The following is a 49,983-nucleotide window of genomic DNA, read 5'->3' on the forward strand; positions in this document are numbered from 1 at the left end:
TCGCCTGGTTGCTGCACCTGGGTCGCGGCAGCCTGGTGGTCGTCGCCGTCTTCCACGCCTGGTTCGACATCGTTACCACCTCGCCGCTGGGACCCGAGGCATTGCCGACGTTCATGGGGGTGGCGGTCACGATCGTCGGACTGGCGGTCCTCCGCCTGCTGCTTCGCGACGCCGCTGCTCAGTCGGCGCTCGCGTCCGGTTGATCGAGCCTGAACCTCGACCTGTCGGTGCTCGCGAGCGCGGAGAGTCCTTGTTCGATCTGATCGAGGTGGAGGACATCCTGCGCAGGCTCGGCCGCGCGCAGGGGCATGACCGGGGCCACCAGCAGGCCGAGACTCTTCAGTCCTTCCCGGTCGTCGAGAGCGGTGGCGGCGAACAGCTCGCGTCGCACCCGGTCCGCCACCCCGGCCGGCCACTCGTCCCAGCCCTTCGCCGTCATCGCGGATGCGAGCCGGCGCCGCCCGGGGCGGGCCACGAGGCGATGACCTGACGTGGTGTGGTTCGACCACTTGCGGACGAACTCCTCGAGGGTGTGGGACTCGTAGTGCAGGACCTGCAGCCAGGACGCACGGTGCGCGGCGATCGGAGTCCTGCTGTCGTCGACCACCCGGTGGATCTCCAACCAGCCGTCGGCCGAGACGCGCAGACCCGCTTTCCCAGCGGTGTGGCCCCGGAAGTAGGCATTGTTCTCCGGACGGTCGAGCCTGCCCAGGAGGTGGAGCAGGTTCAGCTCGGCGTCGGTGAGCAGGCGCTTGAACAGCGTCACCTCGTCGTCCGGCCACTCCCACTGGGACAGCGCTTCCAACGGGGACAGCTGCACCGCCTCGACGTCGTCCGCCAGGCCCAGCAGGCGCTCCTTGTCGAGGTGGAGGACCTCGTCCCCGTCGATGTGGAACATCCACCCCCGCGGGTCGATCTGCCGCACCACGGACAGCGCGGCGTTGGCGTTGATGCGCTGACGAGCATTCAGCTTCGACGGGAAGTCGTCGCCCCACCACGTCCCGGCGTCGACGGCGACCACGCCCGCTCGCGCATTCAGCAGCGCAGCCGTCTGCGCGTCGTCCCGGTCGTCGACGAAGACCAGCATGCGATCGACACCCGCAGCGAAGTTGCGGTCGATCCAGCGTTGGAGGCGCGCGTTGTCGTCCTTCACCGTGCTCACCGTCGTGATCACCGGCGCCCCTCTCGTTGGCTGCAGCCAGCCATGCTAAGCCGCTCAGTGCTTCTCGCATTTGACGTACATGCGTATTGACTCCAAAGCAAGTTGGTGTCAACGTCGAGTAACATGAAAAAGACTCGCTCCTACACCATGGGTGCCCGTGCTGAGGCCGTTGCCGAGACTCGGCAGCGGATCATCGAGGCGCTCTTCTACCTCGGGCGTGAGCGGATGTTCCCTGACATCTCACTCGACGACGTCGCGGTCGCCGCGGACGTCAGCGTCCAGACCATCCTGCGCCACTTCAAGACCCGCGCCGGCCTGACCGAGGCCACCATGGACCATGCGATCGCCACCGTGACCCAGGAGCGCCGCGCCCCTGTCGGGGACGTCGACGCGGCCGTTGGCGTGATCATCGACCACTACGAGGACCGTGGTCAGACGGCGCTCCTGATGCTCGCCCAGGAGTCGTCCGATCCCCAGGTCGCCGAGCTGGTCCGTCGCGGCCGGGCCATGCACCGAACGTGGGTGAGAGACGTGTTCGCGCCGTTCGCCGGACCGCGCGATCCCCTCATCGACCTGCTGGTCGTGGCGACGGATGTCTACACGTGGAAGCTGTTGCGCATCGACCGCCGCTACTCGCGGGCACGCACGGAGCAGCTCATGCACCGGATGGCGACCTCGCTCCTCGAAGACGTCCGGCACTAAGGAGATGCGTCATGAGCAACATCGTGTTCGTCACGTGGGACGGAGGGGGCAACGTTCCCCCCGCGCTCGGGATCGCCGCCGAGCTGCAGCAGCGGGGCCACCGGGTCCGCGTGTTGGGCCATCCTGTCCAGGACGTGCACGTGAGGGCCGACGGCCTCGACTTCACGGCGTTCGACACCGCGCGGGTCTTCCGGGCGACCGACAACAGCACACCCCTCGACTACGTCGGTGTGTTCGGCGATCGGGCCATGGGTCGCGACGTCGTCGAGGAGCTGAGGCGGGAGCCCGCCGACGTCGTCGTCATCGACTGCATCCTGTTCGGGGCGATGCACGCAGTTGCAGCAGCAGGAGTGCCGTACGTCGTGCTGGAGCACATGTACGACGCCTACCTGGTCCGCCGGTGGTTGCGCGGGCCGATGGGCATCGGCATGGCGATCAAGCGCATCCCGGCGCGACGGCTTCTCGTCGGCGCAGCCGCCCGGTTGGTTGCCTGCGTCGAGGAGCTCGACCCCGCCGGCAGCGGGCCGCGACCGGGAAATCTTCACTACACGGGACCGGTCGTGACGGGTGTCCCTGCTGCCCCCACAGAGCCGACCGTCCTGGTGAGCCTGAGCACGGTCAACTTCCCCGGCCAGGCTCGCGCGATGCAGCACATCCTCGACGCACTGGGCACGCTCGACGTGCGGGGGATCGCCACGGTGGGGGCCTCGATCGGCGTGGAGAACCTGTCCGCTCCGCCGAACGTCGAGATCCGTGGCTTCGTCCCTCACGCCGAGCTGCTGCCCACCGTGTCGATGGTGGTCGGGCACGGCGGCCACGCGACCACGATGGTGGCGCTGGCGCACGACCTCCCCGTGCTGGTGCTGCCCATGCACCCGATGCTGGACCAGAAGATGGTCGGGCAGTCGTTGGTCGACGCCGGCGCGGGCCGGCTCGTGCCCAAGTCCGCCAAGCCGTCCGTGATCGCGGCCGCCGTGGACGAGCTGGTGAGCGACGGTGCCCATCGAGCTGCTGCCGCCCGGCTGGGCGCCGCCATCCGTGCGACGTCCGGGGCTCGCGCCGGTGCCGAGCTGGTCGAATCAGTCGCGACGAGACGCGCCGCTGCCTGAGCAGGCGGACGGCCCCGGACAGGAGTCCGGGGCCGACGAAGTGCCGTCGGGCGGAAGCTCTCACGAGACACCAGCCGATCGCTCTCAGCGCGACGCTCGGCCGGCTCTCAGCTGTGCGTGGTGACGACCGTCTTCACAGCGTCGGCGCCGGTGCCACTGCTCGGCCTGGTCGTGATCAGGAAGCTGGTGCCGGGGCCGGCGTTGTTGTCGACGTAGATGCCGACGCTGAGCGTGACGGCATCGCCGGGCGCGATGAGCCCCGTCTGGTGGGTGCCTGCCTTGACCCCGGGCGTGACGTCGTACGGCGAGTTGAGGCCGACCTGGTGGAAGTGGGCATGGATGGCACTCGTGCCGCCGGTGACCTTCACCTTGAAGGACGCCGCGGTGAGGCCGGCATTCTGGATCCTGACGTAGACGTGCTCGAGCCCGCCCTTGAGGACCGACACACTGCGGACCTGCCCCTTCGCGGTCTTGTTGTAGACGCCGGTGCCGGCGTACGCGCTCGTGAACACCTTGCTGATCGACGCGTCCTGACGCCGCAGTGCGTACGACGCGAGGTCCTGTGCCAAGGAGTCACCACCGGCGGAGGTGAAGTTGCCACCGGCGTACAGGCCCTTGCCGAACACGGTCAGCGCGTGCACCTCGGCCGAGAGCGGGCCGCCCTTCGATCCGTCGGACCCGATCGGTCGCCAGGCCGTGCCGTCGAAGAAGGCAACCATGTCGGCCGTCTTCGTGCCGTTCGCGTCCTGGAAGGACCCGCCCGCGAACACGAGGGAGCCGGAGGCGCCCAGCGCATAGATGTACGCCGTCGTCGGCAGCCAGCCGTTGGTGCCGGCGGTGTTCGCCCCCAGGGCGCTCCAGGCACCGGTGAAGGAGTCCCACCGGGCGACGTGGTCCGCCTGCGCAATGCCGGCGACGTCGAGGGCGTCGGTGCCGACGTACACGCTCGAGCCCGAGACGGCCAGGCTGCGCACCATGCCGGTGACCGCGCCGCCGCTCGGCCCGGCGCCCACGCCGAGGGCCTGCCAGGCACCGGACCGGTAGGCCGCGACGTAGTCGGCCGCGGGGAGCTTCGCCAGGTTCCCGAAGTTGCCGCCGGCGTAGAGCGTGCCGACGCTGTCGGCCGCGAGCGCGTAGACCGGCCCGGTGAACGCACCGTCGACCGGCAGGATCGAGCGGGACGCGCCCGTGGTCAGGTCGCAGGCCAGCAGGTAGTCGGCCGTGGCGATCTCGGCACCGTCCTGGAACTCGCCGCCGACGTAGAGCGTGGTGCCGATGATCTGGAGCGCGTCGACGTTGCCCGTGAAGGCCGGGCGGCTGGGGGAGGAGCAGGCCGGCTGCCAGGTCGCGCCGTTCCACACCGCCAGGAAGTCGGCGCTCGTGTTGCCGCCTGCGTCCTGGAAGGTCCCTCCGGCGTAGACCTTGCCGGTCGCCGGGTCGTAGGCGATCGCCCTGACCTCAGCGGCCGGCGAGCTGGTGATCGGCGTGCTGCCGATGGCGCTCCACTGCGAGCCGGTCCACCGCGCGATGAGGTCCGCACCAGCATCGCCACCGGCGTTGGTGAAGGCGCCCGCGACGTAGAGCGATCCGGCTCGCTGGGTGTTGAGCGCCAGGACCTTGCCGTTCAGGGACGGCTTGCTGGCCTTGGTGCCGTGGCCCACCCGGTCCCAGCCACCCGGGCCGGCGGCCCACGCCGGGGAGACGGCCACCACGAGGGCGACGACGCACGATGTGGCGAACACAAGCCTTGACCGCCGCATGGCGTCTCCTGAGCCTCGGCTCTGCACACTACGCCTCGCTGTCCATGGCTAGGCTGCGAGCCGTGGACCTCTACGACGTGATGCGGACGACGGCGGCGGTGCGGGAGTTCACCGACGATCCGCTGCCGGACGACGTGCTGCACACGATCCTCGAGAACGCGCGCTTCGCGCCGAGCGGCGGCAACCGCCAGGGCAGCCAGCTGGTCGTGGTCCGCGATGCGGCGACGCGGGAGCGGTTGGTCGAGATCACCGGTCCGGGCGCCCGGCGCTACCAGGCCCAGAAGGACGCCGGGGAGACGCCGTGGAGCGGCTACGTCCCGAGCCAGGTCACCGAGGAGCAGGTGGCGCAGACGGAGGTCCCGGACTACGTCGCGGAGCCCCTCCGTCGCGCCCCGGTCGTCCTGGTGGTCTGCGTGGACCTGCGGGCAGTGGCGGCCCTCGACAAGGACCTCGACCGAGTAGGTGTCGTCGCCGGCGCATCCGTCTATCCACTGGTGTGGAACATCCTCCTGGCCGCTCGCAACGAGGGTTTCGGCGGCACCATCACGACGATGGCCATCGCCGAGGAGCCGGCGCTCAAGGAGCTGCTGGGCATCCCGGAGCCGTACGCCGTCGCCGCAGTCGTACCTCTGGGCAAACCGGTCAAGCAGCTCACCCGGCTGACCCGCGCCGGGGTGGACCAGCTGACCCGTCTGGAGCACTGGCAGGGCGGTCCGCTGCAGGAGTAGCGTCCGGGCTCCGGAACGTCGTGCGTCAGGAAGCATGCCCATGACCGAGATCGACCTCGCCGCCATCGACGCCGAGCGCGATCGTCTCCGCGCCGCGTACCTCCAGCCTGACGGCACCCGCCCACCTTCGAGCGCCCGCGGCCTCCACCACTTCGCCGTGGTCGCGCGCGACGTCGAGGAGACCATCAACTTCTACCAGGGTCTGCTCGAGTTCCCGTTGACCGACATCTTCGAGAACCGCGACTACCCGGGCTCCAACCACTTCTTCTTCGACATCGGCCACGAGAACCTGCTCGCCTTCTTCGACTTCCCGGGCCTCGGCGTCGGTCCGTACGCCGAGGTGCTGGGCGGTCTGCACCACATCGCCATCTCGGTCGAACCCGCGACCTGGGAGCGCCTCAAGGGCAAGCTCGACGCGGCCGGGATCGCGTACCTCGAGGAGAGCGGCACGTCGATCTACTTCCCCGACCCCAACGGCGCGCGGCTCGAGCTGATCGCGGATCCCCTCGGCGAGATGTACGGCACCAAGGTCCTGTAGATCGGTGGAGTCGTCGTTCGACTTGGTCTGTTTCGAGTGCGGCTGAACAGATCTGTGACCGTGTGCGGACTAGACCTCCGCGACGGAGGCGTGACCGGAGTGCAGTCCGGCGGTTGAAGGGTCAGCGCACGGCTTTGCCAGGGAGTTGGGCCGCGCGCAGGCCTCGTTGGCTGACCTCCCTCAGCCGGCGGGGCCGCTCCTGCATGTGATCCGCGTCTCGATCGCGGACGACATCCCGACGACACACGATCGTCATGACGGCGCACTACGTTCGCCCGCAGTGCCGCGGTGTGCGGCGTACGTCTGAGGAGCACTGTGAGCGCGAACCCGGTCCGTCTGTCTGCCATCACCGCTGTCGAGGCCTTCGTGCCGCCGCCGATCACCTTCGACCCCGGCGAGGAGCCGGGACAGGTCTTCGGCGCGAACGTCTTCAGCCTGACCGTGATGCAGAAGCGGTTGCCCAAGGCGGTCTACAAGTCGGTCCTGTCGACGATCGAGAAGTCCACGCCGCTCGACCCCGACGTCGCGGACGCCATTGCGTCGGCCATGAAGGACTGGGCGCTGGAGAAGGGCGCGACCCACTACGCGCACGTGTTCTACCCGCTCACAGGCCTCACCGCGGAGAAGCACGACAGCTTCCTCGACCCGGTCGGCGACGGCACCGCGTTCGCCTCCTTCTCCGGCAAGACCCTCGTCCAGGGCGAGCCCGACGCGTCGTCGTTCCCCAACGGCGGACTGCGCAACACCTTCGAGGCGCGCGGCTACACCGGGTGGGACGTGATGAGCCCGGCGTACATCCTCGAGAACCCCAACGGGAACACGCTCTGCATCCCCACCATCTTCATCTCGATGACGGGGGAGGCCCTCGACCACAAGACGCCGGTGCTGCGCTCGCAGCAGGCGATGTCGGTGCACGCCAAGCGCGTCCTCGAGCTGTTCGGCCACGACGAGCCCGACAACGTGGTGGCCTACTGCGGGCCCGAGCAGGAGTACTTCCTGGTCGACAGCCACTTCTTCCTGTCGCGGCCCGACCTGCTCAACGCCGGTCGTACGCTCTTCGGCGCCAAGCCGCCGAAGGGCCAGGAGTTCGACGACCACTACTTCGGGGCGATCCCCTCACGCGTCCTCGGCTTCATGATGGACACCGAGCGGGAGCTCTTCAAGCTCGGCATCCCGGCCAAGACCCGCCACAACGAGGTCGCGCCCGGCCAGTTCGAGGTCGCGCCCATGTTCGAGCGGGCCAACGAGGCCTCCGACCACCAGCAGCTGCTCATGACGACCTTCAAGGCCGTGGCGAAGAAGCACGGCATGGAGTGCCTGTTCCACGAGAAGCCGTTCGAGGGTGTCAACGGCTCCGGCAAGCACGTGAACTTCTCGCTCGGCAACTCCGAGCTCGGCAGCCTGCTCGTGCCCGGCGACACCCCGCACGACAACGCCCAGTTCCTCGTCTTCTGCGCCGCGGTCATCCGCGCGGTCCACAAGTACGGCGGTCTGCTGCGCGTCTCGGTCGCCTCGGCGTCCAACGACCACCGGCTCGGGGCCAACGAGGCGCCGCCGGCGATCATCTCGATCTTCCTCGGCGACCAGCTGGCCGACGTGTTCGACCAGATCGCCAAGGGTGGAGCGACCCGCTCCAAGGAGAAGGGCACGCTCACCATCGGCGTGGACACGCTGCCCAACCTCACCAAGGACCCGGGCGACCGCAACCGCACGTCGCCGTTCGCCTTCACCGGCAACCGGTTCGAGTTCCGCGCGCCCGGCTCCGGCCAGACCGTGGCCGTACCGATGGTCATGATCAACACGATCATGGCCGAGGCGCTGGACCACTGCGCCACCACGCTCGAGGACGCGGTCGCCGCCGGCACCGACTTCAACGAGGCCGTCCAGACGCTCCTCGCCGAGATCGTCGCCGACCACGGTGCCGTGATCTTCAACGGCAACGGCTACTCCGACGAGTGGCCGATCGAGGCCGAGCAGCGCGGGCTGAAGAACCTGCGTACGACGGTCGACGCCCTGCCCGAGCTGATCTCGCCGGAGGCGATCGCGCTCTTCGCCAAGTACGGCGTGTTCTCCGAGCACGAGGCGCACAGCCGTTTCGAGGTCGGCGCCGAGCAGTACGTCCTGGCCGTCGCCGTCGAGGCCAACCTGACGCTGGAGATCGGGACGACGACGATCCTCCCGGCGGCCACGCGCTACCAGACCGAGCTGGCCCAGAACGTCGTCGCCCTGAAGGGCGCCGGCATCGACGCCGACTCCTCCGCGCTCGAGACCATCAGCAGCCATGTCGCCGCGCTCCGGGTCGGCCTCGCCGACCTGTCCGCCGCGATCGACCACGAGCACCCCGCCGACCCGCTCGAGTCGGCGACCTACATGCGCGACACCGTCATCCCGGCGATGGCCTCGGTCCGCGCCGCGGCCGACACGCTCGAGACCCTGGTCGCCGACGACCTCTGGCCGCTCCCGACCTACCAGGAGATGCTCTACATCCTCTGAGGGCTGGGTCGACCTTCCGTCGCGCTCACTCAGCCATGGCGCTGGGGCTCGAGGAACCGCTCCAGCGCCGCCAGCACGTGGCTGCTGTGGCTCTAGACCGTCGCCGCGGGCGACGCCACTGCCGGTGCAGGTTCCGTGGCGCGGTCCTGACCCGTGGAGCGGGTCGCTGCGCCGGCCACGACCGTCGCGGCCACGACGACCGTGCCGAGCGCCTGTCCGGCGGTACGACGGTGTGCGCCGCCACCCGGACAGTGCGGTTGCTGCGGTGCGGATGCTGCATCACGGACACCGCACAACGACCGGAGCGCGCGTCCTCCACCAGGGGGCCGTCTGCCGGAGGCAGTTCTGACGAACCGCCGACCAGACAACAGCGAACACCCCTGGTCGACCGGGGTCGACCAGGGGTGTTGGTGCCGTTCAGGGGCTGTGTGCGAGCCGCTGCCAGCCTGCTAGAGCCGCGCGTGGCTCAGATGTCGTAGTAGAGCTCGAACTCGTGCGGGTGGGGGCGGAGCTGGACGGGCGCGATCTCCTGCGTCCGCTTGAAGTGGCACCACGTCTCGATCAGGTCGTCGGTGAAGACGCCGCCGACCGTCAGGTAGTCGTGGTCGTCCTCGAGCGCGTCAAGGACGGCACCGAGCGAGGTCGGCACCTGGGCGATCTCGGCCATCTCGTCCGGCGGCAGCTCGTAGATGTCCTTGTCGATCGGGGCCGCGGGCTCCGTCTTGTTCTGGACACCGTCGAGGCCGGCGAGCATCAGCGCCGCGAAGGCGAGGTAGGGGTTCGCCGACGGGTCGGGGAAGCGGGTCTCGACGCGCTTGGCCTTCGGGTTGGATCCCGTGATCGGGATGCGGACCGATGCGGACCGGTTGCGCGAGGAGTACACGAGCGAGATCGGCGCCTCGAAGCCCGGCACCAGGCGGTGGTAGGAGTTCACCGTCGGGTTGGTGAAGGCCAGCAGCGACGGGGCGTGCTTGAGGATTCCGCCGATGTACCAGCGGGCCATGTCGGACAGGCCGGCGTACCCGGTCTCGTCGAAGAACAGCGGCTCGCCGTCCTTCCACAGCGACTGGTGCACGTGCATGCCCGAGCCGTTGTCACCGAAGATCGGCTTAGGCATGAAGGTGACCGACTTGCCCTGCTGCCAGGCGGTGTTCTTGATGAGGTACTTGAACTTCATCACGTCGTCGGCGGCCTTGAGCAGCGTGTCGAAGCGGTAGTTGATCTCCGCCTGGCCGGCGGTGCCGACCTCGTGGTGCGCGCGCTCGACGAGCAGGCCGCTGGCCTCGAGGTTCTTGACCATGTCGGCGCGCAGGTCGCTGTAGTGGTCGTACGGCTCGACGGGGAAGTAGCCACCCTTGAGGCGGGTCTTGTAGCCGAGGTTGTCCTCGCCCTCCTTGCCGGAGTTCCACCAGCCCTCGACCGAGTCGATGTGGTAGTAGCCCTCGTTGACGCCGGTGCTGTACCGCACGCTGTCGAAGATGTAGAACTCGGCCTCGGGGGCGAAGTAGGCGGTGTCGGCGATGCCGGTCGAGTCGAGGTAGGCCAGCGCCTTGCGGGCGATGTTGCGCGGGTCGCGGCTGTAGGCCTCACCCGTGATCGGGTCGTGGATGAAGAAGTTGACGTTGAGGGTCTTCGACTTGCGGAACGGGTCGAGGTACGCCGTCGTCGGGTCGGGGAACAGCGACATGTCGGACTCGTTGATCGCCTGGAACCCGCGGATCGAGGAGCCGTCGAAGCCGAGGCCGTCGTCGAAGACGCTCTGGTCGAACGAGGACACCGGCACGGTGAAGTGCTGCATGATGCCCGGCAGGTCACAGAAGCGGACGTCGACCATCTCGACGCCCTCGTCCTTGATGAACTTGAGCAGCTCATCCGAGTTGTTGAACATTCGGTTCCTCCTTGACGGCGTCGCGCGCACGTCGAGTTGCAGCGTCACGGAACGGAGCGTCGTTGCACCGTGCGGCCACGCTAGGCGGGGGCAGTTTCTTGACCGTATCCCGTTTGTTTCGCGCGTGTTACATGTCGTCCGAGCGGTGGCCGCTGGCCCTGTGGTGTGTTGCGGGCGGATCACGGGGTTCACCCCTGCGGACGATGGTCGAACGGCCGGGTCGGTGCTTAGTGTCAGGCATGACTCGGGTCACGGGGATCCCCACGTACGTCGTCGCGCTCTCGGCCGCAGCCGTACTGGCTGCCTGTGGTGGCGGGGGCGGTGAGGACGACGCCCCGGCCAGTCAGTCGTACGGCATCGAGACGCTGATGCCCGCGGTGGCCGAGGCCGTCGGTGGCGAGGACACCGTCCACCTCGGCATCGGCGACCATCGTGGGCGGGCCGAGCTCCAGGTCGACCTGACCTGGGCTGCCAAGGAGACCGAGTTCCGCGCGCTGATGGGTGACACCCCGGGCGACTTCCTCGAGTTCCGCCGGGTCGGGGGAAAGATGTACGTCGGCGGTGAGCGGACGGACAACGAGTGGAGCTACACCGCGGACGACGACCCGCGCGCGCTCGGCGACGACGACAGCTTCGACGCAGGAGCCGCCCCAGTCCTGCTCGCCCTCGACGTCCCGGGCGACTACGAGGCGATGATCGACGCGGTCGACAAGGTGCAGAACCAGGGGCAGGAGGAGATGGAAGGTGTTGCCTCCACCCACTACGTCCTCACCATCGACGCCCAAGCCTGGGTCGATCAGTTCCCGGACGACTCGATGCACCGACAGATCGAGCTGGACGACGCTCTTCAGGTCGACCTCTGGATCGACGAGCAGTCGTTGCCGGTGCGCATGGAGTACACCGGCACCGACACCGGCGACCAGGCGCGCGTGGACTACTCCGGCTGGGGCACGCCGATCGCCGTCGTCGTCCCCGAGGGAGCGACGCCACTGGGCAGCGAGGCGTCCTAGTCAGAGGGCTGGTGGCCCCCGCCTACGCTGGACGCGTGCCGCAGCCCGACCCGACGTACGCGCCGACCGACCTCACGCCCGCGGGCTGGGGCCGGCGGATACTGGCGATCCTGATCGACTGGGGGACCAGCTGGGCAGCGGCCGCCGCGCTCGTCGAGACCGGCGTGGTGGAGCACTCCGGGACGCCGGGCACCGTGATCCTGATCGCCGAGATGGCGTTCTTCACAGCGCTCCTCGGGGGATCGTTCGGCAAGCTGCTCACCCGCGTCCGGGTCGTCCGCCACGACGACCCGTCGCGTCCGGTCGGCCTGCTGAGGGCACTCGTCCGGACCGCGCTCACGTTCCTGCTGATCCCGCCGCTGCTGACCTTCGAGGGCCGCGGGCTGCACGACCTGGCCGCGGGCACGCGGACGGTCACGATCTAGGAGTCAGCGACCTCGCTGCTGCGAGCGCATGCCCTTCATCGACGTCGGCACCGGGCCCTTGGGCACCGGCAGCTTGCCGCGCTGGGCGTCGAGCGCCTTCAGCCGCTGGAGGATGTCGGTCATCTCGCCGGGCTTCACCTCGCGACCCAGCTTCTGCACGTGGCGCACCAGCTTGGGCAGGGGCACCTCGCCCTCGCCGCGGCCACAGATGATCTCGTGGATCGGGGTGCCGTGCGCGACCCGCTCGTGCTTCTTGCGCTCGGTGACGAGCAGCTGGCGGACCCGGGACTGGCTCGAGCCCTCGCCCACCAGGACGATGCCGGGCGGGCCGACGACGCGGTGCACGACGTCCTGCTGCTTGGTGAAGCCGACCACCGGGTCGAGCTTCCAGCCGCGGCGCAGCATCTGCAGGGCGCCGGCCGCTGCGGCGGGCTGGCCCTCCATCTGCTTGTACGCCGCCTGCTGGGCACGGCGGCCGAAGACCAGCAGCGCGAGGAGCAGGCCGACCATCAGCGCGCCGACGATGGAGATGATCAGCGAGATGACGCCGTCGCCGGGCAGCAGCCACATGACGCCGAAGCCGATGGCCGCGCCGACCAGGAACGTGCCGAGGATGATCCAACCCAGCCGCGGGTCGCTCTTCTTCGCCATCTGGTAGGTCTGGACGATCTGCCCTCGGCGCGAGGTGGGCGTGGAGGCGGGGGTCGACATGAGCCTGATGTTACGACCGGCGACCGCACTTGGCCCAACCGCCTCGACCGTTGTCAGGCCGTCGACAGCGACGGGACGGACCCGGAGCGGCTCGACCTCGGACCGTACGCGGTGGAGCTGAGGGCTCAGACGGACGCGGACGCGCGGGCGTCCATCGCCTGCTGGTAGAGCCGCCCGGCGCGGTAGGACGAGCGGACGAGCGGACCCGACAGGGCGCCGGCGAAGCCGATCTCGTCGGCCTCGTCCTTGAGCTCGACGAACTCCTCGGGCTTGACCCAGCGCTCGACGGGGTGGTGCCGCGGCGACGGGCGGAGGTACTGGGTGATCGTGATCAGCTCGCAGCCCGCCTCGTGGAGGTCGCGCAGCGCTTGGCTGACCTCCTCGCGGGTCTCGCCCATCCCGAGGATCAGGTTCGACTTGGTGACCAGGCCGAAGTCGCGCGCCTGCGTGATGACGTCGAGCGAGCGGTCGTAGCGGAAGGCCGGGCGGATTCGCTTGAAGATCCGTGGCACCGTCTCGACGTTGTGGGCCAGCACCTCGGGCCGTGACTCGAAGACCTCGGTGAGCAGGTCGGGCTTGCCGTTGAAGTCGGGGATCAGGTTCTCGACGCCGGTGCCCGGGTTCATCTCGTGGATCGCGCGGACCGTCTCGGCGTAGAGCCACGCGCCGCCGTCGGGGAGGTCGTCGCGGGCGACGCCGGTGATGGTGGCGTACTTGAGCCCCATCTTCTGCACTGACTCGGCGACCCGGCGCGGCTCGTCGCGGTCGAGCGGCTGCGGCTTGCCGGTATCGATCTGGCAGAAGTCGCAGCGACGGGTGCACTGGTCACCGCCGATGAGGAACGTGGCCTCCTTGTCCTCCCAGCACTCGAAGATGTTGGGACAACCGGCCGACTGGCACACCGTGTGGAGACCCTCGGACTTCACCAGGCTCTGCAGGGCGGTGTACTCCGGCCCCATCTTCGCCCGGGTCTTGATCCACTCCGGCTTGCGCTCGATTGGGGTCTCCGCGTTGCGGACCTCCAGTCGGAGAAGCTTGCGTCCTTCGGGGGTGGGAGCCGTCGTCACATCCGTCACTGTACGGCGCGGGGCAGGCGCCCCCAACTCCGGCGCTCAGCCCGCAGACGGGCGAGGTCGCGTGTGCGGCTGCTAGGTCCCGACGGCGACTCAGGGGACGTCGCGGCGGCCGAACGACCAGATGCTCGCGGCCACGACGGCGACCGCCGGCACGAGCACGAAGGCCAGGCCCTGCCACACCGACAGTGATGCCTGCCCCTGGCACATCGTTCGCATGGCGGCGTCCCACGTGGACGGGTCGGCCGACGGGCCGAAGCACTCCGATGGCGGTTCGCGGTAGTACGTCGCTCGCCCCTGCATCACGGCGAGCAGGTTGTTGGCCGGGAACCATCGCTCCTTGCCGGGGCCGAGGGGCAGTGCTGCGACGAGCAGGCTGCCGGCCGCGGAGACCGCGAAGATCGCGCCCAGGGTGAACACCGTGCTGCGCGACAGCATCGTCAGCGCGTAGCCCACGACGGCTCCGAGCGCAGCGAGGAACGTGCACCGCGCCACCTGCCAGGCCGCCTCACCGGTCAGCCCGTCCGGTACGGCGATGTCGCGCACGCCCGCGGCCACGTGCAGGCCGGCCCAGTAGAGCGTCATCACCACCGAGGTCAGCACGGCGGCCAGGAGACCGATCGCGATCGCCTTGGCGAGCCAGACCCGCAGGCGTCGCGGCTCGAAGAGCAGCTGGTTGCTCATCGACCCCGATGCCCAGTCGGCCCCGGCGAAGGTGGTGCCGGCCAGGACCACGAGTGCGAGCACGACGCTGGCGGCGCCGATGCTCGACTCCCGGAGCTCCTCGCGGAGGTCCAGCGGCCGCCGGTAGAGGCCGGAGTACCACTCCGTCACCTGGGACTCGCAGGCCTCGGCGGACGGCACGCCGAAGCGGCGCGGCCGCTTCTCGCAGCGCCTGACCTCCTGCTCGAAGCCCGGCTGGCTGCGTGCCAGCTCGCGGGACTGCGCGACCTCGGCGTCGGAGTAGGCACGGGTCTCCCACACGGTGCCGACGAGGATGAGCAGCGGCACGATGATCGCTGCGGCGACGAGGACGACGACGCTGCGGCGCCACCGCAGCCGGGTCAGCTCCGTGCGCACCAGGCGGATCATGCGGATGCTCCCGTCGCGGGGTCAGTCGTACGGCCCAGGGCCTCGCCCTCGGTGAGCTCGAGGAACACCGTCTCGAGGTCGGCGCGCAGTGGCGTCAGCTCGCGCAGCCAGATCCCCGCCGTCCCGAGCGCGCGGGTGATGTCCTCGGGACTGCCCTCGGTCTCGACCCGCAGGGCCTCACCGTCGGGGGAGACGACGAGCCCGGCGGCTTCGAGCACGCCGACCGCCCGGGTCGGGTCGGCGACCACGACCCGGTGACCGCCGCTCGTGTGGAGCAGGTCGTCGACCCGTCCGCTGGCCAGCATGCGGCCGTTGCCGATGATCGTGACGCTGTCGCAGATCTGCTGCACCTCGGCGAGGATGTGGGAGCTGAGCAGCACGGTGACCCCCTCCTCGCCCAGGGTCCGGATGGTGTCGCGGATCTCGCGGATGCCCGAGGGGTCGAGGCCGTTGGTCGGCTCGTCGAGGATGAGCAGCCGCGGCTGCTTGAGGAGGGTGGCTGCGATCGCGAGCCGCTGCTTCATGCCGAGGGAGTAGCTCCGGTAGCGGTCCTGGTCCCGTCCGGTCAGGCCGACGGTGGCGAGGGCGGCGTCGATGCGCTCCTCGGGGATGTCGCGGGTGCGGGCCAGCAGCGCCAGGTTCTGTCGCCCGGTGAAGCTCGGCAGGAACTTCGGCATCTCCACCACGGCACCGATGCGGTCGATCACCGACGGCAGGCGCTGCGGCACCTCGGTGTCGAACAGGCGCATGGTCCCCGAGGTGGCGGTCGCCAGGCCGAGCAGCATCCGGATCGTCGTGGTCTTGCCCGAGCCGTTGGGGCCGAGGAAGCCGTGCACGCCGCCCTCCGGCACCGCGAGGTCGAGGCCGGCGACGGCCACCCGGCGTCCCCCGCGGCGTGAGCTGAACTCCTTGCGCAGCGCGTGTGTCTCGATGACGTAGTCGCCCATCGTCCCCCCTCGGACACGGGCACGTGCCCGCATGGATCTGCAGGCTCTCAGCCGAGGTGGGCGCTTGTCGCGCCACCGCGCCGATCAGGCTCCGGTGAGGCCGGGTGTCACCAGCTCGATGCGCGGTCCGCGACTGGGCTCGGGTCGCGCTTCGTAGTCGGGGGTCGCGACGTACGGCTGCCAGGCCAGGTACGCCGACAGGTGCCGGCGGACGCTCGGCAGCACGTCGGCGACGGTGACGTGGCGGCCCAGCTCCGAGGAGAGCGAGGTGACGCCCGCGTCAGCGATGCCGCAGGGGACGAACCGGTCGTACCACCCGAGGTCGACGTCGCAGTTGAGGGCGAAGCCGTGCATGGTCACGCCGCGGCTGACCCGGATCCCGAGGGCGGCGATCTTGCGCTCGGGGCCGCGCTCGTCGGCGCGCAGCCAGACGCCACTGCGACCCGGCACCCGTGCGGTGGTCACGCCGAGGTCGGCGCAGACCGCGATCAGGGCCTCCTCGACCCGGCGTACGTAGTCGACGACCTTCACGTGGTCGGGGAGCGTGACGATCGGGTAGCCGACCAGCTGGCCGGGCCCGTGGAAGGTGATCTTGCCGCCGCGGTCGACGTCGATCACGTCGGCGCCGCCGGGGTCGGCGGGCCGCTCGTGCGGGTCGGTGCGCTTGCCGGCGGTGAAGACCGGTGGGTGCTCGAGCAGCAGGACCGTGTCGGGTCGGGTGGCTGCCACGACCTCCGCGTGCACGCGACGCTGGAGGTCCCAGGCGGCGAGGTAGTCGACGGCGTCGTCACCGAGACCGGCGACCTCGTAGTCCAGCTCCTGGGGCATGGTCGAATCCTACGTCGCGCAGGTCGCCCGCCTGCCTGTGGATGAGCCGACGCACGGACGGCCGGGATCGGCGAGGGTGTCGGAGTGGACCCACGCCGCCTCCTGCCCGCCCTGGCCGCCGTCGCCTCCGCCTGCATCGTGGCGACGCTGGTCGTGACCCTCGTGCCGCGAGCGGACCGGCCCGCCGCCGAGTCGGCGCGTCCGGCCTCCGTGTCGGGGCCGGTCGACTCCGCACCCGTCCGGATCCTGGCCGCCTGGGACGAGGCGCGGGCCGCTGCGTGGGAGGCGGGAGACCCCGCCGCCCTGCGCAGGTTGTACGTCGCCGAGTCCCGCACCGGCGCAGCGGACGTACGGCTCCTCCGCGACTACCGCGGGCGCGGGCTGTCCGTGGCCGGGCTCACGACGCAGATGTTGGCGATCGACGTCGTGGCGGAGTCGCCCACCCGGCTCGTGTTGGTCGTCACCGACCGGGTGGTCGGGGGCCGGGCCGTGGGCGGCGGTGCCCCGGTCGCGCTGCCGGCCGACCGGGCCTCGACGCGACGGGTCGTGCTGCGGCGCGATGACGGGCGCTGGCTGGTGGTCGAGGCGCGTGATCAGGCGAGCGCGGCGGCCAGCACCGTGCGTACGTCCTCGTCCTCGAAGTCGTAGCCCGCGCGCTCGAGCGCCGCTGGGCGGGCGTTGACCGACCCCAGCAGCTCGGGGGCGAGGTCACCGGCGGCGTGCTTGAGGATCGGGGCCGGGACCGCGAAGAACGCCTTGCGGTGGAGCGCCTTGGCGAGGGCGTGGGTGAACTCGGCGTTGGTCGGCGTACGCGGGCAGCACAGGTTGAAGGCGCCCGAGACGTCGCGCGACTCGATGAGATAGCTCACCGCGCCGATCCAGTCGCGCAGCGAGATCATCGGCATGCGCTGCTCGCCGGAGCCGAGCTTCGCCCCGCCACCGGCCTGGAAGAGCAGCCGCAGCTGCTTGAGCGGGGGAGACGTACGGTCCATCACCGGGGACGTGCGCAGCACGCAGACGCGCGCGCCGGCGTCGTGCGCGGCCGCAGCAGCGGCCTCCCACTCGCGGGAGACCCGGGTGAGGAAGGCGGAGCCCCTCGAGTCGGACTCCTCGGTGACCGGGGCCTCGCCGTGGTCGCCGTACCAGGCGATGCCGTTGCCGGCGAGGAACGCGGGCGGCCGCTCGCTCGCCGCGATCGCCTCTGCGAGCACGCGGGTGGTCGACACCCGTGACTCGAGCACCTCGGTCGACCACTTCTTCGAGTGCGGGTTGCCGGCGATGCTCGCGCCGGCGAGGTTCACCACCGCATCGGCCCGGCCGACCAGTGCGGCGTCGACCGCCCCGGTGCTTGGGTCCCAGCGCGACTCGCGCGACGACGTCGGCTCGCGACGGACGAGAGCGGTCACCTCGTGCCCGTGCACCCGGAGGTGGTCGGACAGGTGGGTGCCGAGGAATCCCGAGGCTCCGGCAATGACGACGCGCATGCCTCCACCCAACCATGAGGGCAAAGCGCGTTCGCCCGGTCAACCGGCCAGGTGCGCCCATCGGGCCGACAGCTCGTGCCACGGTCCGGCGTCGACCACGCGCCCCGAGTCGAGCACCACCACCCGGTCGGCCTGCGCCAGTGCGGCGGCCTTGCTCGTGGCGCCGATCACCGTCGCGCCACGCTCGCGCAGCGCCTGCCAGAGCTCGACCTCGGTGGCCGCGTCGAGGGCCGACGAGACGTCGTCGGCGAGCAGCACGTCGGCGTCGGTCGCGAGCGCCCGGGCCAGAGCCAGTCGCTGTACCTGGCCGCCCGAGAGGCGTACGCCGCGGTGGCCGACGAGCGCGTCGGGTCCGCCGGCCTCGGACACGTCGCGGCCCATCCGCGCCGCCTCGAGGGCCGGCACGACCGACCGCTGGGGGTGGTCGAGGCCAACGTTGCCGGTGAACGAGCCCGACAGGACGCGCGGCACCTGCGCGACGTGGGCGACCCGCGCCGGTCGCAGGACGGTCTGCGGGTCGGCGACGACCTCGTCGTTCCAGCGGATCTCGCCGGTGCTGGTGACCAGCCCCGCGAGCGCGCTGAGCAGGCTGGACTTGCCGGAGCCGACCTGGCCGAGCAGCAGCACGAGCTCGCCCGCGCCGACCTCGAGGTCGACGTCCTGGACGCCGAGCGTGCCGTCGTCGTGCACCGCACTCAGGTCGCGGATCGTGAGCGTGCGGAGGGGCTCGCGGGTCGGCGCGCCGGGTGCGGTCGCGGTGCCCGCGGACAGGTCCATCCCGCCCGGCAGCTCCATCAGGTCGCCACCGCCGGCGAGCGCGCTGGTGGCCTCCATCCAGGCGCGAGTGCCCGGTGCCTCGGTGACCACGGCGCCGGCGACCCGGCCGAACCAGTCGAAGCCGCTGACGGCGTTGGCGACGAGCAGTGCGGTGGCGAGCTCCCACTGGCCGGAGAGCAGGCCCGCCCACGCGGCGACCACGCCGCACTGGACCATCACGACCGGCACGCCGTCGAGGAGGGACTGGACGCGGTGCTCGCGCACGGCGGCGTCGACACGGCCGCCGTCGACGGCGCGGAGGTGGCGGTGGAGGTTCGGCGTGGCGGCGGCGAGCTTGACCGTGCGGATCGACTCCAGGGTCGACACGAGGGCCTGGCCGAAGCCGGCGCGCGCGGTCGAGGCGGCGGCCGCCGAGCGCCCGGCGACGGGTCGGCCGAGCGACGACGCCAGGGCCGAGGCGACCATCACGGCCAGCAGGACGGCCCCGGCCAGCCAGGTGCCCGCGATGGCGGCGGTCAGTGCTGCGACCAGCAGTCCGTTGACGAAGTCGACCCAGCGGTCGGTGTAGCGCGCGATCCGGTCGGCGTCCATGGCACGCGCCACGACCTCGCCCGGCGGCGTACGGACGAGGCGGCGCTGGTCGGTCTGGCCCGCCAGCACGGCCGCGCGGACCCGCATCCGCACCTCGACCCACCAGTGGGGGTAGGTCCAGAACGCCTGGGACAGCAGCAGCGGCCCGATCATCAGCGAGGCAACGAGGGCCACGACCAGCAGGCCGGGGGACTCGCCCTCCTGCAGGCCAGTGACGATGTGGCCCCAGACGAAGCCGGTGATCGCGCCGTAGGCCCCCGTGATCGAGGCGATCAGGAACAGCATCGCTCCGAAGAGGCCCCACTCGGGCTTGAGCCGGATGCAGTGCCAGACCTGGCGCGCCAGGCTGAGGGGCGGATCGACGTGGGGCGGCTCCGGCGGCGCGGTGCTGCGGCGGATCGACCCGATCGAGGAGTCGTCGTGGTGGTGCTCCTCGACGGCCACCTCGTGGGCGGCTGCGTCGAGCAGGCGGCGGAAGGGACCGTCGGCGGCCGCGAGCTGGGCGCGGGGACCCTGCTGGACGATGCGACCCGACTCGAGCACCGCGACCTGCTCGGCGCGCTCGGTGGTGGAGAGCCGGTGGGCGACGAGGATGCCGGTGCGGCCGCTGATCAGCCGGTCGGCGGCGCGGACCACGCGCGCCTCGGTGACGGGGTCCATGCGGGCGGTCGCCTCGTCGAGGACGACCACGCTGACGTCGCGTACGAGCAGGCGGGCGAACGCCACCAGCTGCTCCTCGCCGGCCGAGAGGCTGGTGCCGCCCGGGCCGAGCATCGTGTCGAGGCCCTCGGGCAGGCCGGCCACCCAGTCGGTGAGGCCGAGCTCCTCCACCGCGGCGACAACCTGCTCGCGCGGGGCGTCGCCGAAGAGGGTGATGTTGTCGGCGAGGCTGCCGGCCAGGACCTCGGTGCGCTGGGTGACCACGCCGACGGCGGACCGCAGCTGCTGGAGGTCGAGGTCGCGTACGTCGACGCCGCCGAGGAAGACCGTGCCGCGCGGCGGCTCGACCCCGCGGGACAGCAGCGAGGCGAGGGTGGACTTCCCCGACCCGGTCCGGCCGACGAGCGCACACGTGTGGCCGGCCGGCACGGTGAGGTCGACGTCGCGGAGCGCGAAGGTGCCGGTGCCGTAGGAGAAGGCGAGGCCGCGGAGCTCGACGTCGAGCGGGCCGTGGGGGACCGGGAGCCCACCGGTGGGCTCCGCCGGGACGGACATCATCCCGCGCAGCCGCAGCACCGCGCCCATGCCCTCCTGGAGGTCGGGCAGGTGGCGGGCGAGCATGTCGACCTGGCCGACGAACATCGTCGTGACCAGGAACAGCGTCACCAGCCGGGCCGTCGACAGGTCGCCGTGCAGGACCAGGGCGATGCCGATGAGGCCGGTCCCGGCGAGCACGGCGTGGAGCAGCGAGCCGCTGCGGCGGGTGATGCTGACCTCGACCGCGAGGACCCGCCGCAGCCGGCGGTGGATCTCGGCGGCGAGCTCGGCGTTGCGGCGCAGCACGTGGGGCTGGCCGAGCGAGGTGCGGATGTCGTCGCGGGCGGCCACGCCCTCCTCGGTCGAGGCGGCGTGGTCGGTCCAGGCCGCCTCCTCGAGGACCTTGCGCTCGGCGATCTGTGGCAGCAGGCGCCGGATGAAGAGCCAGACGACGACGCCGCACAGGGGGAACAAGAACGCGGCGGGCCACCAGGTCACGCTCGCGACGATCCACAGCGGACCGGCGGACAGGAGGGTGCGCAGGGCCATCCACACGCCCCAGCGCATCAGCTGGCCGACCTCCCAGGTGTCGTCGTCGATGCGGTCGAGGACCTCGCCGACGGCCTGCTCGGACAGCTCGGCGAGCGGCTGGGCCATGGCAGCGTCGATCAGGTCGGCGCGCAGCTGACCCTCGGCCCGGTCGACCACGACACCCCAGATGGTGCGCGCGGCGGTGTCGACGAAGGCGCCGCCGATCACGCACAGGGCGAGGGTCGTCAGGAGCGCCGAGGTCGGCGAGTCGGCCAGGCGTCCGGCGGCGACGCTGCCGAGCGACGAGGCGATGGCGCCCACGAGCGCCAGGGCCAGGCACACGACCGTCAGCGGGCGGCGTACGCGTCGCCAGTCGACAGCGACCCGACCCGGGGGCGGGTCGGGTGTCGGAGCGGGGGGAGCCGCGGAGGTGTGCGCGGTCAGGTCGGTCGCAGTCACGGTGCTTCCACGGTAGACGTCGGGTAGGACACTGCGCGCCTGAATATCGGCCTGCCGCAAGCGCACTAGGACATGGAAGTGGCCGCCTGACGCACGGTATGCCGTGCGTCAGGCGGCCCTACGTCCGCTCGAGTCGCCCCGTGGCCGGGGCGGAGGTCGGCTCAGACCTCGAAGCTCCCGGACTCCAGGCGCTTCTTGACCTCCTGGAGGAACCGCCCGGCGTCGGCGCCGTCGACCAGGCGGTGGTCGTACGTCAGCGACAGGTGGACCATGTGGCGCACCGCGATCGTCTCGCCCAGGTTGGGGTCGTCGATCACGACGGGCCGCTTGACCACGGCACCGGGGCCGAGGATCGCGACCTGCGGCTTGTTGATGATCGGGGTGTCGAAGAGCGCCCCGAAGCTGCCGAGGTTGGTGATCGTGAACGTGCCGCCCGACAGCTCGTCGGGGATGATCTTGTTGGTGCGCGTGCGCTCCGCGACATCGGCGATCTTCTTGGCCAGGCCGGCGATCGAGAGGTCACCGGCGTCCTTGACGACGGGCGTCAGCAGGCCCTTCTCGGTGTCCACCGCGAACGCGATGTTCTCGCGGTCGTAGTAGGTGACCTCACCCTTCTCCGAGTCGATGGCCGCGTTGAGCTTGGGGTGCAGCTTGAGCGAGTCGATCGCCGCCTTGGCGAAGAACGGCAGGTAGGTCAGCTTGACCCCCTCGCGCGCCAGAAAGTCGGCCTTTGCGGACTCGCGCAGGCGGGCGATCGCGGTGACGTCGACCTCCATGACCTGCGTCAGCTGGGCGGCCTCCTGCAGCGACTCGACCATGCGCTTGGCGATGACCTTGCGCAGTCGCGAGAGCGGCTCGGTGGTGCCCCGCAGCGGCGACGGCGCCGACGACGTCGGAGCCGCGGCTGCCGGAGGAGCACCCGCGGCAGCGGCGGGGGCCGGAGCAGCGGCTTCCTTCGCCGCAGCAGCGGCGTCGAGGACGTCCTGCTTGCGGATCCGGCCACCGACACCCGTGCCCGTCAGGGCGCTGAGGTCGACACCCTGCTGGTCGGCCATCTTGCGCACCAGCGGAGTGACGTACGCCGTCTGGTCGCGACCGCCCTCGCTGGCGGCGGGCGCGGCAGGTGCCGGCTCGGACTTGGGCTCCTCCTTGGCCTCTGCCTTCGGCTCGGGCGTGGCCTCGGGCGTGGGCTCCGGCTCGGGCTGCTTCTCGGACTCGGGGGTCTCGTCGCCGGGGGGCAGGTCGCCGGTCTGCTCGACGACCTCCTGCTCCTGCTCGGCCTTCTTCTCGGCCTGCTCCTCGTCCTTCGGCTGGGCCTCGGGCTCCGCCTGGGCGGGGGCGGCGTCGCCCGACCCGATGATCGCGAGCTCGGCACCGACCTCGACGGTCTCGTCCTCCTCCGCCTTGATCTCGAGCAGCGTGCCCGCGACGGGCGAGGGGATCTCGGTGTCGACCTTGTCGGTGGAGACCTCGAGGAGCGGCTCGTCGACCGCGACCTCGTCGCCGACCTTCTTGAGCCAGCGCGTGACGGTGCCCTCGGTGACGGACTCACCCAGCGCGGGCAGGGTCACCGACGTGCCGGACCCACCGGACGGCTTCGTCTCGGCGGCGGGCGTCTCCTCGGCAGCAGGCTCCTCCGCGGGGGCCTCTTCCTCGGCGGCGGGGTCCTCGGCGGGCGCCTCCTCGGCAGCGGGCTCCTCCGCGGCAGCGGGCTCCTCCGCGGCAGCGGGCTCCTCCGCGGCAGCGGGCTCCTCCGCGGGGGCTTCCTCGGCAGCGGACTCGTCGCCGCCGGAGTCGCCTGCGGACTCGCCCGCCTCGCCGATCACGCCGAGGACCGCGCCCACCTCGACGGTGTCGTCCTCGTTGGCCTTGATCTCGAGCAGGGTGCCGGCGACAGGGGACGGAATCTCGGTGTCGACCTTGTCGGTGGAGACCTCCAGCAGCGGCTCGTCGACGGCAACCGTGTCACCGACCTGCTTGAGCCAGCGGGTGACGGTGCCCTCGGTGACGGACTCGCCGAGTGCGGGGAGGGTGACTTCGGAGGCCATGTGGTTCCTTCGCTCGCGTGTTGTGGTGGGGGAGACTGGGAAATCAGGAGTGGGCGTGGAGCGGCTTGCCGGCGAGGGCCAGGTGGGCCTCGCCGAGGGCCTCGTTCTGTGTGGGGTGCGCGTGCACGAGCGGCGCGACGTCGTCGGCGTGCGCCTCCCAGTTGTAGATCAGCTGCGCTTCGCCGATGAGCTCGCCGACCCGGTCTCCCACCATGTGGACGCCGAGCACCGGGCCGTCGACCAGCCCGACGAGCTTGACGAAGCCCTGCGTCTGCAGGATCTGGCTCTTGCCGTTGCCGCCGAGGTCGTACGTCACCGTGGTGACCGCGTCGCCGTGCAGCTCGCGCGCCCGGGCCTCGTCGAGGCCGACCGAGGCCACCTCGGGGTGGGAGTACGTCACCCGCGGGATGCCGGCCTCGTCGACCGGACGCGGGTCGAGGCCGGCGATGTCCTCGGCCACGAAGATGCCCTGCTGGAAGCCGCGGTGGGCCAGCTGCAGGCCCGGCACGATGTCGCCGACGGCGTAGACGCCCTCGACGTTGGTGCGGCACCGCTCGTCCGTGAGCACGAAGCCGCGCTCCATCGCGACGCCCTGCTCGGCATAGCCGAGGCCGTCGGTGGAGGGGCCGCGCCCGACCGCGACGAGCAGCAGCTCGGCCTCGATCACGTCGCCGCCCTCGACCGTCACGGCGACACCGGTGTCGGTCGTCTTGACGCTCTGGAAGGGGGTGCCGGTGAGGAAGTTGATCTTCCGCTTGCGGAACGCCCGCTCGAGCGCCTTGGACGACGCCTCGTCCTCGGCGGCGACGAGCCGCGGGAGGGCCTCGATGATCGTGACGTCGGCGCCGAAGGACTTCCAGACGCTGGCGAACTCGCAGCCGATGACGCCGCCGCCCAGCACGATCGCGGAGGCCGGGACGCGGTCGAGGCGCAGCGCGTGGTCGGACGTGATGACCCGCGTGCCGTCGACCTCGAGGCCGGGCAGCGTACGGCTGTAGGAGCCGGAGGCGAGCACGACGTGGGTGCCGGTGTGCTCGGTGCCGTCGACGGTGACCGTCCGCGGGCCGGTGAGCGTGCCGGTGCCCTGGATGACGGTGATGCCGCGCGACTTGATCAGGCCGGTGAGGCCCTTGAAGAGCCGGTCGACGACCTTGTCCTTGTAGGCGTTGACGCCCGGCATGTCGATGCCGTCGAAGGTCGCGGAGACGCCGAACTGCGCGGCCTCGCGGGCCGAGTCGGCGACCTCGGCGGCGTGGAGCAGCGCCTTGGTCGGGATGCATCCCACGTGGAGGCAGGTGCCGCCCAGGTTGCCCTTCTCGACTAGCCCGACCTTCAGGCCCAGCTGGGCCGCGCGCAGGGCGCAGGCATAACCGCCCGACCCTGCCCCGAGGACGAGGACGTCGAACTCAGCGTCCGCCACAGACTTTCCTCCACACGCTCGATCGTTGAGCACTCTTCTGCTCATCCTTGCACTTCTTGCGAGGCTGTCCACACCGGGTCGCGGTCGACTCGTCGGGCGCGTTCGGTGGTCGCGGTGAGGGTCGTCCCGGCACAATGTGCGCCATGGGCATGTTCGACCGATTCCGGCGCAAGGGCCGCACCAGCCGTCCGGCGCGGGACGCCGCACGCACCGGCTCCACGACCGTCCGCGCGTCCGACGGTGAGGACGTACGGCACCTCGAGAAGTTCGTGACGACCCGCCAGGGGGTCGAGGGATTCGTCGAGCCGCGCACCGCGGTCAGCGACGTCACCCTCCTGCTCGTCGCCCACGACGGGGAGTGGACGCGGCGGCGCGTGCCGAGCGTCAAGTGGGCGCACGACTTCGCCAACCGCCACCGCGTGCCGTCGTACGACGCCGCCGTGGTCGGTGTGCCGCAGCGGATGCGCGACTTCAACGCGCGCAAGAAGGCGCAAGGGATCTAGCGCAGGCCGGGGTCAGCCCTCGGCGAGCGCCCGGGCGAACGCCACCAGCGTGGTGACGCCGAAGCCGGTGGCACCGCTCGGTACGTGGCCGTACGGGCCGCCGAGGTTCATCTCCTTGCCGGCGATGTCGAGGTGCGCCCAGGGCAGGCCGCCGGTGAACTCGCGCAGGAACGCCGACGCGTAGAGCCCGCCGCCCCACCGCACCCAGTCGTGCTGGAGCAGGTCGGCGACCTTGGAGCCGGCGATCCGCTCCGACATCTCCTCGGGGATCGGCATCCGCCAGTGCTGCTCGCCGGCGGCGACGCCAGCCGCGAGGATCGCGGGCACCTGGTCGTCGGTGCCCATCACGGCACCGACCTTGTCGCCGAGCGCGAGCTGCATGTGGCCCGTGAGGGTGGCGATGTCGATGACGACGTCGGGCTTCTCGTCCACGGCCAGGGACAGTGCGTCGCCGAGGAGCATCCGGCCCTCGGCGTCGGTGTTGGCGATCTCGACGGTGCGGCCGTTGTGCATCGTGATGACGTCGCCGGGACGCGTCGCCGTGGCCGAGACCATGTTCTCCGCCATCGGCGCGAACGTCGTCACCTTGATCGGCAGGCCGAGGCGCGCGATGGCGAGCGTGGCAGCGACGACGCTGGCCGCGCCGGCCATGTCGCCCTTCATGTTGACCATGCTCGACGACGGCTTGATGGTGAGGCCGCCGGAGTCGAATGTGACGCCCTTGCCGACCAGTGCGAGGTGCGCGACGGCGCCCTTCGGCGCCCAGGTCAGCTTCGCCAGCCGCGACGGCGACTCGGAGGAGTTGCCGACGCTGAGGATGCCGCCGCAACCCATCTCGGCGAGCTGCTCGTGGTCGAAGACCTCGAGCTTGACCTTGGGGGCGCCACGGCCCTTGGTGGTCGCCTTGTGCGCGGCCGTCACGAGGTCGGCGAGCAGCGGGGGAGTGCAGTCGCGCGGCGGCATGTTGACCCAGTCGCGGGTCAGGGCAACGGCGTCGGCGAGGATCTCCGCGCGCTCGAGCGCCTCGACGGCCTCGCTGCGCCGGGCGATGCCGGTGAGCACGACGACGTCACTCGGCTCGGTGGTCTCGCCCTTCTTCGACTTGTACGCGGTGAAGGTGTAGCCGCCGAGCCGGTGGCCCTCGACGACCGCGGCGATGAGCTCGGGCGTCTCGCTCGGCAGGGCCAGGGCGACCGAGGCCGCGTTGGGCACGCTGCGAGCGGCGACGCCCGCGGCACGGCGTACGGCGATGGGGTCGGTGGGGTCCTCGCCGAGGCCCACGAAGACCAGGAGCGGGGCGTTGACCTCGTCGCGGGTGGGCGCCTTGACCGACTCGCCCGCCTTGCCGGTGACGCCCATCGTCGAGAGGAAGGGGCGCAGGCGGCGGCCGTACGCCTTGCTGACGTCCTCGGCCGCGTCGCAGAGGCGGGGGCCCTTCTCGCCCGCGACGACGCCCACGACGACGGCGTCGGCTCGGGTCTTGGCGGGGCTGGCGCTGCGGAGCGAGTACGTGGTCACCCGCGCATGTTAGGGGAGGGAGCAGGCACGACGGGTCGTCGGAGCGCTGCGGTAGGTTGCGCGACATGGCCGGAACGCTCAAGCAGTCGCCCCTCCACGACCGCCACGAGGCCCTCGGCGCGAAGTTCGCCGAGTTCGGTGGCTGGTCGATGCCGCTCGAGTACGCGACCGGTGTCGTCAAGGAGCACACCGCGGTCCGCGAGGCCGTCGGCATCTTCGACGTGAGCCACCTCGGCAAGGCGATGGTGTCGGGTCCCGGGGCCGTCGACTTCGTCAACGCGACGCTCTCCAACGACCTCGCCAAGATCCAGCCCGGCAAGGCTCAGTACACCCTCTGCCTCGACGAGTCGGGCGGCATCGTCGACGACCTCATCGCCTACTGGCACGACGACCAGCACGTGCTGCTCATCCCCAACGCGGCCAACACGGCCGAGGTGGTCCGCCGCCTGCAGGCCGAGGCGCCGGACGGCGTCAAGGTCGTCGACCACCACGACGACTACGCCGTGCTCGCGGTCCAGGGCACCCGCTCCGACGAGGTGCTCGACGCCGTCGGCCTGCCGACCGGCCACGACTACATGTCGTTCGTCGAGGCCGAGCTGCACGACACCGGTGTCGGGGTCGTGGTGTGCCGCACCGGCTACACCGGCGAGCGCGGCTACGAGCTGGTCGTCGTCAACGACGCGGCCGGCGACCTCTGGGACGCGCTCATGGCGGCCGGAGCCGAGCACGGCATCACCGCCTGCGGCCTGGGCGCGCGCGACACGCTCCGCACCGAGATGGGCTACCCGCTCCACGGCCAGGACATCAGCCTCGACACCAACCCGGTCGAGGCCGGGCTGTCCTGGGCCGTCGGCTGGAAGAAGGACGCCTTCTGGGGTCGCGACGCGGTCCTCCGGGTCAAGGAAGAGGGGCCGACGCGGCGCCTGCGCGGCCTCGTTGCCGTCGGCCGCGGCATCCCGCGTCCCGGCATGGGCGTGACGCTCACCCACGACGTACGCCTCGCCGACATCACGTCCGGGACGTTCTCCCCGACCCTCAAGAAGGGCATCGGCCTCGCGCTGATCCCGACGATGGTCGCGGAGTACGCGCAGGTCGGCGTCGACGTCCGTGGTCGCCGCGAGATCTTCCAGCTCGTCAAGCCGCCCTTCGTCGACCCGTCGGTCCGGGAGGCCTGACGTGCTCCCCGGGCAGCCGCCGACCTTCCGACAGCCCTCCGCCTCGGACCGGCCGTGGTGGTGGCGGATGGAGGACGCCTCGGGTGAGGTGGTCGAGGTGCCTGACCACGACGACCAGCGGTTCACCAACCAGGGCGACGCCGAGTCGTGGGTCGGCGAGATCTGGGCCGAGCTCGCCGAGCACGGCGTGGCGGCGGTGACCCTGTTCGAGCACGAGCGGCAGGTCTACGGACCGATGTCGCTCAGCGCCTGAGCCCCGGTCCCGGGCCGAGGCCATCCGGCGGCCGCCGCCGCTCCGAAGGACTGGTCGAGAGGCGGCGCTGAGGAGGGTGGGCATGACGGACGGGTCGGACTTCGCGCGCTACGTCGACGCCCGCTGGCCCGACCTGGTCGGCGGCCTCGAGGACGACGGCGTGCCACCCGACGACGCCCGGCTGGCCGTGGCGACGACCCTGCTCGCGAGTCGCCGGTCGTGGAGTCGACGGCTGCGCGAGGAGAACGTCGACGTCGCCCTCTGGGCCGAGGTGCGGGAGCGCGCCGGGCTGCCGCACCTGCCCGGCGACATGCCACCGCACGGCGTACGTCCCTTCGATCCGCAGGACCCGCCGGACGCCTGGTTCGCCCGTGCGGAGGCGCTGCGAGGTGCGCGTCGGCGTCGGGGCCTGGTGCGTGGCGCGGCTGCGACGCTGGTGGTCGCGGTGCTCGCGACCGGTTGGCAGTGGTGGGCCTCCCGGCCGCCTGAGGCCGAGGTGCGCGTGGAGGCCAACACGCTGCCCGTCGTCTGGTACGCCAAGGGCGAGCTCCACCTCGAGGACGTGGTCGTGGCGCTCCCGGGGATCGAGGAGTTCGTCGCCTCAGGGTCCGGGGTCGTCGCCCGGCTGCGCTCGGGCGCGGTCGTGCAGGTGGCCGCCGACGGCGAGGTGACGGATGGCGCGTCCGGAGACGCGCTCGACGACCTGCCGGAGGCGCCGGAGTTCATCGCCTTCACCCAGTACGACGTCGTGGTCCAGGCCGTCCGCGTCCCGGGTGGCGGCTGGGCCTACCTGCTCGACTCGTCGCGTCGCGACAGCGCGCAGGACGCCATCCGCCAGTCCGAGTCGGGCCGCCGGGCCCTGGTGATCTGTGCCGGCGAGCGGACCTGCAGCGACCCCCGGACGATCACCGAGTCCGACGGGTCGATCCGGCTCGGCTGACGCCGCGTCGTAGGGTCGCGCCTCGTGGCTGAGGCTTTGTGGACGGGTGTGGCTCGGGCGTACGCGCAGAGCTTCGCGGGCCTGTGTGCCGGAGCGGCCCCGGCGCTGATGGACGGGCTGCCGCGGCACGGACGCCTGCTCGACGTCGGGTGCGGCACCGGGAACCTGGTCCGGCTCGCGCGGAGCGCGGGCATCGACGCGATCGGGGTCGAGCCCGACCCCGAGATGGCCGCACTGGCCGGCGCGGTGCTCGGATCGAGCGAGGACGTCGTGGTCGCCGGCCTGCCGGACCTGCCGTGGGCCGACGACGGCTTCGCGGTGGTGATCGCCGCCTTCGTGCTCAACCACGTCGACCACCCACGCGACGCGGCGCGCGAGCTGGCCCGGGTCGCTGCGCCCGGCGGTCACGTACGAGCGACGATCTGGGGACGTACGCCGCCCCCGCAGGCGGTCATGTGGAGCGGCCTGCTCGACGAGGTCGACGCGGTCCGTCCGCCGGTGCCGCGGCTGCCGGCCGACCGTGACTTCGACCGGTCGCCCGACGGGCTGGCCGACCTCCTCAGCGAGGCCGGGCTCGCCGTGACCGCGGCCGACACCCTCGCGTGGCAGTGGCGGGTCGCGCCCGACGACCTGTGGGCGGGGCTCACCTCGATCGGCAACTTCGCCGTCCTGTGGCGGGCCCAGTCCCGGGACGTGCAGATCCGCCTGCGGGAGGCGTACGACGCGGTGCGGGGGCCGTGGCGCGACGGGGAGGACTTCGTCTTCGACGTGGAGTGCGTGTCGGTCGAGGCACGCGTGCCTCGGTCCTAGGACAGGTCGTAGAGTCGCCCTGTGCGCGCCTACCTCGACCTGCTCCAGCGGATCCTCGACGAGGGCGTCGAGAAGACGGACCGCACCGGCACCGGCACGCTGAGCGTCTTCGGCCACCAGATGCGCTTCGACCTCGCCGAGGGCTTCCCCCTCGTCACCACGAAGAAGGTCCACACGCGGTCGGTCTTCGGCGAGCTCCTGTGGTTCCTGCGCGGCGACACCAACGTGAAGTGGCTGCAGGACCGGGGCATCTCGATCTGGGACGAGTGGGCCGACGAGAACGGCGACCTTGGGCCGGTCTACGGCTACCAGTGGCGCTCGTGGCCGACGCCCGACGGCCGCCACGTCGACCAGGTCGCGCGCCTGGTCGAGGGCATCCGTTCCAACCCCGACTCGCGCCGCCACATCGTCTCGGCGTGGAACGTCGCCGACGTCGACGACATGGCGCTGCCGCCATGCCACACGCTCTTCCAGTTCTACGTCGCCGACGGCCGGCTCTCGTGCCAGCTCTACCAGCGCTCGGCCGACACCTTCCTCGGCGTGCCGTTCAACATCGCGTCGTACGCCCTGCTGACCCACATGGTCGCGCAGGTGACCGGCCTCGAGGTCGGCGAGTTCGTGCACACGATGGGGGACGCCCACCTCTACCTCAACCACGTCGACCAGGCCAGGCTCCAGCTCTCGCGGGACCCGCGACCGCTGCCCCGGCTCGTGCTCAACACCGCCATCACCGAGCTCGACGGCTTCGACCTCGAGGACATAGCGGTCGAGGGCTACGACCCGCACCCGGGCATCAAGGCGCCCATTGCTGTCTGAGGTGACCGGATGACGGACCTGCGTCCCGACCAGAGGGTGGTCCTCGTCGCCGCCCATGCCCGCAACCGGGTGATCGGCAACGGGCCCGACATCCCGTGGCGGCTCCCCGGCGAGCAGGCGCAGTTCAAGGAGCTGACCTGGGGGCACACGTTGCTCATGGGTCGCACCACGTTCGAGTCGATCGGTCGGCCCCTGCCCGGACGGACGACGATCGTGCTCACCCGGCACACGGGGTGGACCCACGACGGCGTGCTCGTGGCGCACACCGTCGACGAGGCGCTCGACCTCGCCGCGGACCAGCCCGGCGACGTGATGGTGGCCGGCGGTGGCGAGGTGTACGCCGCGCTGCTGCCGTACGCGACCCACCAGGTGCTGACCGAGGTCGACCTCGAGCCCGAGGGCGACGTGCACTACCCGCAGTTCCCCGCCGAGGACTGGGTGGAGACCGCTCGCGAGACCTTCGACGGCTACGACCGGGTCTGGCTCGAGCGGATGGACCCGGCCGCGTGAACCTCACCCTCGACCCCGCGTCGGGCGTGCCGCCCTACGAGCAGGTGCGCGAGTCGATCCGCGCGCAGGTCGGGTCCGGCGCGCTGGCGCCGGGGTTCCGGCTGCCGCCCGTGCGCTCCCTCGCTGCCGATCTCGACCTCGCGCCCAACACCGTTGCGCGGGCCTACAAGGAGCTCGAGGCGCTCGGCGTCGTCGAGACCCGTGGCCGCGCCGGGACGTTCGTCGCCGGCCGGGGCGTCGGTCAGTCGCTGCGCGCGGCCGCGTCGGCGTACGCCACCACGGCGCGCTCCCTCGGTGTCCCTGACGACGAGGCGCTCGAGGCCGTACGCCGCGCGCTGGGGTAGGCGTTTCCGCGCGTCTCCGTAATCCCGTTGATCGTCGGCGGTCGAGACTGCAGGCTGCTCGGCGTGGATGACACGACGTGGGACGCGGTCGACCGGGCCGTGGCGGCCAACGAGCTGCACCGTCCCGTCGTGGTGGGACCCGAGGTCGTGACGCGGCCGGCGGGGGAGCACACGGCGACGGTGCACGACTACCTCCGCCACCTCCGGGCGAAGGGCCTGGACTGTGTGCCCGAGCCGCTGGGAGTCGTGGACGGCGTCGAGCACCTGGGCTTCATCGACGGGGAGGACGGCGGCCAGGGCTGGTACCACCAGCACACCGACCAGGGGCTCGAGTCCGCCGCGCGGCTGCTGAGGCGCATCCACGACGCGGGATCCGACTGGGACCCGCCCGCCGACGCCGTCTGGGGCGCACCCGCCGAGTGGGGCGGCGACGTCGTGTTCTGCCACGGCGACCCCGGTCCCTGGAACTTCATCTGGCACGACAACGAGGCCGTCGCGCTCATCGACTGGGACTACCTCCACCCCGCACCGCGCCTGAGCGACGTGGCGTACGCCCTGCGCTGGTTCGCGCCGCTGCGCTCCGACGAGCACGCCCTCGAGTGGCACCACTTCCCGGTCGTGCCGGACCGTGCCGCGCGGGTCCGCACGTTCGTCGCGGCGTACGGAGACCTGCCGCCCTTCGACGTCGCAGACACGGTCATCGAGCGGATCCGGACGGTGATCGCGCTCGTCGCCGATCTCGCCGAGCGCGGGGTCGAGCCGCAACGGACCTGGGTGGCGGACGGGGCGAACGAGCGCGAGCTCGAGGAGATCGCGTGGATCGAGGCGCACCGCTCGGTGCTGTGAGCCGGCGGAGGCGAGCGAGTACCCTCGAGCTGTCTCGGGCGCTCGCCCCGACTGATGTCAGGAGCGGTGGTGGCGACGGCTGACCGGCACATCGTCGTCGCGGCGGTCGCCCTGGTGCGCGACGGGTGCGTACTGACGGTGCGCAAGCGCGGCACGGAGCGGTTCATGCTGGTGGGCGGCAAGATCGAGCCGGGGGAATCGCCGCTCGAGGCCGCGCTGCGCGAGACGTACGAAGAGGTCGGTCTCCGGATCGAGACCGCCACGCTGCTCGGGGACTTCCACTCGGAGGCCGCCAACGAGCCGGGCCACACGCTCCACTCGACGGTCTTCACCATCGAGTCCGATGCGGTGCCGGTCGCGGCTGCGGAGATCGCGGAGGTCCGCTGGACGCCTCTGCGCGGACACCCCGACGACCTCGCTCCGATGCTCGAGCACCACGTGCTTCTCGTTCTGGTTGAAGCCTTTACCAACCGCTGACTTCGCGGTTACCGGGCGTGTCCATGATGTGGACAAACCCTCGGTATCAATGGTCCTGTCCGCTCGGGACCACTGATACCAACGCAAAGGTCGCACCCTCGTGCCCGTCCGGTCGTCCCACCTCGCCCTTGTCGCGCGCGCAGCCGCCACCGCGGTCATCGCCGCCGCGCTGACCACGACTGCGCCCGCCGCTACCGCGACGGCCGGCACGTCTGGGCTGCTCGACCTCGTGTGCGCACAGCAGCTCCTCCCGGAGCCGACCCGCCTGGCCAGCGCACTCGAGCACGGGGTCAGTGCACTGCTCGTACGCCTCCGGAACGACCTCACCGTCGACGAGCTCGCCCACCTCGCCGCCGATGACACCACCTGGCTCGACGAGTGCGGCTCGGTCTTCGTCACCGACCATGCCACCCCGCAGGACCAGCAGGTGACCGCCGAGGCGCTCCCGGCCGAGAGCGTGCCCTCCGACGTCTTCGCCCTCGCGTCGCGCCCGGGCTCGACACGGACGATCTACCTCGACTTCGACGGTGCCACCTACTCCGGCACGCGCTGGAAGGACGGCGCCGAGATCGTGTCGCCGGCGTACTCCATCGACGCCGACCGCACCACGTTCAGTGCGACGGAGCGGGCCCAGATCTACCTGGCCTGGCGCACCGTCGCCGAGGACTACGCCCCCTTCGACGTCAACGTCACCACGCAGCGCCCCGACCCCTCGGCCCTGTCGCGCACCGCCAGCACCGACCAGACGTACGGCATCCCGGTGGTCGTCACGCCCACCAACTCCGTCGGCTCGGGCTGCGGGTGCGGTGGCATCTCCTACCTCGGCATCTTCGGCACGGTGAACGCCACCGACTACCAGCCGGCCTGGATCTTCACCGCGGGGTCGGGCACCGGCGGCTACGACGTCGGCCAGATCATCAGCCACGAGGTCGGCCACACGTTCGGCCTGAGCCACGACGGCACGAACCAGGCCTCCTACTACGCCGGCGCCAAGGGCTGGGCGCCGATCATGGGCTCGTCCTACGGCAAGCGAGCCTCGCACTGGTCGAGCGGGGAGTACGCCGCCGCCAACAACACCGAGGACGACACGGCCGTCATCGCCCGCACGGCCCCCGTCCTCGTCGACGACCACGGCAACGGCGCAGTCGGCGCCACCCGCCTCACCGCCGGCACGACGGCGACCGGCACCATCACGACCCGGACCGACGCCGACGCGTTCACCTTCAGTGCGAACGGCCGCACCGCCCTCTCCGTCGCGGGTCCCGCCGGTCTGTCGAACCTCGACGTCCGGCTGACGATCCTCAACCAGGTCGGCGCGACTGTCGCCACGATCGACCCGACGGCCGACGTCGCCGACGACGCGGCCATGTCGGCGACCTGGTCGGTCGACCTGCCGACCACCGCAGCGACGTACGTCGCGGTGGTCGACGGCACCGGGTTCGGCGCGCCGACCGAGGCCGGCCGCTACAGCGACTACGGGTCCCTCGGCGCGTACGCCGTGACCCTGGCGACCGGCGGCAGCACTGCCACCCCTCCGCCGTTCACGACGCCGACCACCACGACCACGACGACCAGCACGACCACCACCCCGACGCACACGACGTCGGCACCGTCGATCGCCTTCGTCACCACCCGGCTACCGGCAGCGCGCGCCGGATCGAGGTACCGCGCCACCATCCGCTTCAGCGGCCCCGTGTCCGAGGCGCGCGTCGACTGGCGACTGCCGCGAGGCCTGCGGTGGGCCGTCGTCGGCGACCGCGTGGTGATCCGCGGCCGGGTCCGGAGGTCGTCGGCCGGCCGTTTTGCGACGGTGCTGTCGGGCGACGGCGACTCGGTCCGCCGGGTGTTCCGCCTCGTCGTCCGCTAGCCGCCCCCGGGCGACGCGAACAGGTCGAGCTCGTCACCCCAGCCGGCGATCATGTCGGTGGTGCGGGTGTGCCCGCGCTGCTCGTCGTACGCCGCGCAGGCGGAGCGCACTCGCAGGAAGGTGTCGCGCACTGCGGTGATGTCGCCGTCGAGGGAACGCTGGACCAGACCGAGCAGCTCGTCGGTCGGCCAGCCGTCGACGGGGTGCGTGCGGAGCTCCCAGGGCAGGTACTTGTTGTAGGGCCGGACCCGGCCGACGATCGCGAAGACCACGTCGAGCAGCCACGGCACTGACTCCGCCGCGTCGAGCCTGGCCTCCAGAGCACGGCCGTCGCGGTCGTTCGTGAGCGCGCGGTAGGCGAAGTTGATCCAGCCGTCGAGCCGGTCGCGGTCGATCAGCACGGCGTCGGCCTCCTCAGGCGACAGCTCGGCCTGGCGTCGCACGGCGGCCGCGAGCTCACCGCCGGTGCGGTCGAGCAGCACCGGAGCCCAGGCGTAGGACCAGCGGTACCACCAGTGCTCAGACCCGAAGGGCGCGAGGGTGAGCAGGTCGGTCCACGAGTCGACGATCTCGTCGACCTCGGGGGAGTGGACCGTCGATCGGAGCGCCGCGGCCGCGTCGGTCAGCACCACCATCACGTCGAGGTCGGAGTGCTCCGTGGCGCAGTTCCGCCCCGCGGACCCGCTCAGCACGAGGCCCAGGAGGTCATCGCCGTGATCGGCCAGGTTGCGGTCGGCGAGCGCGACCAGGGCGGCACGCTGCGCGGGCGTCAGCCACGCAGGGAGCACGAGGTCCGGCGTCACTTCGGTGGAAGGGTGCGTACGAAGGTCGCGCCGCGGTCCACCCATACCTGAAGCTGCTGGTCCCCGGCGAGCGCGTCCTGGGAGACGAGGAGCCACCCGGCCATCGGGCGCCCACGCATCTCCATCGGCTGCACCGACTCGCCGTCGACCCACTCATCGCCGTCGGCCGGGTCGGCACGGACCATCAACGCCCCGGAGCTGCCGGCGGCGACGGCCATGTGGCCGTCGAGCATGAAGCCGAGGCCGCCGAACATCTTCTTCGACGTCCAGCCCGCCTCCCCGTCGACCAGGTCGTGGATCCGCTGCGCCAGCACTTCGTCGTACGCCATGGCGCGACGGTAGACCAGCGCTCCGACATCGGCCTGCGGCTCGTCGCTGACGGCTCCGCGCGCGAGGGGCGTTAACCTTCCTTCATGAGCTCCGACGCACCGTTCGGCCGCCTCCTCACGGCGATGGCCACCGCGTTCCACGAGGACGGCAGTGTCGACCTCGACGCCACCGCGGCCATCGCGGTCCACCTCGTCGACCACGGCAACGACGGCGTCGTCGTCAGCGGCACGACGGGGGAGAGCCCCACGACGTCCGTCGCCGAGGACGGCGAGATCCTGCGCGCGGTCCAGGACGCGGTCGGCGACCGCGCGAGCGTCATCGCGGGCGTCGGCACCAACGCCACGGCCCACTCGGTCGAGCTGGCCCGGCAGGCGGAGAAGGTCGGCGTGGACGGAGTCCTGCTCGTCACGCCCTACTACAACAAGCCCGGCCAGGTCGGCCTGCGCCACCACTTCGCCACCGTGGCCGAGGCCACGGACCTGCCCGTGATGCTGTACGACGTGCCGGCGCGCAGCGCCAGCCTCATCGAGCTCGAGACCTACGAGGCGATGCGCCGCTACGACCACGTCGTCTCGGTCAAGGAGGCCTCCGGCCTCCTGGCCCGCACCGCACAGCTCGTCGACCTGGGGTACTCCGTCTACTCCGGCGACGACGTCAACACGCTCGGCTACCTCGCATACGGCGGCGTCGGGCTCGTCTCGGTCGTCGCCCACGCCGCCGGCCCGCAGCTGGCGTCGATGGTCGCCGCGTGGGTCAGGGGCGACCACGCCGAGGCGCTGCGGATCCACACCTCGCTGATCCCGGCCTTCGACGCCGTCATGGGCGTCCCCAACTACGGAGCCACCACCGCCAAGGCAGCCCTCGAGCTGCTCGGCGTGCTCGACAACCGCCGCGTCCGCGGCCCACTGGTCGCCCTCGACGACGACGAGGTCTCGGCGCTGCGCGCCGGGCTCGCCGCCGCCGGCCTCCTGTGACCTCCCAGACACCTCATCACTGACAACTGAAGGATTCCCTTGAGCCACCCGCACCCTGACCTGAGCCCGCCCGCCCCTCTCCCGGCCGGAGGCCTCCGGGTCATCCCGCTCGGCGGGCTGGGCGAGGTCGGTCGCAACATGACCGTCTTCGAGTACGACGGCCGCCTGCTGATCGTCGACTGCGGCGTCCTGTTCCCCGAGGACCACCACCCCGGCGTCGACCTGATCCTCCCCGACTTCGACCCGATCCGCGGCCGCCTCGACGCCGTCGAGGCGCTCGTGCTGACCCACGGTCACGAGGACCACATCGGCGCGACGCCGTACCTCCTCCGCGAGCGCGGCGACATCCCGCTCGTCGGGTCCAAGCTGACCCTGGCGCTGCTCGGCTCCAAGCTGCGCGAGCACCGGCTCAAGGAGACCGCGCAGTACGAGGTCGCCGAGGGCCAGACGATCACCTTCGGGCCGTTCGTGCTCGAGTTCGTCGCGGTCAACCACTCGATCCCCGACGCGCTCGCGGTGGTCATCCGCACCGGCGCCGGCGTCGTGCTCCACACCGGCGACTTCAAGATGGACCAGCTCCCGCTCGACGGCCGGATCACCGACCTCAACGAGTTCGCGCGCCTCGGCGACGAGGGTGTCGACCTGTTCCTCACCGACTCCACCAACGCCGAGGTCCCCGGCTTCACGACGTCCGAGAAGGACATCGCGCCGGTGCTCGACCGCGTGTTCGCCAAGAGCGAGCAGCGGATCATCGTGGCCTGCTTCGCCTCCCACGTGCACCGCGTCCAGCAGGTGCTCGACGCCGCGGTCGCGCACGGCCGCAAGGTCGGCTACGTCGGCCGGTCGATGGTGCGCAACATGGCGATCGCCCAGGACCTCGGCTACCTGACCGTCCCGCCGGGCGTCATGGTCGAGGCCAAGGAGCTCGCCGACCTCCCGCCCCACAAGCAGGTCCTGATCTCGACCGGCTCGCAGGGTGAGCCGCTGGCGGCGCTGAGCCGGATGTCGCAGAGCAACCACCACTTCGTGAGCCTCGAGCCGGGCGACACCGTCGTCCTCGCCAGCTCGCTGATCCCGGGCAACGAGAACGCGGTCTACCGCGTGATCAACGGCCTCTCGCGCCTGGGCGCCAACGTCGTGCACAAGGGCAACTCGCTCGTCCACGTCTCCGGCCACGCCAGCGCCGGTGAGCTCCTCTACTGCTACAACATCGTCAAGCCGCGCAACGTGATGCCGGTGCACGGCGAGATCCGCCACATGCGCGCCAACGCCGACCTGGCCCGCGCGACCGGCGTCGAGAACGTGGTCCTGGCCGAGGACGGCGTGGTGGTCGACCTGATCGACGGTGTCGCCCGGATCGTCGGCAAGGTGGACGTCGGCTACGTGTTCGTCGACGGCACCACGATCGGCGACATCAGCGAGGCCTCGATGAAGGACCGCCGGATCCTCGGCGAGGAGGGCTTCCTCTCCGTGATCGTGGTCGTCGACTCGGTGACCGGCAAGGTCGTGTCCGGTCCGGAGATCCACGCGCGCGGCTTCGCGGAGGACGAGACGACCTTCGACGAGATCAAGCAGCCGATCATCGACGCGATCGCCGCGGCCGTGCAGGAGGGCACCACCGACTCGCTGCAGCTCCAGCAGACCGTACGCCGCGTGGTGGGCCGCTGGGTCAACCGCGCGCACCGTCGCCGTCCGATGATCATTCCTGTGGTGATCGAGGCCTGAGCCGGGGCCGCTGGTCCTAGAATCCAGCGGGGACCGGGAGCAGACGCTCTCGGTGGGCAGATGTGGTGGGGAGGTGGAGATGCCGCGCAATCACGGCGCGCTGAGCCGGCTGGCTGAGCTGATGCGACGCGTCAACTCCTCCACCGACACCGAGGTGATCCTCGAGGAGATCGCGCACGGTGTCGTCGACGTCCTCGGCTACGGCGTGGCGGCGATCGCCCGACTCGAGGGCGACACCCTGGTGATGACCAACGTCGCCGGCCCCCCCGAGGTGGTCGCCCAGATCCTGCACCGCCGTACGCCCGCCGAGCAGATCCTCGACGAGTTCCGCGAGGCCGACAGGTGGGGCATCCTCCGCTTCGTCCCGGCCGGCCGGATGTCGGAGGAGCGGCTGCGAGCGGCGTGGATCCCCGAGGTGCCGCTGAGTGACGACCCCGAGGCCTGGCACCCCGAGCACGCGCTCTACGCACCGCTCTACTCCGCCGGCGGCGAGCTCCTCGGCAACATGGCGGTGGACCTGCCGCCCGACTCCCGCGTGCCCAATCTGGAGGACCGCGAGCTGCTCGAGATGTTCGCCGTGCAGGCGGGGGTGGCGCTGTCCAACGCGCGCGAGCGCGAGCGGTTGACCGACCGGCTGCGCCTCGACCGGATGCTCACCGCCGTCGCGGGCGCCGGCACGCAGCACGGCCTCACCAAGGCACTCACCAAGGCGGTCGCCGCCGTGGCGGAGGCGTTCGGCACCGTCCAGACGGTCGTCCGTACGTTCCCCTCCGACGCCCAGGGCAACCAGGTCGGCATCGCGACGCCACTGGCGTTCACCCCGGCCGACGACGTGCCCGAGATCCGCACCGACCTCAGCGAGCTCGACGACCTGCCCATGCTGATCGAGCTCGGCGTCGCCGACCCCGAGTCGGCCAGGCTGCCGCGCAGCGCCCCGCGGATGCAGAGGCTGATGCGGGGGATGCGCGTCGAGCGCGCCCTCGTGTGCCCGCTCATCTCGCAGGACGAGCTCGTCGGCTACCTCGTGCTCGGCTTCGCCCGCAACGCCCGGCCGCTCACGACGGCCGAGGCGGACGCGGTGCTCGAGGTGGGCCGCCTGCTCGCGCAGACCGTCCGCGCCTCCCGCGTCCTGGAGACCGAACAGCGCCTGGTGCAGGAGCTCCGCGAGCTGGCCCGCTACCGCAGCGAGCTGATCGCCACGATCTCCCACGAGCTCAAGACGCCGCTGACCGCGATCCTCGGCCACGCCGAGCTCATCGCCGACCGGCACCCCGACCTCACCTCGATCGACGCGATCATCCGCAACGCCCAGCGGCTCAACAACCTCGTCGCCAACCTGCTCCACTACTCCCGGATCCAAGGCCGTCGCGAGACCGTACGTCGTGCCGTCGACCTGGCCGAGCTGTGCGAGGCCAGCGTCGACCTGCTCGGCATCCGCGCCAAGCAGGCCGGTGTCGGGCTGCGGTTCACCTCCGTCGGCATCGCGCCGGTCGTCGTCTGCGGTGACCCCGAGGAGCTCGCGCGGGTGATCGACAACATGGTCGACAACGCCGTGAAGTACACCCCCGAGGACGGCTCGGTCGAGGTCGCGATGACGGTGAGCGACGACGAGGTCAGCGTCGACGTGACCGACACCGGTCTCGGCATCTCCGCCACCGACCAGGCGCACGTCTTCTCCGCCTTCCACCGCTCCACCAACCCCAACGCGCTGTCCGTGCCCGGCACCGGCCTGGGCCTGCCGATCGCCCAGCGGATCGCCGAGTCGCACGGCGGCACGCTGTCGGTCACCTCGGAGCTGGGCCGGGGGAGCACCTTCCGGTTCACCCTGCCGCTCCGCTCCGCGCGCGACGCGTCCGCCTGACCCAAGGCGAAGGCCCCGGCGGATCACTCCGCCGGGGCCTTCGCTGTTGCTGGTGGTGCTGGGTTCAGCCGATCACTCGGGTCAGCGTACGACCCGGAAGGTCAGCCGGTCCCGACTGCGCACCACGGTGCTCGAGCCCTGGTAGCGAGCGACGAGCTTGTGCTTGCCGACGGCCAGGTCCTTCTTCACCTTGATGACGATCCGGCCGCCGGACAGGGCCTTGGCCCCGACCTTCTTGCCGTCGATGCGGACCACGACGCGACCCGTCGGGGTCGTGCCCGTGGCCGTCACCTTGACGACCACCTTGAAGTTCTCGCGGAAGGCGGGCTTCCGCGGCTTCACCTTGCCGGCCGTCACCGAGGCCACCGCGGGCGCCGGGGTCGGCGTCGGGGTGGGGGTCGCGATCGGGCTCGGCGTGGTCGTCGGCGTGGTCGTCGGCGTGGTCGTCGGCGTCTCCGTCGGCGTCTCCGTCGGCGGGGTCGTCGGCGGGGCCGGCGTGTCCTTCAGCGTGACGACCTGCGCCTTCTGGCCCACCTCGTTGTGCAGGTGGACCATCATCAGGCCCTGACCACCGTCGGCCGCATAGCTGGCTGCGTTGCGGCTCACGGTGAGCTCGGCGCCGTCCTGGTCGAGGACCAGCGGACCGTCACCATCGGCGTCGGTGACGCTGATGCCGGGGGCGAAGAGGTCCGCGGACAGCGACACGACACCCGTGGCGGGGTCGATGCCGACGGCGTCGACGTAGTCCGCGCTGTAGGCCGTGTAGCTGACGATGCCGTAGTTGACGCGCGGGTTCGACGGGTCGATGCCGAAGTCACCCAGGACGTCGAGCCACACCGGCATGATGAGGGTGTCGCTGTCGAAGGCCGCAGTGTCGAGGCTTCCGGACCGGCCGTTCAGCAGCTCGGTGTCGATCGGCTCGCTCGTGTCGGCGAGGTCGTACAGGTCCACCACGAGCACGTCCTCGTCCGGGAGCCGCGAGTTGACGGCCACCAGGTCGGGCGCCTTGTCACCGTTGACGTCGATGTAGAGGTCGAACTCGATCTTCGACGCCGGCGTGCTCCACGGGCCGTGGGCGTTGACGGCGAAGTACGCCATCGAGTCCTCGACGTCCTCGTAGATCGGGTAGTCCGACGTGACGCCCACGTGGGCGATGTCGGCGTTCCGCTCCTCGGCGAGGTGGAGGCACCCCGACGTCACGGTCAGGGAGCACATCGGCTCCTGCCCGTCGACCGCGGTCAGCTCCAAGCCGGCAGCGATGGAGAGAATGTCGTTCGCCGGGTCGGAGTCGGCCGTGCCGTTGGCGAGGTCGTCGCCGGTCAGCGTGAGCTCGGCGGACTGCTCGTCACCGAACGGCATGGTGAGCTCCGAGGCCTGCGACATCTCCGAGGCGGGCCGGGGAGCGGCGTACACCGGGACGCGCAGCGCGACGCCGGAGTCCGGGGTCAGCACGACCCGACCGCTGGCCGAGGAGAGCACCTCGCGCGGGATGTTGTAGGCGACCGCCATGCGACCCGAGGTCGGGTCGGCGGTCTTGGTCAGGTCGTCACGACCGGTGACGGTGAACGTCACCTCCACCTCGGCGGACTCCCCGGCGGGGACCGTCACCGAAGCAGGCGTCACGGTGTACGACGCACCCGGGATGCTGGTGGCGGCGTCGTACGACGTGGCGTAGGTCGCCGCGCTGCTGCCGGTGTTCTGGACCTTGATGGTCTTGGTGAGCGACACGGGGCCGGTCACCTCGATGGCACCGAACGAGACGCTCACGGCGCCGGGGTCGTCGGTGACGTAGGCGAGCACCTGGTTGACGAGTGCTGCGTCGGCCTGGATGCGACCGGCGCCCACGCGGTTCGGGGCGTACTTCGCACCGGTGTGGTTGTCGCCCACGAACAGGTCCTGGCCGGCGGTGTTCATGATGTCGGCCTTGACCATCTCAGCCGTCCAGGTCGGACGCAGGCCCTTCACGAGGGCAGCCAGGCCGGCGACCATCGGGGCAGCCATGGAGGTGCCGCTGAGGTCCTCACCGCGGGTGCCGGTGCCGACGCCCGTGGAGTAGACGCTGGTGCCCACTGCGGACACGTCCGGCTTGAGGGTGCCGGCTCCGTGGCCGCCGCGCGACGACGAGGAGTTCACCTTGTCGACGTTCTCCGGGAAGTTCTGCACCACGGTGTCCTCGGACGTGCCGTTGACGGTGACGGTGCCGCCGCCCTGCAGGGCCGCGCGGATCGCGTCGCCCCCGCTCTTCACGATGAGCACGCCGGGGATGTCGGTGTCGCCGTTGATGCCGGCGTCGAACGACTCGTCGCTGTTGTGGAAGATGAAGCCCGTGGCCAGTGCGTCACGGAGGTTCTTGCCCCGCGCGATCGAGCCGCACTCGAGGGCCGACTGCGTCCACTTGACGATCGCGACCTTGCCGCTGACGATCGCCGCCTGGGCGGGGGTCAGCGGGTCGCACGCGGTGAACGTGTCGTCGACCTCGACGACGGTGCCCGTCAGGTCGGGCTTGGTCGCCCAGTCGTAGAGCACGGAGCGGGTCTGGCCGAAGGTCTGGGGAGCACCACCGTTGATGGTCACCGAGACGCCGTCGATGATCGCCCGGGCGTCGACGGTGTTGGCGACCGTGATGGCGCGGACCGACGAGCCGGGGGAGCCGCTGACGTCCTGGACGTCACCGGAGTTGCCGGCGGAGATGGCCATCACGACGCCGGCCTCGGAGGCGGCGTCGGACATGATCGCGTCGCCGTCGAAGGGCGAGCCGAAGTCCGAGCCCAGCGACATGTTGACGACGTCGACGTGGTCGGACGGGTCACCGTCGCCGTTGGGGTCGACCGCGCGGTCGATGGCCTCGGCGACGACGTTGGTCGAGCCCTCGCAGCCGAAGACCTTGAGTCCGATGAGCGTGGCCTCCGGCGCCATGCCGGGACCGATCTTCATCGTGTCGAACGGCGTGGACGCGTTGTACGCCCCGGTGTACGTGGTGCCGTCGGCGTTCTCGCCGTACCCGGCGGCCGAGCCGCCGACGTGGGAGCCGTGACCCTCGCAGTCGAGCGGGTTCGGGTCCGGGTTCGGGGTGTCGAGCGCGGCGTCGTCGGCGTTGTAGTCGTTACCGACGAAGTCGAAGCCGCCGGCTACCTTCGTGGTCGGGAAGTAGTCCGACTTGAGCTTGTTGTGGTCCGCGAACTTCAGCTCCTTGTTGTACGCCGCGACCGTGCCCGGACCACCGAAGTTGGCGTGCGTGTAGTCGAGGCCGGTGTCGATGATGGCGATCGTCGTGCCCTCGCCGGTCTCGCTGTTCGCGGACCAGGCAGCCGGAACGCCCTGGAGCTGGACGGCCGACGCGTTCGCGCGGGTCTTGTTGGAGACCGGGTAGACGGCGGCGACGCCGCTGAGCTCCTCGAGCGCTGCCTGCGGCGCGGACGTCACGACGCCCACGGCCGGAAGGGCGGCGTGCGTGCGGTAGAGCACCTTCGCGTCCGACGGGAGCTGGCCGATGACCCGCTCCTGCGAGGCCCGCACCCTGCCGAGCTGCTCACGCGCGGCAGCCTTGGCGGCCGTGCCCTTGCCGCCTGCGCGGGTGAACGCCGCGGTGGTGCCGCGGGCGGTCAGGGTGACCAGGTAGGCCTGGCGGCCGGACGCTGCGCGCTCGGCGAGGCGCTGCGTGGTCGCGTCACCGGACGTACGCGCGAGGGTCTGCGGCCCTGCGTTGAGGCCGGCGGGTCGCGGTGCTGCGGTCGACGGCGAGGCGCCGAGAGTGGCCGAGGCGGCCAGCGCCGCGGCAGTGACGGCGACGGCCGCCGCCCGCCACGGGCTTCGAGGGTGCTCTGACAAGATTTCCTCCATCAAGGAACGGATGAGTCGAGCAACAATAAGGAGATCCAGGTCACTCGCAGGGCATCTTCCGTCTTTCTTGTCCCGTGTTGTTCCGGGCGTGGGAGCCGGGTTCGTCGGAGACACGCACCCGTGTGATCCCTGTGGCTGGTGTGACTTGGCCGTAGGGTCACAGCATGGCGACCCGTACGTCTTCCCCGCCGGGGTCGCGGAGCTCGAGCACGTCCAAGCGCACCACCAAGGGTTCGAGCACCCGATCACGGAGTACCAGCAAGCCCCCCGCCCCTCGTGCGAGCTCGACGAGGGCCCGGAGCGGCTCCAGCGCGTCCAAGCGACGTCCCGCGGCCCGACCGGCTCCCCGAGCCGTGCGCAACGGCCCGGGTCCGGTCGCGCGGACCTTCGGCGCCCTCGGACGGGGGATCGCCGCCGTCTGGCTGGGCATCGCCCACGCCGTCGGTGCGGTCGCGCGGTCGATCGGGCAGTCGGCGCGGGACCTCGACCCCGAGCACCGTCGCGACGGTGCGGGCCTCTTCCTCCTCGGGCTCGCGACGGTCGCCGCCGCGGCCGTGTGGTGGCAGCTGCCCGGTGGCGTCATGGACGTCGCCCGCTCGATCACCTCCGGCGCCGTCGGCAAGGTCGGCTGGTTCGTTCCGCTGTTCCTCGTCTACGCCGGGTGGCGCACGATGCGCGACCCCGAGCGCAACGGGCCTGCCGGCCGCCAGGTCATCGGCTGGGTCGCCTTCGCGCTGGGCCTGCTCGGCATCGTGCACATCGCCAACGGCAACCCGCAGCCCGTCCTCGGTGACGCCACCAACCTCCAGGAGGCCGGGGGAGCGGTCGGCTACGTCACGTCGAGCCTGCTCCTCGACCTCATGCAGACGTCGTACGTCGTCGTGCCGCTGCTGGCCCTGCTGGCGACCTTCGGCGTCCTCATCATCACCGCGACGCCCGTCTACCAGATCCCGGTCAAGCTGGCCGCGCTCCGCGACAAGGCCCTCGGCCGGACGGCGCCGGACCCCGACGCCGAGGCCGCGGCCGACGACACCACGCGCCCGGTGCGTACGCGCCGCCGCTCGATGCTGGACGACGAGATCGATCCCGACCTCGGCGACCCGGCGTACGACAGCCCGGTGCTGTCCGACCGCGAGCTCAAGAAGCGCCGCAAGAAGGGCGACGCGGAGCCCGGCCAGGACTACGGCATCGACCTGTTCGCCGACGCACCGACCGAGGTCGCCCCGGCCGTCCCCCTGGACGCCGTGGCCGACACCGGCCCGGTCGAGCCGCCGCCGCACACGCCGCTCCCGCAGCGCGTGGAGCAGCTCGCCCTGTCCGGCGACATCACCTACTCCCTGCCCGACAACTCCTCGCTCAAGCCCGGTTCGGTGCACAAGGCCCGGTCCAAGGCGAGCGACGCGGTCGTCGAGCGGCTGATGCAGGTGATGGAGGAGTTCAGCATCGACGCAGCCGTCACCGGCTACACCCGCGGCCCGACCGTCACCCGCTACGAGGTCGAGCTCGGGCCGGCGGTGAAGGTGGAGAAGGTCACGGCGCTGTCGAAGAACATCGCGTACGCCGTGGCGTCCGCCGACGTCCGCATCCTCAGCCCGATCCCCGGCAAGTCCGCGATCGGCATCGAGATCCCCAACATCGACAAGGAGATCGTCTCCCTCGGGGACGTCCTGCGGTCCAACATGGCCCGCTCGGACCACCACCCGATGGTGGCCGGGCTCGGCAAGGACGTCGAGGGCGGCTTCGTCGTCGCCAACCTGGCGAAGATGCCCCACCTGCTCGTCGCCGGTGCCACGGGATCCGGAAAGTCGTCGTTCATCAACTCGATGATCACCTCGATCCTGATGCGCTCGACGCCCGACGAGGTCCGGATGATCATGATCGACCCCAAGCGGGTCGAGCTGAACGCCTACGAGGGCGTGCCGCACCTGATCACGCCGATCATCACGAACCCCAAGAAGGCCGCCGAGGCCCTGGCATGGGTCGTGCGCGAGATGGACATGCGCTACGACGACCTGGCCAACTTCGGCTTCCGTCACCTCGACGACTTCAACAAGGCGGTGCGGGCCGGCAAGGTCGAGGTCCCGCCCGGCAGCGAGCGGGTGCTCACGCCGTACCCCTACCTGCTCGTCATCGTCGACGAGCTCGCCGACCTGATGATGGTCGCCCCGCGCGACGTCGAGGACGCGATCGTCCGCATCACCCAGCTCGCGCGTGCAGCCGGCATCCACCTGGTCCTCGCGACGCAGCGGCCGTCGGTCGACGTGGTGACGGGCCTGATCAAGGCCAACGTGCCGTCGCGACTGGCGTTCGCCACCTCGAGCGTCACCGACAGCCGCGTCATCCTCGACCAGCCCGGCGCGGAGAAGCTGGTCGGCCAGGGTGACGGCCTGTTCCTGCCGATGGGTTCCAGCAAGCCCGCCCGTATCCAGGGAGCGTGGGTCACCGAGGCCGAGATCGCCACGGTGGTCAAGCACTGCAAGGACCAGCTCGAGCCGACGTACATCGACGACGTCACGGCCCCGCAGGCGGCCAAGCGCGACATCGACGACGACATCGGCGACGACATGGACCTCGTGGTCCAGGCCATCGAGCTCGTGGTCTCCACCCAGTTCGGCTCGACCTCGATGCTGCAGCGCAAGCTGCGCGTCGGCTTCGCGAAGGCCGGACGCCTGATGGACATCATGGAGAGCCGCGGAGTGGTCGGCCCCAGCGAAGGATCCAAGGCTCGCGACGTGCTCGTGAAGCCCGATGAGCTTGATTCCGTGATCGCCACGTTGGAGGGGGGAGCCTGATGGGCGCCATGCTGAACGAGACCGAGGGCCAGATCGGGTCCGACAGCCCGCACGAGAGCGACGACGTCCTGTCGGTCGCTCCCGACGGCATCGAGGTACGCCGTCATGCCGGCGTCGCCGCAGGGGTCGGGCTGACCGCCTCGGCGGTCGCCATCGCCTACCTCGGCCGCGCCACGCAGAGCGGCTCGGCCCTCGACTGGGTGTTCGTGGTCGCGATGGGCCTGCTCGGTGCCTACTGGCTCGCCAGCCTCGTCGACGCGCGTACGCCGCTGCTGGTCGCCGACTCCCAGGGCATCCGGATCCGCCTCGGTCGCGCCTGGCGCGGGCTGCCGTGGACGGCCGTCCACCACGTCGAGCACACGCCCCGCCGCGGCCCGCTCCGCGACGGACGCCTCGTCGTGGTGCCCCACAACCTCGAGCTGATCGAGGCCGAGCTCACCGGCGCCGGCAAGCGCCACACCACGATCTCCCGGATGCTGCACGGCGCGCCGTTCGCGGTGCCGCTCGGCCTGTCGACCCGCGTCGTCGGCGCGGGGGAGGACCTCACGCTCGCCCTGGGCCGGGTGGCGCGCGACGCCAGCCAGGTCGTGCTGATCGAGCCGGACGACCTCATCGAGGCGGGCGAGGTCGATGTCGACACGTCCGAGCCCGTGGTCGAGGACACTCTCATTGCCAGCCCGACGCCCGCGGCCCTGCGCGAGACCGGAGCGGGTCGTCGCTCGGAGGTCCGGCGCGACTTCGTCGAGACCTCGCAGCCGGTCGAGCCCGCACCCGAGGGTCGGGAGATGCACCGTCCCGGCCGCGTCAGCATGGTCGAGGAGACCCAGTCGTGGGGCGACCGCGTCCGCGCCATTGCCCGACCCGGTGAGCCGGTCGAGCCGCTCGTGCTCGACGACTTCGAGGTGGAGCCCGCCGAGGACCCGGTCATCGGACCCGAGCTCGCCGCGGCCCGCACCCGCCTCGGCCTGACCGTCGACCAACTCGCCGACCGCACCCGCATCCGTCCGCACGTCATCGAGGCCGTCGAGGTCGACGACTTCGAGCCCTGCGGCGGCGACTTCTACGCCCGCGGCCACCTGCGCACCCTCGCCCGGGTGCTCGGCGTCGATGTCGCGCCACTGCTGTCGTCGTACGACGAGCGCTACGCCCACGCCCCGATCAACCCGCGTCGGGTTTTCGAGGCCGAGCTGGCCACCGGTTCCCACGGCTCGATCCGCGGCACCCGCGGCGGTCCCAACTGGTCCGTGCTGGTCGCCGTGGTCATGGCGCTCGTGCTGTGCTGGTCGATCGCCCGCCTGGTGATGGACACCCCGCCCGAGCTCCGCGGCTCGAACCCGGTGCTCAATGGCTCCGGTGGGCCGCAGGGAGCGGGCAACGCTCCGGTCGCCGACCCGGTGTCCGTCGTGATCACCGCTGCGGCCACGGGTGGCGCACGGGTCGTCGTCCGCGACGCCTCGGGCGAGGAGGTCTTCAAGGGGGACCTGGCCGTGGGCCAGTCCCGCGAGCTGAAGGCGTCGCCGCCGATCCGCGTCATGTCGACCGACGGTGCCGTCACCGCCTCCCTCGCGGGTGGCGAGCCGCGCACCGTCGGCGAGGCCGGCGTTGCTGGCCAAGGCACCTTCGTCGTCGACTGACACCGGCGTGATCGACCCGGCGGAGGAGCGGCTCGCCGTGCCGTTCTACCGGACGATGATGTGGCCGAACCCGGTCCCGCGGAGCAGTCATCCGGTTCGCGCTGTCGCTACCAGCCGCCGCCGCGCGCGCCTCTGTTGAACCGGCGCTGAGCGTCACGCTGTTCGTGTGCCTCCAGGCTGCGCTGTCCGTCGGTGCCCGGAGGTTCGCCGATGGTCGTGCGGACGTCACTGACCACCAGGACGAGATAGGCGACGGCGACGGCACCCACGACGAGAACGGCCGTGACGGTCAGGATGATGTCCAGCATGATGGGGCTCCCCTCTCATCACCTGCGCCCAGGCGGTGTCTGGTCGAGCGTAGTGCGACAGAGCCGACTTCGGCAGACCTGCGCGTTCAGCCGAGGTCAGCGCGTCAGAGCTGCTTGCGCAGGTGCACGTCGTCGCGGCCCGGGGTCGGGACGGACTCCCAGCGGAAGATCTCCTCGTAGCCCAGGCGCTCGTAGAACTCCGGCGCCTGGAACGTGAAGGACGTGACGAACACGTGCGTACAGCCTCGAGCCACCGCTTCGCGCTCGAACGCTGTCAGCAGGCTCGCGCCGACGCCCGTGCCGCGCTGGTCCTCGCGCACCCACGTCAACCCGATGCCGGCCGCCTGACCCCAGGTCCAGCCGGAGACGCCCGCGATCAGATCGTCGTCCTGCTCGATCCGGACCGTGAGCTCTTCGGCGGCTGCGACGTCGGGCGTCGCGGCCGCATTGAACCGGTTCAGCTCTTCGGTCAGGCGCTGGTCGAGAGCCGCGTCTGCCTTGCCAAGGGTTGTCCGTGCGTCGCCCACGGGACGAGCGTATCGGCGCACCCGGACGTGCCTGTGACCCCGCCGATCGTGGTTGTGGCGGGGTGTGGAGCCGGTTCAATGTCGTTCGGGTGGCTCGGGTTCGTCGATCCGGGTGGTGCCGGTCCGGTCGCGTCGGTAGCGGTGGCCGTGGGGGCTC

At 71.2% G+C, this 49,983-nt stretch carries 43 protein-coding genes (1 of these 43 only partly in view); 25 read left to right on the top strand and 18 right to left on the bottom strand.

Features of this window, described 5'->3' with window-relative positions:
- Window positions 1-203, top strand: the 3' portion of a protein-coding gene (locus tag EUA94_RS15770; RefSeq protein ID WP_129427845.1) for a CPBP family intramembrane glutamic endopeptidase. The gene continues 655 nt to the left of window position 1, outside the view; 203 of the gene's 858 nt are visible here — the last part of the coding sequence; its start codon lies beyond the left edge, outside the window; it ends in the stop codon at window positions 201-203.
- Here the strand turns inward: EUA94_RS15770 and EUA94_RS15775 are convergent.
- Entirely contained in the window at window positions 179-1,174 is a 996-nt protein-coding gene (locus EUA94_RS15775; protein ID WP_165356926.1) for a glycosyltransferase family 2 protein, read from the bottom strand. The two genes, EUA94_RS15770 and EUA94_RS15775, sit on opposite strands and share 25 nt — an antisense overlap.
- Window positions 1,175-1,285: 111 nt before the next feature.
- On the opposite strand from EUA94_RS15775, the gene EUA94_RS15780 reads away from it, so the two are divergent.
- The gene (locus tag EUA94_RS15780; RefSeq protein WP_129427847.1) at window positions 1,286-1,864 is read left to right on the top strand and encodes a TetR/AcrR family transcriptional regulator; all 579 of its coding nucleotides are present in this window, start codon (window positions 1,286-1,288) and stop codon (window positions 1,862-1,864) included.
- 11 nt (window positions 1,865-1,875) lie between these two features.
- Window positions 1,876-2,973 (top strand): glycosyltransferase, encoded by a 1,098-nt coding sequence (locus tag EUA94_RS15785; RefSeq protein WP_129427848.1) that lies wholly within the window; start codon window positions 1,876-1,878, stop codon window positions 2,971-2,973.
- A gap of 107 nt (window positions 2,974-3,080) precedes the next feature.
- Here EUA94_RS15785 and EUA94_RS15790 read toward each other — a convergent pair whose 3' ends face one another.
- Window positions 3,081-4,715, bottom strand: coding sequence for a hypothetical protein (locus EUA94_RS15790; protein ID WP_129427849.1), 1,635 nt, complete (start codon window positions 4,713-4,715; stop codon window positions 3,081-3,083).
- Between the two features lie 80 nt (window positions 4,716-4,795).
- On the opposite strand from EUA94_RS15790, the gene EUA94_RS15795 reads away from it, so the two are divergent.
- From EUA94_RS15795 to EUA94_RS15805, 3 genes are all read left to right on the top strand, one after another.
- A complete protein-coding gene (locus EUA94_RS15795) occupies window positions 4,796-5,461 on the top strand; it encodes a nitroreductase family protein (RefSeq protein ID WP_129427850.1) in 666 nt (221 codons plus the stop codon).
- A gap of 40 nt (window positions 5,462-5,501) precedes the next feature.
- On the top strand, window positions 5,502-5,999 hold the full coding sequence (locus EUA94_RS15800) for a VOC family protein (RefSeq protein WP_129427851.1): 498 nt from the start codon (window positions 5,502-5,504) through the stop codon (window positions 5,997-5,999).
- Between the two features lie 315 nt (window positions 6,000-6,314).
- Window positions 6,315-8,492, top strand: coding sequence for a glutamine synthetase III family protein (locus EUA94_RS15805; protein ID WP_129427852.1), 2,178 nt, complete (start codon window positions 6,315-6,317; stop codon window positions 8,490-8,492).
- A gap of 466 nt (window positions 8,493-8,958) precedes the next feature.
- Here the strand turns inward: EUA94_RS15805 and glnA are convergent, their stop codons facing one another.
- A complete protein-coding gene (glnA, locus tag EUA94_RS15810; protein WP_129427853.1) occupies window positions 8,959-10,380 on the bottom strand; it encodes a type I glutamate--ammonia ligase in 1,422 nt (473 codons plus the stop codon).
- A 239-nt stretch (window positions 10,381-10,619) separates the two neighbouring features.
- Here glnA and EUA94_RS22210 point away from each other — a divergent pair, with 239 nt between their 5' ends.
- Both EUA94_RS22210 and EUA94_RS22215 read left to right on the top strand, forming a co-directional pair.
- Window positions 10,620-11,390, top strand: coding sequence for a hypothetical protein (locus EUA94_RS22210; RefSeq protein WP_165356927.1), 771 nt, complete (start codon window positions 10,620-10,622; stop codon window positions 11,388-11,390).
- Between the two features lie 35 nt (window positions 11,391-11,425).
- Window positions 11,426-11,815 carry an RDD family protein gene (locus tag EUA94_RS22215; protein ID WP_165356928.1) on the top strand — a complete coding sequence of 130 codons (390 nt, stop codon included), beginning with the start codon at window positions 11,426-11,428 and terminating at the stop codon, window positions 11,813-11,815.
- A 3-nt stretch (window positions 11,816-11,818) separates the two neighbouring features.
- Here the strand turns inward: EUA94_RS22215 and EUA94_RS15820 are convergent, their stop codons facing one another.
- The 5 genes from EUA94_RS15820 to lipB form a co-directional block, all read right to left on the bottom strand.
- Window positions 11,819-12,526, bottom strand: coding sequence for a DUF4191 domain-containing protein (locus EUA94_RS15820; RefSeq protein WP_129427854.1), 708 nt, complete (start codon window positions 12,524-12,526; stop codon window positions 11,819-11,821).
- Window positions 12,527-12,651: 125 nt separating this feature from the next.
- Window positions 12,652-13,593 carry a lipoyl synthase gene (gene lipA, locus EUA94_RS15825; protein WP_129427855.1) on the bottom strand — a complete coding sequence of 314 codons (942 nt, stop codon included), beginning with the start codon at window positions 13,591-13,593 and terminating at the stop codon, window positions 12,652-12,654.
- A gap of 99 nt (window positions 13,594-13,692) precedes the next feature.
- Entirely contained in the window at window positions 13,693-14,691 is a 999-nt protein-coding gene (locus EUA94_RS15830) for a hypothetical protein (RefSeq protein WP_129427856.1), read from the bottom strand.
- Window positions 14,688-15,638: an ABC transporter ATP-binding protein gene (locus tag EUA94_RS15835; RefSeq protein WP_129427857.1), complete on the bottom strand. Its 951-nt coding sequence runs from the start codon at window positions 15,636-15,638 to the stop codon at window positions 14,688-14,690. The genes EUA94_RS15830 and EUA94_RS15835 overlap by 4 nt, the downstream gene beginning before the upstream one ends.
- A gap of 84 nt (window positions 15,639-15,722) precedes the next feature.
- The gene (gene lipB, locus EUA94_RS15840) at window positions 15,723-16,466 is read right to left on the bottom strand and encodes a lipoyl(octanoyl) transferase LipB (protein ID WP_129427858.1); all 744 of its coding nucleotides are present in this window, start codon (window positions 16,464-16,466) and stop codon (window positions 15,723-15,725) included.
- An 84-nt stretch (window positions 16,467-16,550) separates the two neighbouring features.
- On the opposite strand from lipB, the gene EUA94_RS15845 reads away from it, so the two are divergent.
- Window positions 16,551-17,114 carry a hypothetical protein gene (locus EUA94_RS15845; protein ID WP_129427859.1) on the top strand — a complete coding sequence of 188 codons (564 nt, stop codon included), beginning with the start codon at window positions 16,551-16,553 and terminating at the stop codon, window positions 17,112-17,114.
- On the opposite strand, the gene EUA94_RS15850 is transcribed toward EUA94_RS15845, so the two are convergent.
- From EUA94_RS15850 to lpdA, 4 genes are all read right to left on the bottom strand, one after another.
- Window positions 17,060-17,950 (bottom strand): TIGR01777 family oxidoreductase, encoded by an 891-nt coding sequence (locus tag EUA94_RS15850; RefSeq protein ID WP_129427860.1) that lies wholly within the window; start codon window positions 17,948-17,950, stop codon window positions 17,060-17,062. The two genes, EUA94_RS15845 and EUA94_RS15850, sit on opposite strands and share 55 nt — an antisense overlap.
- Before the next feature lie 39 nt (window positions 17,951-17,989).
- Window positions 17,990-21,505 (bottom strand): ATP-binding cassette domain-containing protein, encoded by a 3,516-nt coding sequence (locus tag EUA94_RS15855; RefSeq protein WP_242494918.1) that lies wholly within the window; start codon window positions 21,503-21,505, stop codon window positions 17,990-17,992.
- Window positions 21,506-21,666: 161 nt separating this feature from the next.
- Window positions 21,667-23,553, bottom strand: a complete 1,887-nt coding sequence (sucB, locus tag EUA94_RS15860) for a 2-oxoglutarate dehydrogenase, E2 component, dihydrolipoamide succinyltransferase (RefSeq protein ID WP_129427861.1) — start codon at window positions 23,551-23,553, stop codon at window positions 21,667-21,669.
- A 43-nt stretch (window positions 23,554-23,596) separates the two neighbouring features.
- Window positions 23,597-24,973, bottom strand: a complete 1,377-nt coding sequence (lpdA, locus tag EUA94_RS15865) for a dihydrolipoyl dehydrogenase (RefSeq protein WP_242494919.1) — start codon at window positions 24,971-24,973, stop codon at window positions 23,597-23,599.
- A 143-nt stretch (window positions 24,974-25,116) separates the two neighbouring features.
- Between lpdA and EUA94_RS15870 the strand changes: the two genes are divergently transcribed.
- Window positions 25,117-25,476 carry a hypothetical protein gene (locus EUA94_RS15870; protein WP_129427863.1) on the top strand — a complete coding sequence of 120 codons (360 nt, stop codon included), beginning with the start codon at window positions 25,117-25,119 and terminating at the stop codon, window positions 25,474-25,476.
- 12 nt (window positions 25,477-25,488) lie between these two features.
- On the opposite strand, the gene EUA94_RS15875 is transcribed toward EUA94_RS15870, so the two are convergent.
- Complete coding sequence (locus EUA94_RS15875) at window positions 25,489-26,994, bottom strand: leucyl aminopeptidase (protein ID WP_129427864.1); 1,506 nt, start codon at window positions 26,992-26,994, stop codon at window positions 25,489-25,491.
- Between the two features lie 65 nt (window positions 26,995-27,059).
- On the opposite strand from EUA94_RS15875, the gene gcvT reads away from it, so the two are divergent.
- From gcvT to EUA94_RS15925, 10 genes are all read left to right on the top strand, one after another.
- On the top strand, window positions 27,060-28,169 hold the full coding sequence (gcvT, locus tag EUA94_RS15880; protein ID WP_129427865.1) for a glycine cleavage system aminomethyltransferase GcvT: 1,110 nt from the start codon (window positions 27,060-27,062) through the stop codon (window positions 28,167-28,169).
- 1 nt (window position 28,170) lies between these two features.
- A complete protein-coding gene (locus EUA94_RS15885) occupies window positions 28,171-28,422 on the top strand; it encodes a hypothetical protein (RefSeq protein ID WP_207210577.1) in 252 nt (83 codons plus the stop codon).
- 82 nt (window positions 28,423-28,504) lie between these two features.
- Window positions 28,505-29,362: a hypothetical protein gene (locus EUA94_RS15890; RefSeq protein WP_129427866.1), complete on the top strand. Its 858-nt coding sequence runs from the start codon at window positions 28,505-28,507 to the stop codon at window positions 29,360-29,362.
- 24 nt (window positions 29,363-29,386) lie between these two features.
- Entirely contained in the window at window positions 29,387-30,172 is a 786-nt protein-coding gene (locus EUA94_RS15895; RefSeq protein ID WP_129427867.1) for a class I SAM-dependent methyltransferase, read from the top strand.
- Between the two features lie 21 nt (window positions 30,173-30,193).
- Window positions 30,194-30,988 carry a thymidylate synthase gene (locus tag EUA94_RS15900; protein ID WP_129427868.1) on the top strand — a complete coding sequence of 265 codons (795 nt, stop codon included), beginning with the start codon at window positions 30,194-30,196 and terminating at the stop codon, window positions 30,986-30,988.
- Between the two features lie 9 nt (window positions 30,989-30,997).
- Window positions 30,998-31,498, top strand: coding sequence for a dihydrofolate reductase (locus EUA94_RS15905; protein ID WP_129427869.1), 501 nt, complete (start codon window positions 30,998-31,000; stop codon window positions 31,496-31,498).
- The gene (locus EUA94_RS15910; protein WP_129427870.1) at window positions 31,495-31,842 is read left to right on the top strand and encodes a GntR family transcriptional regulator; all 348 of its coding nucleotides are present in this window, start codon (window positions 31,495-31,497) and stop codon (window positions 31,840-31,842) included. The genes EUA94_RS15905 and EUA94_RS15910 overlap by 4 nt, the downstream gene beginning before the upstream one ends.
- Window positions 31,843-31,905: 63 nt before the next feature.
- Window positions 31,906-32,688: a phosphotransferase enzyme family protein gene (locus EUA94_RS15915; protein WP_165356929.1), complete on the top strand. Its 783-nt coding sequence runs from the start codon at window positions 31,906-31,908 to the stop codon at window positions 32,686-32,688.
- 69 nt (window positions 32,689-32,757) lie between these two features.
- Window positions 32,758-33,165 carry an NUDIX hydrolase gene (locus EUA94_RS15920; protein ID WP_242494920.1) on the top strand — a complete coding sequence of 136 codons (408 nt, stop codon included), beginning with the start codon at window positions 32,758-32,760 and terminating at the stop codon, window positions 33,163-33,165.
- Between the two features lie 100 nt (window positions 33,166-33,265).
- Window positions 33,266-35,032 (top strand): M12 family metallo-peptidase, encoded by a 1,767-nt coding sequence (locus EUA94_RS15925; protein ID WP_129427873.1) that lies wholly within the window; start codon window positions 33,266-33,268, stop codon window positions 35,030-35,032.
- On the opposite strand, the gene EUA94_RS15930 is transcribed toward EUA94_RS15925, so the two are convergent.
- Entirely contained in the window at window positions 35,029-35,835 is an 807-nt protein-coding gene (locus EUA94_RS15930) for a nucleotidyltransferase domain-containing protein (protein ID WP_129427874.1), read from the bottom strand. The genes EUA94_RS15925 and EUA94_RS15930 overlap by 4 nt on opposite strands.
- Window positions 35,832-36,164 (bottom strand): TfoX/Sxy family protein, encoded by a 333-nt coding sequence (locus EUA94_RS15935; RefSeq protein WP_129427875.1) that lies wholly within the window; start codon window positions 36,162-36,164, stop codon window positions 35,832-35,834. The genes EUA94_RS15930 and EUA94_RS15935 overlap by 4 nt, the downstream gene beginning before the upstream one ends.
- Before the next feature lie 84 nt (window positions 36,165-36,248).
- Between EUA94_RS15935 and dapA the strand changes: the two genes are divergently transcribed.
- The 3 genes from dapA to EUA94_RS15950 all read left to right on the top strand — a co-directional run bounded on the left by dapA (window position 36,249) and on the right by EUA94_RS15950 (window position 40,725).
- A complete protein-coding gene (dapA, locus tag EUA94_RS15940; RefSeq protein WP_129427876.1) occupies window positions 36,249-37,139 on the top strand; it encodes a 4-hydroxy-tetrahydrodipicolinate synthase in 891 nt (296 codons plus the stop codon).
- A 39-nt stretch (window positions 37,140-37,178) separates the two neighbouring features.
- Window positions 37,179-38,864, top strand: coding sequence for a ribonuclease J (locus EUA94_RS15945; RefSeq protein ID WP_129427877.1), 1,686 nt, complete (start codon window positions 37,179-37,181; stop codon window positions 38,862-38,864).
- Between the two features lie 79 nt (window positions 38,865-38,943).
- A complete protein-coding gene (locus EUA94_RS15950; protein ID WP_129427878.1) occupies window positions 38,944-40,725 on the top strand; it encodes a GAF domain-containing sensor histidine kinase in 1,782 nt (593 codons plus the stop codon).
- 81 nt (window positions 40,726-40,806) lie between these two features.
- On the opposite strand, the gene EUA94_RS15955 is transcribed toward EUA94_RS15950, so the two are convergent.
- Window positions 40,807-44,553, bottom strand: coding sequence for a S8 family serine peptidase (locus tag EUA94_RS15955; RefSeq protein ID WP_165356930.1), 3,747 nt, complete (start codon window positions 44,551-44,553; stop codon window positions 40,807-40,809).
- Window positions 44,554-44,729: 176 nt separating this feature from the next.
- On the opposite strand from EUA94_RS15955, the gene EUA94_RS15960 reads away from it, so the two are divergent.
- Together EUA94_RS15960 and EUA94_RS15965 are read left to right on the top strand one after the other, a co-directional pair.
- Window positions 44,730-47,357 (top strand): FtsK/SpoIIIE family DNA translocase, encoded by a 2,628-nt coding sequence (locus EUA94_RS15960; RefSeq protein ID WP_207210578.1) that lies wholly within the window; start codon window positions 44,730-44,732, stop codon window positions 47,355-47,357.
- Window positions 47,357-48,991: a helix-turn-helix domain-containing protein gene (locus tag EUA94_RS15965; RefSeq protein WP_129427881.1), complete on the top strand. Its 1,635-nt coding sequence runs from the start codon at window positions 47,357-47,359 to the stop codon at window positions 48,989-48,991. The genes EUA94_RS15960 and EUA94_RS15965 overlap by 1 nt, the downstream gene beginning before the upstream one ends.
- A 107-nt stretch (window positions 48,992-49,098) precedes the next feature.
- Here the strand turns inward: EUA94_RS15965 and EUA94_RS15970 are convergent, their stop codons facing one another.
- Entirely contained in the window at window positions 49,099-49,299 is a 201-nt protein-coding gene (locus EUA94_RS15970) for a hypothetical protein (RefSeq protein WP_129427882.1), read from the bottom strand.
- A gap of 104 nt (window positions 49,300-49,403) precedes the next feature.
- Window positions 49,404-49,826 (bottom strand): GNAT family N-acetyltransferase, encoded by a 423-nt coding sequence (locus tag EUA94_RS15975; protein WP_129427883.1) that lies wholly within the window; start codon window positions 49,824-49,826, stop codon window positions 49,404-49,406.
- Between the last annotated feature and the right edge of the window lie 157 nt (window positions 49,827-49,983).

This window comes from Nocardioides zhouii, from assembly GCF_004137345.1.
GTDB lineage: Bacteria > Actinomycetota > Actinomycetes > Propionibacteriales > Nocardioidaceae > Nocardioides > Nocardioides zhouii.

Coding starts and splice junctions, on each gene's coding strand:
- EUA94_RS15780 (WP_129427847.1), top strand. CDS start 1,286: ATGAAAAAGACTCGCTCCTACACCATGGGTGCCCGTGCTGAGGCCGTT.
- EUA94_RS15785 (WP_129427848.1), top strand. CDS start 1,876: ATGAGCAACATCGTGTTCGTCACGTGGGACGGAGGGGGCAACGTTCCC.
- EUA94_RS15800 (WP_129427851.1), top strand. CDS start 5,502: ATGACCGAGATCGACCTCGCCGCCATCGACGCCGAGCGCGATCGTCTC.
- glnA (WP_129427853.1), bottom strand. CDS start 10,380: ATGTTCAACAACTCGGATGAGCTGCTCAAGTTCATCAAGGACGAGGGC.
- EUA94_RS22210 (WP_165356927.1), top strand. CDS start 10,620: ATGACTCGGGTCACGGGGATCCCCACGTACGTCGTCGCGCTCTCGGCC.
- EUA94_RS15820 (WP_129427854.1), bottom strand. CDS start 12,526: ATGTCGACCCCCGCCTCCACGCCCACCTCGCGCCGAGGGCAGATCGTC.
- EUA94_RS15830 (WP_129427856.1), bottom strand. CDS start 14,691: ATGATCCGCCTGGTGCGCACGGAGCTGACCCGGCTGCGGTGGCGCCGC.
- EUA94_RS15835 (WP_129427857.1), bottom strand. CDS start 15,638: ATGGGCGACTACGTCATCGAGACACACGCGCTGCGCAAGGAGTTCAGC.
- lipB (WP_129427858.1), bottom strand. CDS start 16,466: ATGCCCCAGGAGCTGGACTACGAGGTCGCCGGTCTCGGTGACGACGCC.
- EUA94_RS15850 (WP_129427860.1), bottom strand. CDS start 17,950: ATGCGCGTCGTCATTGCCGGAGCCTCGGGATTCCTCGGCACCCACCTG.
- sucB (WP_129427861.1), bottom strand. CDS start 23,553: ATGGCCTCCGAAGTCACCCTCCCCGCACTCGGCGAGTCCGTCACCGAG.
- EUA94_RS15870 (WP_129427863.1), top strand. CDS start 25,117: ATGGGCATGTTCGACCGATTCCGGCGCAAGGGCCGCACCAGCCGTCCG.
- gcvT (WP_129427865.1), top strand. CDS start 27,060: ATGGCCGGAACGCTCAAGCAGTCGCCCCTCCACGACCGCCACGAGGCC.
- EUA94_RS15890 (WP_129427866.1), top strand. CDS start 28,505: ATGACGGACGGGTCGGACTTCGCGCGCTACGTCGACGCCCGCTGGCCC.
- EUA94_RS15905 (WP_129427869.1), top strand. CDS start 30,998: ATGACGGACCTGCGTCCCGACCAGAGGGTGGTCCTCGTCGCCGCCCAT.
- EUA94_RS15935 (WP_129427875.1), bottom strand. CDS start 36,164: ATGGCGTACGACGAAGTGCTGGCGCAGCGGATCCACGACCTGGTCGAC.
- dapA (WP_129427876.1), top strand. CDS start 36,249: ATGAGCTCCGACGCACCGTTCGGCCGCCTCCTCACGGCGATGGCCACC.
- EUA94_RS15950 (WP_129427878.1), top strand. CDS start 38,944: ATGCCGCGCAATCACGGCGCGCTGAGCCGGCTGGCTGAGCTGATGCGA.
- EUA94_RS15960 (WP_207210578.1), top strand. CDS start 44,730: ATGGCGACCCGTACGTCTTCCCCGCCGGGGTCGCGGAGCTCGAGCACG.
- EUA94_RS15965 (WP_129427881.1), top strand. CDS start 47,357: ATGGGCGCCATGCTGAACGAGACCGAGGGCCAGATCGGGTCCGACAGC.
- EUA94_RS15970 (WP_129427882.1), bottom strand. CDS start 49,299: ATGCTGGACATCATCCTGACCGTCACGGCCGTTCTCGTCGTGGGTGCC.